The sequence below is a fragment of the Knoellia remsis genome, from assembly GCF_003002895.1.
GTDB lineage: Bacteria > Actinomycetota > Actinomycetes > Actinomycetales > Dermatophilaceae > Knoellia > Knoellia remsis.
Genome location: NZ_PVTI01000016.1, coordinates 1 through 57,671, shown reverse-complemented (window position 1 = coordinate 57,671; position 57,671 = coordinate 1). Strand labels below are relative to the sequence as shown.

Genomic DNA, 57,671 nt, shown 5'->3' with positions numbered 1-57,671 from the left:
CCGGGGTGAGCTCGCGGGCGATGCGCAACGCGCGGGCCTCGTCCTCGACGGTGAGGCCGTAGCCGCTCTTGATCTCGACCGTCGTCGTCCCCTGGGCGCGCATCTCGGCGACGCGGGCGGCGACGAGCTCGCGCAGTCGCTCGTCAGAGGCGGCGCGGGTCGCGGCGACGGAGACACCGATGCCGCCGCCGTCGTAGCGCTCCCCCGTCATCCGAGCCGCGAACTCCGCCGCCCGGTCCCCGTCGAAGACGAGGTGGCTGTGGCTGTCGACGAACCCGGGCAGCACCGCCCGACCCTCGAGGTCGACCCGACGATCCGCGGCGGGCGCGTCGGCGCTCTCACCGACCCACGCGACCAGGCCGTCCTCGACGACGACGGCGGCATCGCGGCGCATGCCGAGCCCGACCTCGCCGGTGCCGTCGCAGGTGACGAGCTCGCCGATGCCGACGTAGGCGGTGCTGCCCGTGGGTTCGGGCGCGCCATGGGCGTGGACGGTGCTGGTCATTGGGCGTGGACGGTGCTGGTCATGATGTGCTCCTCACTGCCGCAATGGCTTCTGCCACGACGTCGTCGACGGGTCCGAGACGGTGCACGCCGGCCGACACCACCCGCTCTCCCCCGACGACGACCTCCCTGACATCGGCACCGGTCGCGGCGAACACCACCTGGCCCGGGGCCACCCCACCCGTGCGGCGGCTGTCGGTGCGCACCGACACGAAGTCCGCGAGCTGACCCACACGCAGCTCGCCGCCGTCCCAGCCGAGACTGCGGTAGCCGGCGCTCGTCGCCATCTCGAGCAGGTCCGCGACGCCGAACCTGCCTCGCTCGTGACTCTTGAGCCGCTCGTGCATCTCGATACCGCGCAGCTCCTCGAACGGGTCGATGACGGCGTGCTGGTCCGACCCGAGACTGATCGACACCCCTTGTCCGGCCAGCTCGCACGCCGGGCCGATGCCGTCGGCGAGGTCGCGCTCGGTCGTCGGACAGAAGCACGCCGCCGCACCGGAGCACCCCATGAGCTCGAGGTCGATGTCCGACAAGTGCGTGGCATGGACGGCGGTGAAGCCCTCACGCAGCAGCCCCGCATCAGCCAGGTGCTCGACCGGGCTTGCGCCGTAGACCATCTCCGTCGTGATGTTCTCCGCGACCTGCTCGCTGACGTGCGCGTGCACCGGACGCTCCCCGAGCGCGCTCACCGCCGACGCGAACTCCGCGAGCTGGGCGCCCGTGAGCGCGCGCACCGAATGCGCGGCTGCGCCGATGCGCACGAGGTCGCTGTCTCGCAGCTCACGGACCCGGGCGGCCCAGGCCTCGACAGACCCGTCGGAGAACCGCTGCTGCACCTCGTCCAGCGGTAGGTGCCCGTCCGAGGACAGGCCGCCCGCGAGGTAGCACGTGTCGAGCAGCGTGAGCCGGATCCCAACCTCCTCGGCCGCGGCGATGAGTGCGGCGCCCATGGCGTTGGGGTCGGAGTACGGGCGCCCGCCGACATCGTGATGGAGGTAGTGGAACTCACCGACAACGGTGTATCCCGCGGCGAGCATCTCCGCGAAAACCCCTCTCGCGAGGGCGAAGTAGGTGTCCGGGTTGAGCTGCTCGGTCACGGCATACATCTGGTCCCGCCACGTCCAGAAGTTGCCACCGTCACCGTGGGTGCGCCCACGCAGCATCCGATGGAACGCGTGGCTGTGCGCGTTCGCCAGACCCGGGAGGGTGACGCCGCGCAGGCGGATGTCGTTCTCCCGAGCGGTTGTTCGCGGCATCACCTCGGTGATCCGGCCACCGTCCGTCGTGATTCGCACGCCGGCGTGGACCTTGTCGGGGAGCTGGGCGTGTTCGCACCAGTAGGTCGTCGTCATGTCGCGTCACCTCCGGCGAGGTCTGCCAGCACGGTCGCGAGGGCGTCGACGCCGGCGAGGCAGTCCTCCGAGGTCGCGAACTCCTCCGGCGAGTGCGAGATGCCCGTGGGGTTGCGGACGAAGAGCATCGCCGTGGGCACCCCGGCGTTCGCGAGGATGCCGGCGTCGTGGCCGGCTCCGGTCCCGATGACCGGTATGCCGCCCAGTCGCGTCGCGAGGCGCCGCGCCAGTCCCGGGTCGAAGGGTGTCGACCCGGTCCAAGAGTCCTCGACGACGAGGCCGCCGAACTCCTCGACGACCTCGGTGACGTCCGCGACGACCCGACGCACGGCCGCCTCGTCGGCGCCGCGGGCGTCGAGCCAGCCGGTGACCTCGCTCGGGATGGCGTTGACGCCACCGGGGGTGACGGCAACTTTGCCGACGGTCGCGACGCAGCCGTGGGTCTCGGCGGCGCGGCGGGCGGCGATGACAGCGGCAGCGAAGCCGAGCATCGCGTCCTCGCGGTCCTCGAGCCGGGTCGTGCCGGCGTGGTTGGCCTCGCCGAGGGTGCGCAGCCGCCAGCGGCCGTGCGGCCAGATGTCGCTGCCGACCGCGACGGGCACGTCCTCGTCGAGGGTCGAGAGGTGGCGACCCTGCTCGACGTGCAGCTCGACGAAGGTGCCGACGCGACGCACCGTCTCGGCGTCGGGGCCGAGCTCGGCGGGGTCGCGGCCCGCCGCCCCGAGCGCCTCGGCCATCGAGACACCGTCGGCGTCCGTGAGGGAGCGGGCCCGGTCCGCCGTCATGGCGCCGGTGAGGACGCGCGACCCGGCGCAGGCCACCCCGAAGCGGGCCCCCTCCTCGTCGACGAAGTTCACGATGCCGATGGGCCGATCCGGCTCGAACCCCTTGTCCCGCAACGTATCCAGGGCAGCGAAGGCCGACACGACGCCCAGCGGGCCGTCGAATGCCCCACCGTCAGGCACCGAGTCGAGGTGCGACCCCGTGACGACACCCGGGCGACCGGCGGCGAGGGCGGCGTCGGGGTCGCCCCACCACACCCACTGGTTCCCGACCCGGTCCGTCGTGACGTCGAGCCCGCGACGCTCCGCCTCGGCGACGAACCACTCGCGCAGGGTCGCGTCCTCACGCGTCCAGGCGAAGCGTCGGTAGCCGCCGGAGCCTCCGTCTCGGCCGATGGGCTCGAGGTCCCGCCACATGGCGCTGAAGGTCACGTCGCCTCTTCTCGTTCGTCGGGGTCGGACTGGTCGGTCTGGTGGGTTCAGGTCGGTTCGATTCGGATCTGGGCGGTCGGGTCGCGCTTGTCCTCGCCCATTCCACACCGTGAGGCGGCCGCGCGAGGCGCGCCGACGGCATACCTGTCCGAAATGCCAGACGGGACCCACCTAGAGTCGTGCCATGACCGACCCCCAGGCGACCGAAGGCGCCCAGCGCGCGGCGAAGGCTCTCGGCGAGAGCGGCATCGAGCACACGATCTCGACCTATGGCCGGGCGAACTCGCTCGCGGAGTCGGCGGCACTGCGCGGGGTCGAGCCGCGCGACATCATCAAGTCGCTCGTCGTGCGGCGCGGCGAGCAGGACTACGTCTTCGTGCTCGTGCCCGGGGACCGCGAGATCTCATGGCCGAAGCTGCGCGCCCACCTCGGCGTCAACCGGCTGTCGATGCCGCCGGCGGCCGAGGCGAAGGACGCGACGGGCTACGAGCGCGGGACGATCACGCCGTTCGGGTCGACGACGGCATGGCCGGTCATCGCCGACACGACGGTCGCGGGGCGGGTCATCTCGATGGGTGCCGGCGCACACGGCGTCGGGGTGACGGCGGACGCCGATGACGTGCTGCGCGTGCTCGGCGCCGACGTCGCCGACGTCACCGACCCCCACTGATTGCCGATTCCGTTCACCCTCCCCCGACTGATTGCCGATTCCGTGCGCACACACCGCTGACCCTTCGACCCACGTCGAAGGAGTTCCTCGTGCGCCGTGGTGGTGCTGTGCTGTCTCCCCCATCACCACGTCCCGGAGGATCCGATGCTCACCACGCGCCACTCCCTCGCCGCGGCAGTCCTCGCAGCGGCCGCACTCCTCACCACGGCTCCGCCCGTCACCGCCGCCCCCGCGGAGCAGCAGGCCACGGGGTGCGCCCGTCAGCTCGAGGCTCGCGTCGACGACCACCTGAACGCGATCACTGAACGCGACCTCACGGCATACGCTTCGACGCTGCACGAGGACGTCGTGCTGATCTTCCCGGACGGCAGCTCGGTGGAGGGCAAGGACGCTGTCGTCGCCCTCCACGACCAGCTGTTCACCGACGGCGACTCGTGGCGGCAGGACTTCCTGGACGTCGACAGCACCGTGAGCGGCTGCCGAACGGCATGGACCAGGGTCGAGTACACCTACATCGCCTACGCGCCGGATGGCACGGAGCTGGGTCGTTCGCACGCACTGTTCACCCTCACATGGACGCGTGAGGGAGGCACGTGGCTCGTTCTCGCGGACCAGAACACGAAGATCAGCTGAACCACGGCCGGGCTCGGTCGCGCTCGTAGACCACCGACCGACCCACGCGACGCCGCGTCAGCAGGCCGGCCCGGTACAGGACGGAGACGTGCGTTGCGACTGTCGACAGGGGCAACCGCAGCCTCTCCGCCAGCTCCGTCGTGGACCGACCCTCGTCCAGCGCCTGGAGCACCCTCCATCGGGTGTCCCCGATCATCCGGGCGGCCGCGCGCACCCGACGTTCCCGATGCCGGGAACCCTCAACGATCTCCAGACCCACCGGGTAGGAGATGCAGGCGGGCGCGGTCTCCAGCGCCAGCCTGGGCACGCTGTCGACGAGACTCGGCACGACGACCAACCCGGCAGCGCCCACGTTGGTCGTGCGCCGACGTCCGCGATCGACGAGCAGCGCCCCGTCGCCTGCCCAGCGGACCCGGGGATGCAAGGTGTCGAGAGTGCCCGCCAGCCCCTCGGTCCCGAGGAGATGCGATCGCATCTGGCACTCCTCGTCCAGTGCGTGCTCGAGATCCGGCCAGACCCGTGCCAGACCGTGGCGCCACAGCAGGGAGAGCTCGGCGACGAGGACGGTGGTGATCTGCCCGGCCTCGAGCAGACGGCGGGCCCGGGGCATGGGCCGCCCGGTCTGGCTCAGCTGGTCGTCCACTGCGCTGTCCGCGAGGGCGCGGATGACGTCCAGCTCGTCATCCGCGCTCGGGCGGGCCGCAGGCAGGGGCGGCGCCACGAGCGGCATGTAGCCGCGGCCTCCGCGCGGCACCAGCTCCGCCACGAGCGGCGTACGGTCCAGCGCGCCACCAACCACGTCGCGCGCCCGCCCCCAGACGGGGTGCCGCTCACCCGAAGCGGCCAGTCTCAGGAAGGCCGAGAGCGTGCCGAGCGGTGACACCCCCCACCGCACACGAGCCATCGCCCCGGGCGACAGCTCGATCCGTTCCACGACGACATGCCACCACCTCGATCGGGCCGTCCGGATCGTCGTGACCGGAACGCAACCAATCCAGTACCCCACCGTGACCTGACCGTCTGACTCCGACTTATTGCGCAGAAATCGCATGCGGGCATGCGATTTCTGCGCAATAAGTCGGGGGTGACGCGGGTCAGGCGTCGGTGCCCTCGCGCATGGGGATGCGGACGCCCTGGGCCTCGGCGGTCTGCTCGGCGATGTCGTAGCCAGCGTCGACGTGCCGGATGACGCCCATCGCCGGGTCGTTCGTCAGGACCCGCGCGAGCTTCTCCGCCGCGAGCGGCGTCCCGTCGGCCAGCGACACCTGTCCGGCATGCAGTGAACGGCCCATGCCGACGCCGCCGCCGTGGTGGATCGACACCCATGACGCACCCGACGAGGTGTTGACGAGCGCGTTGAGCAGCGGCCAGTCGGCGATGGCGTCGGAGCCGTCGGCCATGGCCTCGGTCTCGCGGTAGGGCGAGGCCACCGAGCCGGTGTCGAGGTGGTCACGGCCGATGACGATGGGTGCGCTGACGTCACCGCGACGGACGAGCTCGTTGAACGCCAGACCGGCCTTGTCGCGCTCCCCCTGCCCGAGCCAGCAGATGCGAGCAGGCAGGCCCTGGAAGGCAATTCGCTCCTGCGCCCCGCGAATCCACGTGTGCAGCCGCTCGTTGTCGGGGAAGAGGTCGAGCACGGCGCGGTCGGTGGCGGCGATGTCCTTGGGGTCGCCCGAGAGGGCCGCCCACCGGAACGGGCCCTTGCCCTCGCAGAACAGCGGCCGGATGTAGGCCGGCACGAACCCCGGGAACTCGAACGCGCGGTCATACCCGCCCTGCCGGGCCTCGTCGCGGATCGAGTTGCCGTAGTCGAAGACCTCGGCTCCGGCGTCCTGGAACTCGACCATGGCCTGGACGTGCTTGGCCATCGACGCGCGCGCCCGGTCGGTGAACTCCTCGGGCTTCTTGTCGGCGTACTCGTGCCACTCCTCGACCGAAATGCCTTCTGGCAGATAGGAGAGCGGGTCGTGCGCCGACGTCTGGTCGGTGACGATGTCGATCGGCACCCCGCGCCGCAGCAGCTCCGGGAAGACCTCGGCCGCGTTGCCGACGACACCGACCGACCAGCCGCGCCGCTCCTCCTTGGCACGCACCGCCTTCTCGACCGCGTCGTCGAGGTTGTCTGCCACCTCGTCGAGGTAGCGGTGCTCGACCCGGCGCTCGAGCCGGCTGCGGTCGACGTCGACGATGAGGCACGCGCCGCCGTTGAGGGTCACCGCAAGCGGCTGCGCGCCGCCCATGCCGCCACACCCGCCGGTCAACGTCAGCGTCCCGGCGAGGATGCCGCCGAACCGCTTCTCCGCGATGGCCGCGAACGTCTCGTACGTCCCCTGCACGATGCCCTGCGTGCCGATGTAGATCCACGACCCCGCGGTCATCTGCCCGTACATCGTCAGCCCGAGCTGCTCCAGCCGGCGGAACTCCGGCCAGTTCGCCCAGTCCGGCACGAGGTTGGAGTTCGCGATGAGGACGCGCGGCGCCCACTCATGCGTCTGCATGACGCCGACGGGGCGCCCGGACTGCACGAGCATCGTCTCGTCCTGCTTGAGCGTCGAGAGCGTACGGACCATCGCGTCGAAGCTGCGCCAGTCACGCGCGGCCCGGCCGGTGCCGCCATAGACGACGAGGTCGTCGGGGCGCTCGGCGACCTCGGGGTCGAGGTTGTTCATGAGCATCCGCAGCGGCGCTTCGGCACCCCAGTGGGTGGCGTGGCTCAGGGTGGTGCCGCGCGGTGCGCGGACGGGGCGGGCGCCTTCCATGACGTTCTCCTTCAAGGCTTTTCGGGTATGCCGTGTGGTGTCGGTATGCCGTGTGGTCCCGGGCGGGGGGCGGCCGGACCGGCCGGATGGTTCAGTGCAGCGGGCCGGTGACGGACTCGGCGGCGTCGACGACGGTGCCGTCGACGACGACCTCGTAGGCCGCCTCGAGGTCGGGGGCGAGGAACCGGTCGGGTCCCGGCGCGACCTCACCCGAGGCACCGAGCGCCTCGATGACCGCGACGGCCGCCGGACCGGGCTGCAGCGGCGCGCGCAGCTGGATGCCGCGCGCCGCGGTGACGAGCTCGATGGCGACGACGCGCGCGAGGGCGTCGACCGAGCGGCGCAGCTTGCGGGCGGCGGACCAGCCCATCGAGACGTGGTCTTCCTGCATCGCGCTGCTCGGGATGGAGTCGACACTGGCCGGGGAGGCGAGGCGCTTCATCTCCGAAACCATGGCTGCCTGGGTGTACTGCGCGATCATCAGGCCGGAGTCGACGCCCGGGTCGTCGGCAAGGAACGGCGGCAGGCCGTTGCTGCGGGCCCGGTCGAGGAACCGGTCGCTGCGCCGCTCGCTCATCGACGCGAGGTCGGCGGCGACGATCGCGAGGAAGTCGAGGACGTAGGCGACCGGTGCGCCGTGGAAGTTGCCGTTGGACTCGACCCGGCCGTCGAGGGTGACGACGGGGTTGTCGATGGCCGACGCGAGTTCCCACTCCGCGACCCGGGCCGCGTGGTCGATGGTGTCGCGGACGCCGCCGGCGACCTGAGGTGCGCACCTCAGCGAGTAGGCGTCCTGGACGCGCGTGCACGCCGCCGGGTCGCGGTGTGACTCGCGAATCGGGCTGTCGGACAGCACCTTCCGCATGTTCTCGGCCGACCGCGCCTGACCGGGCTGGGGCCGCAGCGCGTGCAGGTCGGCCGCGAAGACGTCGTCGGTGCCGAGCAGCCCTTCGACGCTCATGGCCGCGGCGACGTCCGCGGTGGTGACGAGGGTGCGCAGGTCGGCGATCGCGAGGCAGAGCATGCCGAGCATGCCGTCGGTGCCGTTGATGAGGGCGAGCCCCTCCTTCTCGTGCAGCTCGACCGGCTCGATGCCGGCGGCGGCCAGTGCCTCGCCAGCCTCGAGCACCTCACCGTCGGAGTCGCGCACGAGCCCTTCACCCATGAGCGCGAGCGCACAGTGCGACAGCGGGGCGAGATCGCCGGAGCAGCCCAGCGAGCCGTACTCGTGCACGACCGGGGTGATGCCGGCGTTGAGCATCGCGACGTAGGCCTCGAGCGTCTCGGCGCGCACCCCGGTGCGGCCGGTCGCGAGGGTGGCGATGCGCAGCAGCATGAGTGCGCGCACGACCTCGCGCTCGACCTCGGGCCCGGCGCCGGCGGCGTGGGAGCGGATGAGCGAGCGCTGCAGCTGGGCCCGCAGCTCGACCGGGATGTGCCGGGTCGCGAGCGCGCCGAACCCGGTCGAGACGCCGTAGTGCGGGATCGCGTCGGTCGCGAGTCCTTCGATCGTCGCTCGGGTCGAGCGGACGGCGGAGAGTGCGGTCGGGCTGAGCTCGACGGCCGCGCCGTGACGGGCGACGCGCACGACGTCGTCGATGCGGAGGTGTTCGCCGCCGACGACGACGGGTCGCACCGGGGTCTGCGGTGGTGCCTGGTCGGTCATGACTCAAGCACAGCGCAGGTATGCCGTCCGCGGGAGTCGCGCGGACGGCATACCGTCTCGGATGCGAGACGTTCCCGGCAGGGGTGGGGAGGTGGGTCAGGTGGGTTTGACGGCGAGGACGGGGCAGCGCGCGTCGAGGAGGATCCGTTGCGCGACCGAGCCCATGATGAGCTTGCCGACGGGTGTGCGGTGCCGCAGGCCGATGACGACGACCGACGCGTCCACCTCGGCGGCGATGGCGAGCAACGCCTCGGCCGCATCGTTGCCCTCCTCGACCCGCCGGACCTCGGCCGAGAGGCCGAGCTCCGCCAGGTCGCGGGTCAGTCTGGACAGCTGTTCGTCGTCGGCGCGACGGGCATCGGCGAGGACGTCGTCGCGCGACATGTTGACGACGAGCACCGGCTCACCACGGCGGCGCGCCTCCTCGACGCCGGCAGTCACGGCCGCCTCGCCGAACGGGTTCGGGACGTAGCCCACGAGGACCGTCATGCGTTCTCTCCCATCAGAATCCGCCAGTTGAGTCGGGCGGGTTGCCGCCACGGCCGAAGTGGGTGGTCGCACTGACGAGCGGGTCGCGGGCGTCATCGTCAGAGCCATCCGGGCCGGCACCACCACGACCGGCGTCGCCGTCGTCACCACCGCGGGCACGACGGATGACCGAGGCGATGAGCGGCCACAGCAGGACGACCACGACGATGGCGTAGCAGATCCACGTGAAGGGGCTGCTGAGCAGACCCGACCACTCCCCGCCGCTGACCTGGAGCGAACGGCGCAGGTGCAGTTCGGCGAGCGGGCCGAGGATGACACCGATGATCATCGGCAGCACCGGCAGGCCGAACCGCCTCATGGCGAAGCCGATGATGCCCAGCAACAGCAGCAGGTAGAGGTCGAACGGCTGGCCGTTGGCGGCATACGCACCCATCGACGCGAAGAAGAGGATGCCGGCATACAGGTACGGCCGCGGGATCCGCAGCAGCTTCGCCCAGGTCGGCGCGAGCGGCAGGTTGAGGACGAGCAGCAGGGTGTTGCCGATGAAGAGGCTGGCGATGAGCGCCCACACCATCGCGGGTTCGCGCGACAGCAGCGTCGGCCCGGGCTGGATGCCCCAGCCCTCGATGGCGGCGAGCATGATCGCGGCCGTCGCGTTCGTCGGGAGGCCGAGCGCGAGCATCGGCACGAGGGTGCCGGCGGCCGACGCGTTGTTCGCGGCCTCGGGTCCGGCGACGCCCTCGATCGCGCCCTTGCCGAACTCCTCCGGGTGCTTCGAGAGCTTGCGCTCGGCGGTGTAGGAGAGCACCGTCGGGATCTCGGCGCCGCCGGCAGGGATCGCCCCGAAGGGGAAGCCGAAGGCGGTGCCGCGCAGCCACGGCTTCCACGACCGCTTCCAGTCCTGCCGGCTCATCCACGGCTGGCCGACGGGGATGACCTCGGCGGCCTTGCGACGCAGGTGGGCGGCGACCCAGAGCGCCTCGCCGAGCGCGAAGATGCCGACCGCGACGACGACGACGTCGATGCCGTCGTTGAGCTCCGGGATGTTGAAGGTCATGCGCTGCTGGCCGGTGGTCTTGTCGAGGCCGACGAGGCCGAAGGTCAGACCGATGAGCAGGGCCGCGACGCCCCGGATCCGGGAGGACCCCAAGACCGCGGTCACGCCGACGAAGGCGACCGCGATGATCGCGAGGTACTCCGGAGAACCGAGCCGGACGGCATACTCGACGACCTGCGGCATGAGGAAGACGAGCAGCACGGTGCCGATCGAGCCGGCGACGAACGAGCCGATGGCCGCGGTCGCGAGCGCCTGGGCCGCTCGGCCGGCCTTGGCCATCTTGTTGCCCTCAAGGGCGGTGATGACCGACGCCGACTCACCCGGGGTGTTGAGCAGGATCGACGTCGTCGACCCGCCGTACATGCCGCCGTAGAAGATGCCGGCGAAGAGGATGAGGCCCTGCGTCGGCTCGAGCCCGTAGGTGATGGGCAGGAGCAGCGCGACCGTCATGGCCGGACCGATGCCGGGCAGGACGCCGACCGCGGTGCCGATGATGACACCGAGGAGCGCGAGCAGCAGGTTGAGCGGCGTGAGGACGTCGCCGAACCCGCCGATGAGTGCGTTGAGGTTGTCCATCAGAGGATCCCCTGGAGGATGCCCGCGGGCAGGTTGACCCCGAGCCCGATGGCGAACCCGTAGAAGGTGACGAGGGCGAGCGCGACGCCGATGACGAGGCCGCGGATGTGGTGACGGTTCCCGAGCGCGAAAGCGCTGCCCCAGAACAGGATCGAGCCGCTGATGACCCAGCCGAGCCGGTCGATCGTCACCGCGTTGAGGAGGAAGAAGAACGCGAGCAGCCCGAGCGTGCGCCAGTCGGCGCGGGAGTCGAGGTCGACGTCCTCACCTTCCTCCTCCTCGCCGCGACCGCCACGGAGGACGTCGAGGAGGTAGAGCCCCGACACGAGGAGCAGGGCCACGCCGAGGAAGAGGGGGACGGCGCGTGGCCCCAGGGGGTCGTTGCTCGACGTCGCCTGCCCGATCCGGCTGGCGTCGACGAGGATCAGGACGCCGAGGCCGGCCAGGGCCGCGCACAGTCCGAGCTGTGCGCGGTCCCTGACCCGCTGCGGCGACCGGGTGGTCGCGTCGCTCATGAGCCTCAGGCCAGCCCGAGCTGGGTGAGGATGTCGGCGACCGCCTGGTCCTGCTCCTTGAGGAAGGCACCGAACTCGTCACCGGCCTGGAAGGCATCGGTCCAGCCGCGCTTGGCCAGCTCGTCCTTCCACGCCTGCGACTCGTTCATCTTGGTGAGCGCGTCGATCCAGACCTGCTTGTCCTCGTCGGAGATGCCGGGAGGGGCGACGATGCCGCGCCAGTTCGTGAAGACGAGGTCGATGTTCTGCGACTTCAGGGTCGGGACCTCCTTGAGGGCGTCGATCGGCTCCTCGCTCGTGACGGCGAGGACGCGAACCTCACCGGCCTCGACCTGGTCGAGGAACTCGCCGAAGCCGCTGGCACCGAAGGCGATCTTGTTGCCGAGGAGGGCCGGCAGCAGCTCTCCACCGCCGTCGTAGGTCACGTAGTTGACCTGCTTGGGGTCGATGCCGACCGTCTTGGCCAGCTGCATCGGGAGCAGGTGGTCGGGGCCGCCGGGCGAGGAGCCGCCACCGACGGCGAACTTCTTCGGGTCGGCCTTCCACGCCGTGACGAGGGCGTTGATGTCCTTGTAGGGCGAGTCCTTGGGCACGACGATCGCGCCCGCCTCCTCGATGAGCTTGGCGATGGGGGTGGTCTCGCTGAGCTTGGCCTTGGACTTCTGGGTGTATGCCGCACCCGAGACTCCCAGCCCCATCTGCATCGCGAGCTTGCCGTTGCCCTTCTCGTTGACGACCCGCTGGAGGCCGACGGTGCCGCCGGCGCCGGCGAGGTTGAAGACCTGGATCTGGCTGGTGATCTTCTCGTCCTCGAGGACCTTGGCTGCCGTGCGGGCGGTCGTGTCGTAGCCGCTGCCGGGGGCGTTGGGCACCATGAGCTGCAGGCCGGTGGCCGGCTTGGCGGAGGCGCTGCTGTCGCCGCCCGAGCCCGAGCCGGAGCCCTGGTCCGAGGTGGCGCCGCAGGCGCTGAGGGCGAGTGCGGCGGCGGCGAGGGCGGCGCCGAACAGGCGGGTCGGACGTGATCGCATCATTGAGACCTTTCGAGCGAGAGGGGACACTGTCCCGCGAGTGGTTCGAGACGATGGTTGCCCGCTCCCCTCGCCCTGTCCCCCTTCTGGCCGCAGTGAAGGTTGAGTTCTTTATGGTCACCAGAGCGCGCCGCGCGACCCTCGCGGGTCAGCTGCTCGTGCTGCAGGTGGCCATCATCCTCGTCGTGCTCGTCCTCGTCGGGGCGCTGTCGGTGGCCCAGTCGGCGGCGACGTTCAGCCGGGTCGAGGGGCGCCGGGTCGACGCGCTGGCCGAGCAGCTGGCCGGCAACCCGCTCGTGCGCGCGAACCTCGACGTGCCCGAGGAGCGCACCGCCCTCGCGACCCTCGCCCAGTCCGTGAGCGTGCAGTCCAACGTGTCGTCGGTGACCTTCGCGGACGCGGACGAGCAGATCCGCGTCTCCACCGACCCGTCCCTGGAGCGGACGCGAATCCCGTTGCCGCGACAGGCCGTCGCCGACGGCGCCAGCTGGTCAGGGACCCTCTCGTTCAGCGGGTCGCAGCACCTCGTCAGCCAGGTCCCCGTCCTGAGCAGCGACGCCGAGCGCGGCGACGTCGGCCGGCACCTCGGCACGGTGATGATCAGCGAGGAGATGCCCTCGGTCCTTGAGCGGTTGCGCGGCGCCTCGTCGTTCCTCCTCACCTACCTCGGCGCCGCCCTCGCCATCGGCCTGCTCGGGTCGTGGCTGCTCTCCCGGCGGATCAAGCGCCAGACCCTCGGGCTGGAGCCAGCGGAGATCGCCGGGCTCGCCGAGCATCGCGAGGCCCTGCTGCACGGCATTGCCGAGGGCGTCGTCGCCCTCGACCCGCAGGGCCGGGTCACCCTCGTCAACGACGTCGCGCGCGACCTGCTCGACCTGCCCGAGCACGCGGTCGGTATGACGCTCGCGGACCTGCGCGTCCGCGGCCGCCTCCTCGAGGTGCTCGCCGGGTCGGGTGACGACGGCTCGCGTGACGAGGTCGTCGTGCGCCGCGGGCGGGTGCTCGTCATGAACCGGATGCGCATCGAGCGCGACGGCCGCCTCCTCGGCACCGTGACGACCCTGCGGGACCGGACCGCACTGGCCGACCTCGAACGCGAGCTCGGCACCTTCCGCTCGACGACCCAGCTGCTCCGGGCGCAGGGACACGAGTTCGCCAACCAGCTGCACACGATCAGCGGCCTCATCGAGATCGGTGAGTTCGACGAGGTTGTCCGCTACGTCGACGCCGTGAGCGAACGGCGCACGTCGCTGGACCTCAGCGTCAACAGCCGCGTCGAGGACCCCGCCGTCGCGGCGCTGCTCATGGCCAAGGCGAGCCTCGCGGCCGAGCGTCGCGTCGACCTGCGGATCAGCGACACGACGACGCTGCGACGGCTGCGTCCCGAGGACTCCGCGGACGTGGCCACCGTCCTCGGCAACCTCGTCGACAACGCGATCGACGCGGCCGCCGGTGGCACGGTCGGTGAGTGGCCGGAAGGTGCCGTGGCCGACGGAACCGCCGGCGGACGGCATACGGACGGCGGACGGCATACGGACGGCGACCCGTGGGTCGAGGTGACGCTCACCCAGGACCGGTCGAGCGTCGAGGTCACGGTCGCCGACTCCGGACCCGGCGTCCCCGACGCGATCGTCGCGACGGTCTTCGACCGCGGCTTCTCGACGAAGCCGACGCACGACGGCGAACGCGGCATCGGGCTCGCCCTCACCCGGTTGCTCTGCGAGCAGCACGGCGGCGAGGTCACGGTGACGTCGAGCCCGCGCGGGGCGGTCTTCACTGCGCGTCTCGGCGTGAGCGCCCTTGCGGCAGAGGAGGTTCCGACGTGATCCGGGTGCTCATCGTCGACGACGACTTCATGGTGGCACGGGTGCACCGGGCGTTCGTCGAGCAGGTCGAGGGCTTCGAGGTCGTGGGCGTCGCCCACTCCGGCGCGGACGCTCTCGCGCTGGCCGACGAACTCGACCCCGACCTGACCCTGCTCGACCTCTACCTCCCGGACGCGTTCGGGCTCGACCTCGTCACCGAGCTGCGCCGACGCGGCTCCCGCTCCGACATCATCGTCATCTCCGCCGCCAAGGAGGCCGACGCGGTGCGCGGCGCAGTGCGACAGGGCGTCACCGACTACCTCCTCAAGCCGTTCTCGCGCGAGGACCTGCGCGACCGGCTCGAAGGGTATGCCGCACACCGGACCCTGCTCGAGTCATCCAGCCCCGAGGACCAGGCCACCGTGGACCGGCTGTTCGCCCGCGCCGGCGGGCGCCGTCCGGGCACCGGCGAGGGCGCGATGCCGAAGGGGCTCAGCCCGGAGACGGCGCGGCTCGTCGAGGCGGCGCTGCGGGAGGCGGACGGCGACCTGTCCGCGACCGAGGCGGCCGAGGCGGTCGGGGTGTCGCGGGTGAGTGCGCGGCGCTATCTCGAGTACTTCACGAAGACCGGAACCGCGGAGGTGTCGCTGCGCTACGGCAGCACCGGCCGCCCCGAGCGCCGCTACCGCCTCACCTGACCCCCCACTGATTGCCGGTTCCGTTCACCTGACCCGCCGGGATTCGGCCATCAGTGGGGAATCTCTGCACGGAGGGGCAAGTTTGCACAACTGTGCAAAGTAGTTCTACAGTTGTAGACATGAGCGAGACAGCGCCCCCCGCCGAGGCCCCGAGCGACGGCCTGCGCGCCCGCAACCGCGAGCGCACGACGAAGCTGCTGGAGCAGGCGGCGTGGGACCTCGTCGCGGAGCAGGGGTTCGAGTCGGTGACCGCCGATGCCGTCGCAGACCGGGCCGGGGTGTCGCGGCGCACGTTCTACAACTACTTCCCGCGCGTCGAGCTCGTCCTCCAGGAGCGGATGCGCGAGACCATCGCCGGCCTCGTCGACCGATTCCTCGAGCGCCCCGCCGACGAGAGCCTGCAGGAGTCCCTGCTCGCCGTGCTCACCGAGCCGTTCGACGCCGCGGTCCTCGAGAAGGCCGTCGTCGTCTTCGGACAGTCGAACACCTCACCGGCCGCGCGCCAGTTCGTCATGGAGGCGCAGTCCTGCGAGGCGGAGCAGGTCATCCGCGCCCTCGAGGACCGGCTCGGCCCCGACGCCGACCCGCTCGCCGCCCAGGTCGTCGCGCAGACCGTCCTCACGGTCGGCCACGTCGCCACGATGGCGTGGGTCGAGCAGTCGGGGGGCGTCGTCGACGACCGCACCCGCCAGCTCCACCTCGACCTGCTTCGGCAGGCCTTCATGCACCTCGCCACGGCGTTCATCGCGCCCGGCGACACCGACCCGGGCAGCGTCGCCCAGGACGTCACCCCCTCGCACGCTGACACCACCCGGGAGTCCTGACCATGGCCACGTTCCTCTACCGGCTCGGCCGGTTCACCGCCAAGCACGCTTGGCTCACCCTCGTCACCTGGCTCGTCGTCCTCGTCGGTCTCGGGGGCGCGATGGCCGCCTTCTCCTCACCGCCCAGCTCGGCGATCAGCATCCCGGGCGCCCAGTTCCAGAAGGTCATCGACGACCTCGGCGAGGAGATCCCCGCCTCCGCCGGCGGCATCGGCACGATCACCATCGAGAACGAGAACGGCCCCATCACCCCCGCCCAGCGCGCCGCCATCGAGCGCACCCTCGCCGACTGGGAGAAGGCGCCGCGGGTCACCTCGGTGATGAACCCCTTCGAGACGCAGGCCGAGCTCGACGACTCACGGGGCAAGCTCGCCGACGGGCGCAAGCAGCTCGAGGAGCAGAGCTACAAGCTGCAGCAAGGCCATTGGCTCTACGACCAGGGCCAGAAGGACCTCGCCGCCGCCCGCAAGGAGCTCGCCGCCCTCGAGAAGGCCGGCGACGGTGACAGCCAGCGCGCCCGCGAGCTGCGCGTCGAGATCCCCGCCCGCGAGAAGGGCAACGCCGAGATCAAGGCCCAGCTCGACGACGGCGACGCGAAGATCGCCGACGCGCGCAAGCAGGTCAGCCAGGGTCAGAGCCTCCTCGGGATGAGCGAGGGCCTGCGGTTCGTCAGCGAGGACGGCAGCACCGTCATGCTGCAGATCCAGTACGACGACGCGATCGCCCAGCTCTCCCCCGAGGTGCGCGCCGAGGTGCCCGCGATCGGCACCCAGCTCGAGGACTCCGGCCTGCGCGTCGACTACAACGCCGACATCCTCCAGACCCGCAGCATCGTCGGCATCGGCGAGGTCATCGGCCTCGGCATCGCCGCCGTGGTCCTGCTCGTCATGCTCGGCAGCCTCATCGCCGCGGGCCTGCCGCTCCTCGTCGCGCTCGTCGGCGTCGGCGCCGGCCTCCTCGCGGCCATGACCGCCACGGCGTTCTTCGACATGAACTCGATGACGCCGGCCCTCGCGCTCATGCTCGGCCTCGCGGTCGGCATCGACTACGCACTGTTCATCGTGAACCGGCACCGCCAGCAGCTGCTCGACGGGATGGAGCTGCACCACTCGATCGGGCTCGCCACCGGCACGGCCGGCAACGCGGTCGTCGTCGCCGGTACGACGGTCATCATCGCTCTGTCCGCGCTCACCGTCTCGGGCCTGCCGATCCTCGCGCAGATGGGTCTCGTCGCCGCAGGGACCGTCGCCATGACGGTTCTCGTCGCGCTCACCGTGGCGCCGGCCGTCCTGCGCCTCATGGGCCGGCGGGTCATCTCGAAGCGCACCTGGCGCAAGCACGAGGCCGCGCAGGCCACCGCGACCACTGACGACGACCCCACCCCGACCGGCTCGCGCCGTGGCTCGGGACGCTGGGCCGTCCTCGTGACGAACCACCCGTGGCGCGCCATCGCCGCGACCGTCGTCGCCATCGCGCTGCTCGCGATCCCCGCCTTCTCGCTCCGCCTCGGCCTGCCCGACGGCAGCAGCGAGCCGAAGGACTCGAGCGCGTTCCATTCATACGTCACGATCGAGAAGGACTTCGGCCCCGGCGCCAACGGTCCCATCGTCGCCGTCGCCTCCTTCGACGAGCCGCTCACCGCGGCCGAGGTCCCGCAGAAGCAGGCCGAGGTCGGCCGCGACCTCTACAACCTCGTCGGCGTCGAGCGCGTCGTCCCGTTCGGGGTGAGCGAGGACCGCGACACCCTTGCCTTCCAGGTCGTTCCGAGCGAGGGTCCGACGAGCGAGTCGACGGTCGAGCTCGTCTCGACGATGAACGCCCTCGCCGACCGGATGCCCGAGGGCGTCGAGCTCGGCATCACCGGCCAAACCGTTGCGAACATCGAGATCTCGCAGCGCCTCGCCGACGCCCTGCCGCTCTATGTCGCGCTCGTCGTCGGACTCTCCCTGCTCCTGCTCATGGCGGTGTTCCGCTCGGTCCTCGTGCCGCTCGTCGCGACCGCCGGTTTCCTGCTCTCGGTCGCCGCGGGCTTCGGATCGGTCGTCGCGGTCTACCAATGGGGCTTCCTCGGCGACCTGCTCCAGGTGAGTCGTCCCGGGCCGATCATGCCGTTCATGCCGACGCTGCTCATCGGCGTCCTCTTCGGGCTGGCGATGGACTACCAGATGTTCCTCGTCTCCGGCATGCACGAGGCGCGCGCCCACGGCCAGTCCAGCCGCGACGCGATCCGCACCGGCTTCCGGCAGGGCTACCGGGTCGTCGTCGCCGCGGCGCTCATCATGATCGCGGTCTTCGCGGGCTTCGTCTTCGCCCACCTGTCGATGATCCGGCCGATGGGTCTCGGCCTCGCGGTCGGTGTCGCCGTCGACGCGTTCCTCGTCCGGATGACGTTGACGCCGGCCGTGCTGCACCTGCTCGGCGACCGCGCGTGGTGGATCCCGCGCTGGCTCGACCGCATCCTGCCGGACCTCGACGTCGAGGGCACGAAGCTGCGTGCCCGCCTGGAGCGCGACGAGACGTCGCCGCGCGAGGAGGACACGGCATACGACACCGACGACGAGACTGAGCCCGACGATGGTGAGCCGGCGACGACCCCGGACGACGACCGCGAGCTCTCCCCCGCCCACTGACCGCGCGTCCCGACGCGTCCAATTGGGTGACTTCGGGACAGCCAGCGCGTCCCCGAGCGTCCAATTGGGTGACGTCGGGACAGCCAGCGCGTCCCCAAGCGTCCAATTGGGTGACTTCGGGACGCGGGGCGTCAGGCGACGGCGTCGTATGCCGGCCCACGCGGACCGTGGGACCCGCGCTCGCCTTCGGGCTCGCGTGCCGGGCCGGCTCCGGCGAGGGCGGCGTAGGTGCCACCCAGGCCGACGAGCTCGTCGTGCGTACCCCGCTCGACGATCCGGCCGTGGTCGAGGACGGCGATCTCGTCGGCGTCCCGCACGGTCGAGAGCCGGTGCGCGATGGTGATCGTCGTGCGACCCTTCACGAGCTCGTCGAGGGCGTGCTGCACGGCCCGCTCGGTGTCGTTGTCGAGAGCGCTCGTGGCCTCGTCGAGCACGAGCACCCGCGGGTCGCGCAGGATCGTCCGGGCGATCGCGAGACGCTGCTGCTCACCGCCGGAGAACCGGTGACCGCGCGCCCCCACGACGGTGTCGAGCCCGTCGGGGAGGGAGGCCACGAGGTCGGCGACCTGCGCCGCCGCGAGGGCTCGCCACAGGTCGACCTCCGCGGCGTCTGGCGCGGCGAGGAGGAGGTTCTCGCGGATCGACGCGTGCACGAGGTAGGTCTCCTGCGACACGACCCCGACGACCTGCGCGAGCGCCTCGGGGTCGAGGTCACGCACGTCGACACCGTCGATGAGCACCCGCCCCGACGTGGGGTCGTGGAGGCGCGCGACGAGTGAGGCGAGCGTCGACTTGCCCGACCCGGTGTGCCCGACGAGCGCGAGCGAGCCACCGGCCGGGACCACCGCGGACACGGCGGCGACAGCGGGAGCCGACTCACCGGCATACGCGAACGTCACGTCCTCGAAGCGCACCTCGCCGCGCACCCGCGCGGGGTCGAGGGCGACCGGCGCGGCCGGTGCGGCGACGTCGGGGATGAGGTCGAGGTACTCGAAAACCCTTGAGAACAGGGCCATCGAGGACACCCACTGGGCACCGACGTTGAGCAGCCCCATGAGCGGGCGGAAGATCGACGCCTGCAGCCCGGTGAAGGCGATGAGCGTCCCGATCGTCATTCCGCCGGACGTCGCCGGCAGCCCGGCGATGAGGTAGATGAGCGCGGGGATGGCCGCGAAGACGACCTGCATCGTGGCCATCCGCCAGCGACCGGCGAGCTGTGAGCGCAGCTCGAGGTCGACGAGGTCGCTCGACGTGGCGGCGAACCGTTCGGCGTGCCGGCGACCGGCGCCGAGGGTCTTGGAGAGGCGCACGCCGGAGACGGACAGGCCCTCCTCGATCTGGACGTTGAGGTCGGCGCGGCGGGACTGCTGACGGGCGGTGACCTCGCGGCGGATGAGCGCGACGCGTCGGGTCAGCCACACGGCCGGCGGGATGACGAGGAGCGAGAGCAGCGAGAGCCGCCACGACAGGGCGACCATCGCGACGGCGGTGGCGACGGCGGTCGTGAGGTTCGACGCGATCGACGTCGCGGTCGTCGTGACGACGCCCTGCATCGCGTTGATGTCGTTCGTCAGTCGCGACTGGACCTCGCCCGCGCGGGTGCGGGTGAAGAAGCCGAGCGACTGGCGCTGCAGGTGCGTGAAAAGGTCGGTGCGCAGCCGGTGCATGACCCGCTGGCCGACCCCGGTCGACATCCAGGTCTGGATCACGCCGAGCACCTGGGTCGCGGCGGCGACGGCGACCATCGCGCCGCCGGCAAGGAGGAGCAGGCGCACGTCCTGCTGCGGGATGGCGACGTCGACGACCTCGCGCACGAGGAACGGCTGGGCCATGGAGATGACGGACGTCGCAGCGATGATCGCGGTGACGACGCCGATCTGGCGGCCGAAGCCGCGGAAGAGCGCCGTCACCCGCCGCAGGGGCACGGGCGCGATGTCGAGCTGGGCGCGGTCGGCCGGGTCGATCTGCATCGGACCCCCGCCGCCGCGACCGGCACCGATGCCTCGACCACCGGGCAGGCGGGACTGGGGGTCCCGGGGAGCGTCAGGTACTGTCGCAGTCATGGGCTCTCCCTTCTGTAGTGCATGTGCGGGCCATTGGTGAGGTTGCCTCACAATGAGCCCAACGCACCACTTCGCGCTAGCATTCCCAGGTGCCCACCTCCCCGCCGACGAGTTCCCGTGTGCCCACCTGCCCGCCGATGCGCCGTATGCCGTCCGCGCACCGTCCAGCCCCACCTCACCGCGCCCCCGTCGTGCGACTTATTGCGCACAGTTCGCGTGCGAGCGCCAGCGAGCAGGCGAACTGTGCGCAATAAGTCGCTGGGTCCGGACGGTCGGGGCACGGCCGGACCCGAGGCTGCGCCGGGGGAGCTCGTCATGGAGGTCGCACGAACCCTGCGGCGTCGTTCCGCCGCGATGCTCGAGCCGTGGGGAATCACCCCGCACGAGTCCCGGGCCCTGCGCGTCATCGGCACCCACGAGCCGACCCGCCTCGGTGTCGTCGCCCAGCACCTGCGCATCGCGCCGCGCTCGGTGACCGACGTCGTCGACTCCCTCGAGTCGCGCGAGCTCGTGACGCGCGAGCCCGACCCCGAGGACCGCCGCGCCACTCGCGTCCGGCTCACCGCGCAGGGCCGCTCCCTCCTCACCGACCTCGACCGCGAGCGCCGGGCCGACCAGGAGGCCTACTTCGCCGGGCTCAGCGACCGCGATCGGGCCGCGCTGACCCGCATCCTCCGGCGCCTCGTCGCCGAGGACTGAGGGGCCGACCGTCATGTCCTCCGTCCCCGCCGCCGCTCACGCCCTCGACGTGCTCGAGCTGCTCGCCCGCCACGGCGAGCCCCTGCCCGCTGCGAGCATCGCCCGCGAACTCGGCCTCCCCCGCTCGAGCACGTACCACCTGCTCGCCGTCCTCCGCGACCGCGGCTACGTCACCCACCTCGAGGGTGAGCGCCGCTACGGACTGGGCGTCGCGGCATACGAGCTGGGATCGGCCTACCAGCGTCAGGCGCCGCTGCAGCGCATCGCCCGCAGCACCCTCGACCGCCTCGTCGACACGACCGGGCACAACGCGCATCTCGCCGTGCTGCACGGCCGCGACGTCCTCTACGTCATCGAGCAACGCGCACCCCAGGGCCCGGTCCTCGTCTCCGACGTCGGCGTCCGGCTGCCCGCGACCCTCACCGCGACGGGCCAGGCGATGCTCGCGGCGCTGCCCGCCGGGCAGGTGCGCGCGCTCTTCCCGCACGCGGACGCTCTCGTGCAGCGCGACGGGCTCGGTCCGTCGACGACGACGCAGCTGCGCAGCCTCCTCCAGTCCGTGCGCGGTCGTGGGTATGCCGTGGAGGACGGTCTCGTGACCAGCGGACTTCGGTCCGTGGCCGTGGCCGTCCTCGACCACAGCGAGCATCCGGTCGCGTCCGTCGCGGTGACGTTCCGCGTCGAACAGGTCGACGACGCCGAGGAGGCCCGGCTCGTCGCCGCGGTTGAACGCGCGGCTCGGGACCTGTCCACGCGGCTGCGCGGTCAGATCGGGCGCTCACGTCCGACCGGCGGTCGCTGACCTGGCCGCTCGCCTACGCAGCCCGGCCCTCGACCGACCTCAGTCCCGGGCCATCGGGGGGCGGTAGCCGGGACGCCCGGCCAGCCCCGCTGAACGCACCGCCGCGCGACCGACCGCGCGCCCCGCCCGCTCGATCACGGTCGGCGGTTCCTGCGAGACGCGAGGCGGCATGACGACGACAGGGCACGACGCGGCATACACGATGCGCTGCGCGAACAGCGGTGTCCCCGTGAAGGTTCGAGGTGCGTCGACGACGAGCAGGTCGGCGTCCTCCGCGGCGGCGAGGAGCACCTTGCGCTTGCCACCGCGCACCGCGCGGATCTCGGCGCCGTGGTCGTCACCGAGGACGGCGGCGACGTCGGCCTCGAGTGCGGCCTGCTCGGACCGCTCCGTGCTGGGCTTGTCGGTGACTCTCGTCCCGACCCCGCCGGAGGTCGTCGCGGGCGGCGTCGACGGGCGCCAGGACCGGACCGCGACGAGCCGCCCGTTGTTCTGGGCGGCCTGGGCCGCACCCCAGACGAGGGCCGTCGGGGACTTCGACGTCGCGCTCACCCCGACGACGACCGTGTAGGGACGCGGGTCATGGTCTGCGGCCTCGGCCTGCTGGACCTGCTCGGTCCGGTCGCTCTGCTGGGTCTGGTCACTCATCACGCCCTCCTTCACACCGGGAGCTTGACGGTCTCGTTGCCGTCCTCGTCGTAGCTCGACAGCGGGGGCGCGATCTCCTCGAGCGACTTGTTCTCGGCATCGACGCCCCAGACCGCCGCGACAGCGCGCCGATGAGCATGATCCCCGCGGCGATGAGGTAGCCCCAGAACATCGGCCCGCGGGTCTGGCCGTCACCGATGAGCCAGCCGTAGAAGACCGGGCCGATGGCCCCGAAGACCTGCGCGGTGGCGAAGAAGTACGAGATGGCCTGACCACGCGCCTCGAGCGGGAAGATCTCCGAGACGGTGAGGTAGCCGGCGGACGCACCGGCCGAGGCGAAGAAGAAGGCCACGCACCAGAACGCGGTGTGCGTCGCCGCGGACAGCGACCCGGCGTTGAAGAGGAACGCCGACACGGCGAGGACGATGGCCGCGAACGCGTAGCAGCCGCCGATCATCTTGCGCCGGCCGATGGTGTCGAAGAACGGCCCGAGCAGCAGCGGGCCGAGGAGGTTGCCGACCGCGAACGGGAAGAAGTACACAGCCGCGCTGGCCGGCGTCTCTCCGTAGAAGTTCTGCAGGACAAGGGAGTACGTGAAGAAGATCGCGTTGTAGAGGAAGCTCTGCGTGATCATCAGGGTCGCGCCGAGAACCGTCCGCGTCGGGTACATCTGGAAGAAGACGTACGCGAGCTGGCGGGGCGTGAGACCCTCGCGCGGCTTGATCCACATGCCGTCGCGCTTCTCGTCGAGCTTCGGCAGCGCCTTGCCGGCGGCGCGGACCTCGTCCTCGATGCCGGCGACGATGCGCTCGGCCTCCTCGCCCCGCCCGTGCGTCACCATCCAGCGCGGGCTCTCCGGGATGTGCCGGCGCAGGTAGATGATCGCCAGGCCGAGAACCGGCCCGAGGAGGAAGGCGAGCCGCCAGCCGACGTTGTCGCCGAACCGGTCCGGGTCGAGGAAGAAGAGGCTCGCGAAGGCGCCGAGACCGGCACCGAACCAGTAGGTGCCGTTGATCGCGAGGTCGACGCGGCCGCGGAACCGGCCGGGGATGAGCTCGTCGACGGCCGAGTTCACCGCGGAGTACTCACCACCGATGCCCATACCGGCGACGAAACGCAGCGCGAGGAAGACCCACATGTTCGGGCTGAACGCCGCCAGCCCGGACGCGATCAGGTACAGCGCGAGGGTCAGCGTGAAGAGCTTCTTGCGACCGAGAGTGTCGGTGAGCCGCCCGAACCACAGCGCTCCGACGACCTCGCCGATGAGATAGACCGACCCCGCGAGACCGACCTCGGCGGTGCTCATCCCGAGCGCCTTCTCGAAGCCGCCGGCGGCGACGATCTGCACCTCGAGACCGTCGAGGATCCACGCCGTCCCGAGCCCGAAGATCACCATCCAGTGGAACTTCGTCCACGGCATGTCGTGCATGCGGGCGGGGATGAGACTTCGGACGGGCTTGTTCTCGACTTCGACGTCGGTCGTCGACATGGCGTGCGGGCCTCCTCGAGTTCGTCACGGCCGACTCCGGTGCCGGCACCGTCTCGGGACGTTACGCCGGTCGCGCGGACCTGTGGGGTCCGCGCGCCTCAGGATTTTTTGCGGGCGCCGGATCGTCTCGTATGCCGTCCGACCGCCTCTCGTCTGCCGTCCGCCACTGAGTGCCGATTCCGTTCCCCCCACCCGAACGGAACCAGCAACAAGTCGCACTGATTGCCGAATCCGTTCACCCACCAGCGAACGAAACCAGCAACAAGTCGGGGGTGGAAGGGCGACTTATTGCGCACAGTTCGCATGCCTCTGTGCGAACTGTGCGCAATCAGTCGGGGAGGAGGGCCTCGCGCAGGACTCGGCCCTCGCTGGCGGCCGGCGGGGCGACGCCGAGGAGGTGGCTGATCGTCGCGGCGAGGTCGACGTGTCGCGGGGAGCGTGGCGCGACGCCGGGTCGGACCCGGTGGCCCGAGAGGATGAGCGGGATGTCGAGTTCGGCCCGACCCCCGTGCCGCCCGTCGAACGCCTCGGCGGGGACGGTGACGAAGAGCGCGTACGGCTCACGGGTCTCGACGACGAGCTCGCCGTACTGCGGCGCCATCCGCATCGCCCGTTGGTCGTCCTTGGTGAAGACGCCGCTCACCCCCTCGATGCCCGCGAACACCTCCGCCACCCGGGCCGTCGCCGACGCGGAGCCCGCGAGCTCCCCGAGCAGGTGCACCGACGCGATGCTTCCTCCACCGACGAAGACGACGTCCGTGTCCGGGCTGCTCACACGACCACCACTCCCGACGTACTCGGCCCGGAAGCCGGCAGCCGCGAGGCGCTCGATCGCCGTGCTCCCCAACGGGATCCGCCAGTTGCTCATGCCGTGGTCGGCGGTGACGAGCCACGTGGTCCGACCCCAGAGGTCGGCGTCCTTGACCGCGGTGATGAGCCTGCCGATGGCGGCGTCCGTCTCACGCAGCGTGTCGAGCAGACGCGGGTCGCTCGGACCCCACGAGTGGCCGTCGCCGTCGACGTCGCTGGAGTAGACCGCAAGGAAGTCCGGCGGCTCCGGCAGCGTCATGATCGTGCCGCCACTGTCGACCGGTTGTCCGGTGAGCATCGCGATGGCGTCGTCGACGCGGGCGTCGATCCGCCCTCCCGGCTGGGTGTAGAGCCCCTGCGGGTCGCCGTAGTCGACGCCCTTGCCCTGGAGGATGAACCACTGCGACGACCCGATCGTCCGGCCCTGCCGGCGCAGCGACTGCCCGATCCCCTCGACGGCGCTGTCGCGCGACTGGCCGCGTGCCACACCGGCCGCGGTGTCGAACCAGTAGGCCGCGTTCTTGGTTCGGTCGGGGTAGGTGCCGCAGGCCACCGACGTCCACGACGGGTTCGTGATCGAGGTCATGACGCCGGTGCTGCGGGACAGCGAGCCACGCCGCAGCAGCGACTCGAGGTGCGGCAAGGCGACCCGGCCGTCGAGGTACTCGCGGTCGAACCCGTCCAGCGCGAGGAGGATGACGTTCCCCCGCGGGCGGGAGGACCGCGAGGACCGTGACGACCGCACGGACCGGGACGACCCGGCATACGCGGACGAGGCGGAGGCGACCGACGCGGTGGCGAGGGTCGACGCGGCGGCGCCCCCGATCAGGGCGCGACGGGACACGGACGACGGGGTCGAAGGCATGCCGACGACGCTAGGTCGGCGCCGGCAACCGCCCGGCAAGCCCGACGTGAACGTCTGCGGAACGGGCCGTGCCGGGCGGAGCCGGGCGGGGATCGAGACGCCGGGCTACACGCCGATGCGCTCCCACCGACCCCAGATCGCGAACGACACACCCGCACTCGCCTGGATGTTGACGAACAGCGTCCGCCCCGACGGGCTGAACGTCGACCCCGCGAACTCGTCGTCGAACCGCGGCCGACCGGCGGCGGAGTACGCCCGGTTGAGGGCGATGTCCCACAGCTGGCCGCCCCGGTTGAGGCCGCGCACGTAGTTGTCCTCGTTGCTGTCCTCGCAGACGACGAGGGTGCCGCGCTCGCTCACCGTGATGTTGTCGGGGAAGTCGAACGTCTGCTTCCCCGGAGACTCGTAGACGAGGCGCAGCTTCTCGGAGCGGGTGTCGTAGGCCCACACCTGGCCGAAGCCGTTGCCCCAACCGCCGGAGGAGTCCGGTGACGTGTAGACGTCGCCGCCGCCCTGGGTCGAGGTGAAGTACACGACTCCGTTGTCGTAGATCTGCCCCTCGAGCCGGCTGAAGCTCGCCGCACCCTGCGCCCGGCCCTGGTCGCCGACGTAGACGATCGCAGTGTCGTTGCTCGTCGGCGCCGTCTGCCCGGGCGTGTAGCCCCACGTCGGGTCCGGGTCGTCGATGTCGACCCACTCGACGGAGTACACCGCTCCCTTGGGCTGGCTCGCCTCGAGGTGGGCGTTGGGCCGGCCCTTGACCGCGAGCATCTGCAGCGTGCCCTCGTTGTCGAGCCGGCCGGTCTCCATCGGGTTCGTCTTCGGCGTGTAGCGGTAGAACCCGCTCGCGAACGCGAAGTTGTCCTCGGTGAGGTAGAGCCGCCCCTCACGCGGGTCGAACGACACCGCCTCGTGCGCGAATCGCCCTGCGCGAGTGACGGGTTCGGCATCCGCGCGACCGGTGATCGGCACCTCGAAGATGTAGCCGTGCGGCTTGGTCAGCGGCACGTTCGAGGTCCCGGTGAAGTCGGGTCCGACGTCGGGGCCGTTGACGGTCTCCTCGCACGTCACCCACGCGCCCCACGGCATCTGGCCGCCGGAGCAGTTCATCATCGTGCCGCTGATCGCCGTCCACGACGCCGCGACCTCGCCGGTCTCGCTGACGTCGATGTGCGTGCAGCCGCCGCGGGCCATGGGGTCGTAGACGTGGTCGCCGGCCGGCCCGAACGCCGCACCCGGGCTGTTGACCTCGTGGTTGCGGATGAGGGTGACGGTGCTGCCGGGGCCGTCGAATGCGCCCATGCCGTCGTGCCGGCCGGGCAGCTTCGTGCCGTCGTCGAGGACGACCGGCTGCTCGGTGTCGTGGAACGAGCGGTACTGGAAGCCCTCGGGCAGGTGCAGCCGCACCTTGCCGTCGCGCAGGTCCGGGACCGGCCGGAGGCCGCGGAAGGCCGGGCTGCCGAGCGCTCCGACCGGGGCTGCTCCGGCGGGACCGGCGACGAGGCCCGTGAACGGTCCGGCGAGGGCGGCGGTGCCGGCTGCGGCGGCCGCGCCCTTGAGGACGGTGCGGCGCTCCAGCGCGTGGCGGGGTGTTGCCATGTCGACTCCTTTGTCGTCAGGGGATCAGGTCAACGTATGCCGTGCCGCGCCGGGCCACAATGGTCCGGTGTCGTCATCGGTCACCGTCGTCGTGCTCGCCGGGGGTACCGCGCGCCGGTTCGGGTCGGACAAGCTCGCGGCGTTGCTGCCGGACGGCCGATCGGTGCTCGAGCACTGCCTTGCCGGTATGCCGTCCGCCTGGCCTCTCGTCGTCGTCGGACCCGAACGGCCGGTCCCGTCCGAGGTGGCCGACCGGGTGCGGTTCGTCCGGGAGACGCCGGCCGGCGGGGGACCGCTGGCGGGGATTGCGGCCGGGGTCGCTGTCGCCGACGGTGACGTCGTGTGCGTCGCGCCGGGGGACACGCCTCGTGCCGGCGAGGTGTTGCCCCTGCTCGTCGGCGCTCTCGACGCCGACCCGACCGTCGATGCTGCCGTGCTGAGCGACGCTGCGGGACAACCGAATCCGGTGCTCGCGGCATACCGAACCAGAGCGCTGCGCGCAGCGCTCCCGGACGTACCCACGGGAGCCGCGGCCCGCGAGCTGCTCACCCTGACCCACGTCGAGGTGCGCGCACCCTTCCCGGTCCACGACGTCACCACCCCCGCCGACCTCACCGACACCGGCATGGGGTAGCACTTGTGTCACATCCGCCGTAGTATGGCTGCATGAACATCTCCGTTGGCCTGCGAGAGCTGCGACAGGACGCCTCCGATCTCGTCCGGCGCGTCGAACAGGGCGAGGAGATCGTCATCACCGTATCCGGGCGACCCAGTGCACGACTCGTCCCGGCCAAGCCGGCGCAGTGGCGTCGCTGGGATGACCTGACCGAGCTGTTCGACGGACCGGCCGACCCCGACTGGGCGAAGGACCGTGACCTGATCGATGACGAACTGCGCGACCCGTGGGGCGGCGAGTGAGCCCGGTGCAGGCCGAGCGAGCCGTCCTCGACACGAGTGTGGTCATCGACCCGGGCGCCACGCCGATCCCTGGCGTGCTGGCGATCAGTACGGCCACCCTCTCCGAGCTGCACTTCGGCGTGCTCGTCGCGAAGAAGCCGGAGGTGCGGGCGGAGCGGCTTCGACGACTGAGCGTGATCCAGCGCCAGTTCGACGCGCTCCCCATCGATGACGCCGTGGCGGCAAGCTACGGACGGCTGGCTGCGGCCGTGGTCGATGCCGGCCGCACGCCTCGAGGACGGACGATGGACCTGCTCATTGCAGCGACCGCGCACGCCCATGGGGCCTCCCTCGTCACGCGAAACCCCAAGGACTTCCGCGGTCTCGAGGCGCTCGTCACCGTTGTGCCCGTCTGAGGCGCTGTCCCGAAGCGTCGTACGTTGGACGCATGAAGGCGATCACGATTCCCACGCCCGGCGGGCCCGAGGCGCTCGTCCTCTCCGACGTCGACACCCCGGAGCCGGGCCCCGGCCAGGTCCGCATCACGGTCGTCGCGGCGGGCGTCAACCGCGCGGACACCCTGCAGCGACAGGGGTTCTACGACCCGCCTCCCGGCGAGACCGAGATCCCGGGCCTCGAGGTGTCCGGGACGGTCGACGCCGTCGGCGAGGACGTGAGCGAGTGGGTCGTCGGGGACCAGGTGTGCGCCCTCCTGACCGGCGGCGGCTACGCCGAGCAGGTCGTCGTGCCGGCAGGCCAGGTCCTGCCGGTGCCGAACGGCATCGACCTCGTCGACGCGGCCGCCCTGCCCGAGGTCGTGTCGACCGTCTGGTCCAACGTCTTCCTCACCGCGAACCTCCAGCCCGGCGAGACCCTGCTCGTCCACGGTGGTTCCTCCGGCATCGGCACGATGGCGATCCAGCTCGCCCGCGAGGTCGGCGCTCGAGTGGCCGTCACCGCCGGTTCGCAGGAGAAGCTCGACTTCTGCCGCGAGCTCGGCGCAGAGATCCTCGTCAACTACAAGGAGCAGGACTTCGTCGACGTCGTCCGCGAGGCCACCGACGGCCACGGCGCCGACGTCATCCTCGACAACATGGGCGCGAAGTACCTCGCCCGCAACGTCGACACCCTCGCCACCTCGGGTCGGCTCGTCATCATCGGGATGCAGGGCGGCACGAAGGCCGAGCTCGACATCTCCCGCCTGCTGCGCAAGCGCGCCGCCGTCATCGCGACGACGCTGCGCGCCCGCCCCGCCGCCGAGAAGGCGACGATCGTCGCTGCGGTCCGCGAGCACGTCTGGCCGATGCTCGCCGACGGCCGGGTCCGCCCGGTCGTGCACTCCCGACACGCGCTCGGTGACGCGAGCGCGGCGCACGCCGAGATGGAGGCGAGCACCCACCTCGGCAAGATCCTGCTCACGACCTGAGCGGACGGCATACTGCGAAACAGCGTCACCCGCACCCTTGCCAGCGGCGCGGATACTCGGTATACATGGTCGTGTCGAGCACGGCATACCCGGTATTTCGGCAGATCAGGGGCTGACCGGGACGCCGCGTATGCCGGCTCGGCGCCGTACGCGGGAGCGCAGGGGTTCCCGCGTCGAACGTCACGAAGGAGAGGCGCCCGATGTCGGTGAAGCAGGGGCTCATGGCCCTCCTCGCGGAGGGGCCGATGTACGGCGCCCAGCTGCGCGCGGAGTTCGAGGAGCGCACCGGGGGGACGTGGCCGCTCAACGTCGGGCAGGTCTACACGACGCTGTCGCGGCTCGAGCGCGACGGCTTCGTCGAGGCGACCGGCGAGGCCGACGCCGAGGGCCGGATCTCCTACCGCCTCACCGAGGCCGGGGCCGCGGAGAACGCGACGTGGTGGACGACGCCGGTCGACCGCGACAGCACCCCCCGCGACGAGCTGACGATCAAGCTCGCCCTCGCCGTGACCGTGCCCGGCGTCGACGTCCGGGCCGTCGCGCAGACCCAGCGGACCGCCACCCTCAAGCACCTGCACGACCTCACCCGGCTCAAGCAGCAGGTCGTCGCCAGGCAGCGCGAGGACGAGACCGAGCCCTCCCACCCCGGCGCGCCCGACCACGACCTCGCCTGGCTGCTCGTCCTCGAGAACCTCATCTTCTCCGCCGAGGCCGAGGTGCGCTGGCTCGACCACGTCGAGACCCGCCTGCACCGCGAGGCGCTGCGCCCGCGACCGCAGCCGACCACGGACGGCGAGCGGGCCGCGGGCGGCGCGCGGACGGCATACGACGACGAACCCGAACCGACCACGACGCGAGGTGCGCGGCGATGAGGTACCCGAGCCTCATCCTCGACGACGTCACCCGCGTCCACGGCAGCGGCGAGACCGCCGTGCGCGCCCTCGCGGGGGTGAGCCTCGACGTCATGCCCGGCGAGCTCGTCGCCGTCATGGGCCCGAGCGGCTCGGGCAAGTCGACACTGCTCAACCTCGCCGGCGGGCTCGACAAGGCGACGTCCGGTCGAGTCGTCATCGAGGGCGAGGACCTCACGAAGATGACACCCAAGGGCATCGCGCAGCTGCGGCGGCAACGGGTCGGGTTCGTCTTCCAGGACTACAACCTCATCCCGAGCCTCACAGCGGCCGAAAACGTCTCTCTCCCACTGGAACTCGACGGCGAGCGCCCACGCAAGGCTCGCCTGCTGGCCCGGCAGACGCTCGACCTCATGGACCTGCGCGAGCTCGCCGACCGCTTCCCCGACCAGATGTCCGGCGGCCAGCAGCAACGTGTCGCGATCGCCCGCGCACTCGTCGGCACACGCCGCCTCGTCCTCGCCGACGAGCCGACCGGCGCCCTCGACACGCACACCGGCGAGGAGGTGCTGCGGGTCCTGCGCGAACGCTGCGACGACGGCGTCGCCGGGCTGCTCGTGACCCACGAGGCGCGCCACGCGGCGTGGGCCGACCGCGTCGTCTTCCTCCGCGACGGCGTCATCGTCGACTCGACGGGACCGGCGGGCAGCGCCGAGGACCTGCTCGACGCCGCGCCGGCCTGACGATGAACGCGGGAGCGCGGCGATGAGCGCGGGTGTGCGGCGATGAGCGCGGGAGCGCGGCGATGACCACCGAGACCAGGCGGGGGGCGGGATCAGGGGCCCAGCCCCCCGCCGCCTCGGTCGATGCCGGTATGCCGTCCGCGGACGTCCCGCCCGCGCCGCGCCGTTCGTCGTGGGGGCGGTTCGCGAGCAGCTGGGCGGTGTCGCTGCGGATGGCGCGGCGGGACGTGCGCCGGCACAAGGGCCGCAGCCTGCTCATCGTGCTCATGGTCGCGCTCCCGACGATGCTGCTCACGGCCGGACTGACCCTGTTCCAGACGGAACGGATCACTGGGGCTGAGTACATCCCCTCCCTCATGGGCGACGGCGTGGCCATGGTGACGAATCCTCCCGCGCCACGGGCGGTCTTCCACGGGGTGGCGCCAGACGTCGGCGGTGGCGAGTCGGAGGTCGCCGCGAAGCCGATCCCGGGGTTCGATGCCGCGGCTTCGGCGTTCGACAACGCGGACGCGATCGGGGCGCTCACCGGGACGCGGGCGATCCCTTGGTTACGCAATGCCGTCACCTTCCGAGTCGACGGCCGCCGCTCCAACCTCGAGACCCTCGCTCTCGACGGCCGGGCCGGTCTGGGCGAACGCCTCGAGCTCGTCGACGGACGCTGGCCGGCCACGGCCTCGGAGGCGATGGTGTCGACCGGCGCGCGAGCGCGCGGCATCGGTCGCGACGGGACGGTGCGCGTCAGCGCGGGAGACAAGGACGTCACGCTCACCATCGTCGGCACGACCACGATGCCCGGCGCGTGGAACGGCGTCGCGGACCTCGTGACGATGACACCGGTGTCCGACGGAGCCGGCGAGTCCGGCTGGATCCTGCTCGACGACGCACCGATGCCGTGGTCGCAGGTTCGTGAGCTCAACACCTACGGCCTCCAGGTGTTCTCGGCCGAGGCGATGCGCAACCCGCCGCCGGAGTCGGAGCTGCCCGCCGAGCTCCGGGGCATTCAGGACTACGAGGCAACGCAGCTGCGCAACATCGTCGGGATCGGCGGCGTCATCCTCCTCGTCATGACGACGCTCCTCGTCGGTCCCGCATTTGCCGTGAGCGCAGCCCGGCAGCGACGCACCCTCGCCCTCTCGGCGAGCAACGGGGCGACGACCGCACAGCTCCGGCGAACCGTCCTCGCCCAGGCCGTGGTCCTCGGAGTGACGTCGGCGCTCGCCGGGGCGGCGCTCGGGGTCGGACTCGTCTGGGTCGGTCAGCGGTTCGGTGCCGACCTCAACCCGTGGATCGGCGCCTTCTTCGGCGGCGGTGGACCGTTCGACGTGCCGTGGCTCCCCGTCGCGTTCATCACCGCGGCCGCCATGGTGAGCACCGTCATCGCCGCGCTGCTGCCGGCCCGCCGCCTCGGCCGGCTCGACATCGTCGGCGTCATGAAGGGCCAGAACGTCTCACCCCGCCCCAGCCCCGTGGTGTTCGGCGTCGGACTCATCACGGGTGTGGGTGGCGGAGTCCTCCTGCTCGACAGCGCGCGCAAGGGCGCCCAGGGCGCGGCCGGCATGGAGGTGCGGACGGCGCTCGGTGCGATCGCCCTCGTCGTCGGCGCGATCATGCTCACTCCGGTGCTGCTCGTCGCCGTCTCCCGTCTGGGGGCGCGCCTCCCCGTCGCCCTGCGCATGGCGACCCGCGATGCCGGCCGTCAGCGTTCCCGCAGTGTCCCCGCGATCTCCGCGGTGCTGGCCGCGGTCGCGGTGCTCACCATGGTGCTCATCTCCACGTCGAGCGACACCGAGCAGAACCGTCGTGAGTACCTCGCAACGAACCTCGAGGGCGAGGCGACGCTCTCCGGAATGAATCTTGCGGGCGAGGTGGCCCGCATCCGTACGGCGTTGCTCGGCGTGCAGCCCGACCTTGTCGTCACACCGGCAGCAGCCCTCTTCCGCAACGACCCGATGATGGAGGGCACGGGCGGCATACCCACGAAGCCCTACGACGCCAACCACGTCAACGTCGTCCCGCCCGGATGTCGGCCGCTGGAGGCCGTGACCGGCGGGGGTGGCTTCGTCACGAACGAGGAGTCCCCCCTCGACCCGTGTCTGCGGATCGGCACCGACGGCACGGGCAACAGCGCGGCGATCCGCGTCCTGCCCGCCGCCGAGATCGCGCGCCGGCTCGACGCGATCGGGCTACGTGACCAGGCGGCCGCCGCGCGGGACGGCAAGGCGGTCATCGGTCGCGCCGCCGGCCAGCCCAGCGTCCTGACCGCCGGCACCGCCACGATGATGAGGGGCACCGAACGCATCGACCCGGTGGCCCGCCAGAGCGGCGGCTTCGACCCCGCACAAGCCAGCATCACCAACGTCCGCACCTTCGAGGTCCCGGCGGTCGAGGTCCCGATGACCAAGCAGACGGCCGGCGCCCTGGTCGGCTCGGTCATGCTCCTCCCCACGCAGCTCGCCGCCGAGCACGACATCGCGACCATCACCGACCGCCTCCTGCTGCGCACCCCCGATGGCGCGATGAGCCCGGATCTCGTCAGCCGGCTGCGCTTCGTCATCGCCGACGACCTGTGGATCGAGCTCGAGCGCGGCTTCGACAACCCCCTCGGCGCGATCATCGCCGCCCTCCTCGGTGTCTTCCTCCTCATCCTCCTCGTCACGACCCTCACCTCGACCGCGCTCACGCTCGCCGAGCAGGAGAAGGACCAGGCGACCCTGGCGGCCCTCGGCTCAGGCCGCGGCACCCGCCGGGTCATGGCCGGTGCGCAGGCGCTCGTCCTCACCCTCGTCGGGGCAGTTCTCGGGGTGGCGGTCGGGATCCTGCCCGGTCTGGCGTTGACCTACCCGCTCACCGCGCAGAGCTTCGACCCCGTGACCGGCATGGGTCGGGTGGGCGACCCCGTCATCGTCATCCCGTGGCTCACCATCGTCGGCTTCGTTCTCGCCGCGGCGACGATCTCCGCGGGACTGGCCGCGGCCGGCATACGGAAGGCTCCGGACGCCACCCGGCGAACTGCGTGATTCGCCGGACGACACTTGGTTTCCCCTGAGACAATCTCGCGTATGCCGTTCTCTCCCCTGCCGGCTGAACGCCACCGTGCCATCGCGGCCACCTTCACGAAAACCGTTGTCGGAGTGTCTGATTGGGATGCTCCCTCGCCTGTCGACGACTGGGCGGCACGCGACGTCGTGCGCCACCTCGTCGAGTGGCTGCCTGCCCTGCTGCGCTCCGGTGCCGGCGTCGAGCTCCCGTCCGTGCCCTCGGTCGACGACGACCCCGTCGCCGCATGGCAGGAGCACGCGCGCGCCGTGCAGGCCCTGCTCGACGACCCCACGACCGAAGGTCGCCGCCTCGACAACCCCAACATCGGGACCGTCCCGCTGGGTCAGGCGATCGACCGGTTCTACACGGCTGACGTCTTCATGCACACGTGGGACCTCGCCCGCGCGACGGGCCAGCCGGACCGGCTCGACGCGGACTTCGCGCGACGCCTGCTCGAGGGCATGGAGTCCTACGACGAGGCGCTGCGCGCCTCCGGCCAGTACGGCCCGCGCATCCCCGTACCGGAGGACGCCGACGTCACCGACCGGCTCATGGGCTTCATCGGCCGCGACCCCCAGTGGACTCCCCCCACCGACGACTGATTGCGCACAGTTCGCATCTCCCCGTGCGACGTCCGCGCAATAGGTCGGACTGATTGCGCACAGTTCGCATGCTCGACGGCGTTCGCAGGCGAACTGTGCGCAATAAGTGGGAGAGGGGTGGGTGGGGCAGGATGGGTGACATGAGCGATCAGCAGTCGACCCCGGAGCCCCGTGACATGCCAGAGCCCAGCCAGTCCGAGACCGACGCCGCGCAGCAGCAACCGCCTCAGCGACAGCAACCGCAGCAGCGCGACGAGGCGCCCGACCGCTCCGGGGACGACCGCGTCGTCGTCGTCACCCCCGAGGGCATGGGGGTTGCCGAGCCGCCGAGCACGAGCGACGACGGCGACACGGACCGCCCGAACCAGAACCCCGCCGAGCTCGTCGAGCAGCCGGCCAAGGTCATGCGGATCGGCTCGATGGTCAAGCAGCTCCTCGAGGAGGTCCGCAGCGCCCCCCTCGACGAGGCCGGCCGCGCGCGTCTCGCCGAGATCCACGACAAGGCCCTTGCCGAGCTCAAGGACGGCCTCGCCCCCGAGCTCGACGAGGAGCTCGACCGGCTCGTCGCTCCGTTCAAGTCTGACCAGAACCCGTCCGATGCCGAGCTGCGCATCGCCCAGGCCCAGCTCGTCGGCTGGCTCGAGGGTCTCTTCCAGGGAATCCAGACCGCGCTCGTCGCCCAGCAGATGGCGGCCCAGGCACAACTGCAGCAGATGCGCGCGCTCCCGCCCGGCCACCCCCAGGCCGGCCAGCAGCCGGGTGGGCCCGCAGGGCCCGGCGGTCCCGGGACCGGCGCACCCGGCATACCGGGAATGCCCGGGGGACCAGCCCACAATGGCCCGTCGGAAGGCACCGGTCAGTACCTCTGATGCGGCACAGTGCAGGGATGCGCACACCTCGCCGCCCCGTCACTGCTTCCCTGTATGCCGCCGCGCTGCTCGCGCTGTCGGCCTCCTTCGCGGCCACACCGGTCGCGAACGCCGCACCCCCGGACCCGGCCGCGCTCGAGTGGTCGGTGCAGACCGTCGACGCCGACCAGAGCTTCCGCGGACTCGACGCTGTCGACCGCGACACCGCCTGGGTGAGCGGCGCGAGCGTCACCGGTGGCGCAGCCCGCGTCTACCTCACGACCGATGGCGGCGACACGTGGCAGGACGTCAGCCCGCCCGGGAGCGAGGGCCTGAACTTCCGTGACGTCGAGGCGCGCGATGCCCGCACCGCGTCGGTCCTCGCGATCGGCGAGGGCGAGGCGTCGCGGATCTACCGGACGACCGACGGCGGCGCGACGTGGACCGAGACGTTCCGCAACACGGCGCCGACGGGGTTCTACAACTGCATGGACTTCTACCCTGGCGGCCGGCGCGGTCTGGCCGTGAGCGACCCGGTCGACGGCAAGTTCCGCATCGCCGCGACCGACGACGGCGGCGAGACGTGGCAGGTCCTGCCCGACGCGGGCATGCCCGACTCGACCGGGGAGGCGAACTTCTCCGCGAGCGGCGACTGCCTGACGATCAGCGGCAGCACCGCCTGGTTCGGCAGCGGCGGCGCCCAGTCGCGCGTCTTCCGGTCGGACGACGGCGGCCTCACGTGGACGGCGACCGACTCGACCATCCCGGCCGGCGAGGCCGCGGGCGTGTTCGCCCTGGCCTTCGACAACCCGCGCACGGGCGTGGCGGTCGGTGGCGACTTCGCCGCGCCGACCGACGGCGTCGACGCGGTCGGCGTGACCCGCGACGGCGGACGGACGTGGACCAGCGGAGGCGACCTCACCCACCTCGGCGAGGACGCGGCATACCTGCGCCGTTGGCTCGTCGTCGTCGGCGAGGCCGGACCGGTCGGCGGCAGCAGCGTCTCCACGGACGGCGGCGCGAGCTGGACCCGGTTCAGCGACGTCGGCTTCCACACCCTCGACTGCACGAACGACGGTGCCTGCTGGGCGGCCGGCGGCAAGGGTCGCGTCGGCACTCTCTGATCCACTGATTGCCCGTTGTGGTTCGCGTCGCTGCGCTCCGACGAACCACAACGGGCAATCAGTGGAACGTGTGAACACTCGCGGGTAACTGGACCGGCAAACCTACGGAAGCGTAGGTTGCGGAGCATGACGGCCACGACGTGGAGCCAGACCGACCTGCTGCGCGAGCTCAACCAGGTCGTCGAGGGCGAGCTCAACCGCCACCTCGGCGTCGCGAAGGAGTGGTACCCCCACGAGTTCATCCCGTGGAGCGACGGCCGCAACTTCGACGGGCTCATGGGCGGCGAGGCGTGGAGCACCGACGACGCCGACGTCTCCGACGTCGCTCGCAGCGCCCTCATCGTCAACCTCCTCACCGAGGACAACCTGCCGAGCTACCACCACGAGATCGCGCTGATCTTCGGCCGCGACGACGCGTGGGGCGAATGGGTGCACCGGTGGACCGCCGAGGAGGGGCGGCACGGCATCGCGATGCGCGACTACATGCTCGTCAAACGCATGGTCGACCCGAAGGCCCTCGAAGACTTCCGGATGACGCACATGTCGACCGGCTACGAGTCGGCGCACAGTGGTGAGCTGCTGCACTCGCTCGCCTACGTGTCGTTCCAGGAGCTCGCGACGCGGGTGTCGCACCGCAACACCGGCCGGTTCACGAACGACCCGATGTGCGACCAGCTGCTCGCGCGGATCGCGGCCGACGAGAACCTGCACATGATCTTCTACCGCAACCTGCTCAAGGCGGCGATCGAGCTCGACCCGAGCAGCTCGATGATGGCGATCCGCGACGTCGTCAAGGGCTTCCAGATGCCCGGCACCGACATCCCCGGTTTCCAGCGCAAGGCCGTCGAGATGGCCGTCGCCGGGATCTACGACCTGCGCCAGCACCGTGACGACGTCGTCGCGCCGGTGCTGCGGTTCTGGAAGGTGTGGGACCTCGAGAACCTCACCGCCGAGGGCGAGCAGGCGCGCCTGGAGCTCGACGCGCTCATGGGCGATCTCGACACCAAGGCCGGCCGGTTCGAGGACAAGCGCAACACACTCGCCGCCCGCATGAACCTCTGACCGATGTCCGCCGGTCAACCGGCTTCGCGCCGTATGCCGGTCAGCTGGCTTCGCGTCGTATGCCGGTCAGCTGGCTTCGCGGGCTGCCGCGCGTCCCGCGGCGCGGCCGGAGAACAGGCACCCTCCCACGAACGTGCCCTCGAGAGAACGGTATCCGTGCACGCCACCGCCGCCGAACCCTGCGACCTCACCCGCGGCATACAGGCCCGGCACGGGCGCGCCGTCGGTGCCGATGACCCGTGAGTCGAGGTCGGTCTGCAGCCCACCGAGAGACTTGCGGGTGAGGATGTTGAGCCGCACCGCGACGAGCGGTCCGCGCTTGGGGTCGAGGATCGGGTGCGGCGGGAAGGCGCGCTTGGTGAGCCGGTCGCCGCGGTAGCTGCGTGCGACGTGGATCGCCGCCACCTGGGCGTCCTTGGTGAACGGGTTCGCCACCTGCCGGTCACGTTCGAGCACCTGCCGCTCGATGTGCGCGAAGTCCACCGGAGCGTCGGGCGTGAGCGCGTTCATCCCGTCGACGAGCTCGCGCAACGTCGGTGCCTGGACGAAGTCGACGCCGTGGTCGAGGAATGCCTGGACGGCCGGGGGCACCGGCGTGATCGGCCGCTTGAGGACGTCGCGGTAGAGCCGTTCGGTGAGGTCGAGGTTCTGCTCGCTGCCCGAGAGTGCGAACTCCTTGCCGACGAGCGCGTGGTTGGTGATGAACCACGAGTGGTCGTGTCCCGTCTGCCGCAGGTGCGCGAGCGTGCCGAGCGTGTCGAACCCGGGGAAGAGGGGCGGCGGCAGCCGGTCACCGTTGCCGTCGAACCACAGCGACGACGGCCCCGGCAGGATGCGGATGGCGTGGCTCGGCCACACCGGGTTCCAGTTGTTGATGCCCTCGACGTAGTGCCACATGCGGTCCCGGTTGACGACCGTGCCGCCCGCGGCCTCGGTGATCGCGATCATGCGTCCGTCGACGTATGCCGGCACGCCCGTGATCATGTGGTCCGGCGCCTTCCCGAGGCGGTCGGGCCAGTTGGCGCGGACGAGGTCGTGGTTGCCGCCGATGCCACCGCTCGTGACGATGACCCGCTCGGCGCCGAGCTCGAAGTCGCCGACGACGTCACGGTTCGACGCGACGCCACGTTCCCCGTCGTCGGGCGCGAGCACGGAGCCGCGCACGCCGGTGACGGCTCCGCCGCTCGTCACGAGCTCGTCGACGCGGTGCCGTGGGCGATAGCTGACACGGCCGCTGGCGATGTGCTCGCGGACCCGTTCGATGAACGGCGACACGACCCCGGTCCCCGTCCCCCACGGGATGTGGAACCGCGGCACCGAGTTGCCGTGACCTCCGGCGCGGCCGTCCCCGCGCTCGGCCCAGCCCACGACCGGGAAGAACCGAATCCCGAACTGCCGCAACCATTCCCGCTTCTCACCCGCCGCCCACTCAACGTAGGCGCGCCCCCACTGCCGCCCCCAGTGGTCCGTGTCGCGGTCCCACCCGGCCGTGCCTTCCCAGTCCTGCCAGGCGAGCTCCAGCGAGTCCTTGATGCCCATCCGTCGCTGCTCGGGGCTGTCGACGAGGAACAGGCCACCGAAGCTCCACCACGCCTGGCCGCCAAGGTTCGCCTCGCTCTCCTGGTCGAGGAGGACGACGGAGCGTCCGGCGTCGGCGAGCTCGTTGGCGGCGACGAGACCGGCGAGGCCGGCCCCGACGACAAGGGCGTCAGCGTCCATGCGGTTCAACCTAGCGGCCGTCCACCCCGTGAACCCCGTCAAACCGTCAACCGCGCGACAGCCGCAACCGCACCCCCGGAGTCGACGGGTCGGCGACGAACTCGACGTCCGCCAGCCCTGCCACGACGCCATCGGCCTCGGGGGCGAGCTCCTCGACCGGGGTCGTGCCGGTGACCGCGAGCCTCCCGCCCGCACCGGCCGTCCGCGCCGACACCAGCCCGGCGACGGCGTCCTCGACGACGAGGCAGTCGGCGGGTGACAGACCCAGGAGCTCGGCGCCGCGCTCATACGGCTCAGGACCCGGCTTGCCGTGCGCGACGTCGCTCGCGGTGACGATGACCGACGGGCGAGGCAGACCAGTCGCGGCGATGCGCGCCTCCGCGAGCGCACGCTCCCCCGACGTGACGATCGCGTGCGGCACCCCGAGCTCGTCGAGACTCTCCAGCGCCTCGCGAGCGCCGGGCAGGACGACGATGCCCTCGGTGTCGGCGACCTCGATCTCACGGATGCGGATGTGTGCGGCTCCGCGCTCGTCCTCGGTGCGATCGGCCATGACGATGGCGATCGTGTTGCGGGCCGTCTGACCGTGGGTGCCCCGGAGCAGCAGCGGGTCGACGCCGTACTCCTGCGTCCACAGCAGCCACGACCGCTCGACCGCCGCGATGGAGTCGATGAGGGTGCCGTCCATGTCGAAGAGCACCCCGGCGAAGGCACGCTCGGGCAGCCGTCCGGCGAGAAGCTCACTCATGGCGCCAGCCTAGGGTTGGCCCATGGCTCGACGGACCCCGACTCTCCCGCGCGCAGCGGTGCTGACCTCGCTCGTCGCGGCCATCGCGCTCGTCGGTGGCTGGACGTGGGCGGCCATGCAGCAACCGGCTGGCTACGACGCGGTGCGGGAGTCGATCAGCGCGCTCGCCGCCCGGGAGACGCCGCACCGCTGGATCATGTCGGTCGCCCTCGTCGTCACCGGCCTCGCGCACGTCGGGACGGCGCTCCTCCTGCCCGGTCTGCGGCGGGCGGGGCGCGCGATCCTTGCCGCCGCGGGGGTCGCGACGGTCGGCGTGGCCCTCGTGCCGCTGCCCTCGCGTGCCGAGGGTTCGCTGCCGCACACGGTCGTCGCCGGGCTGTCCTTCCTACTGCTCGCGGCGTGGCCCGCGCTCACCGATGCCACCACGGGTCGTGGGCTGCTGCGTCCGCGGGTCGCGCGTCCGGCGTCCGTCGTCCTCCTCGCGCTCGTTGCCTCGCTGCTCGTGGGCAACCGCGCCGGTATGCCGTTCGGCGCGCACGAGCGCATCGTCGCCGGGGCGTTGGTCCTGTGGCCGTTCGTCTCGGCAGTGAGCGTCTGGTGGGCACTCGGGCACCGCGTCGGCGGAAGGCGCGCACGCGGCATACTCGCCGTCCTCGGTCTTGCCGCAGCCTGCGCCGCCGGTGGTGCCGCGGCCACCCGGCTCGCCCCCGCCACCGCCGAGACGCGGCTCTACTCCGCGCAGGTGCAGCTGTCGATGGACCCACGGGACTCGACCCGACTCACGGCGCGCACCCTCTTCGGCGACATCGACGTGGGCTTCACCGGGTTCGCGCCGGGCATCGAGGCGACGCCTGCCGTCAAGGAGTCGATCACCGAGATGCTCAGCCGTCCCAGTGTCTCGGTCAGCGACCTCCAGCCCGGACCGCTCGAGCTCAACGCCGCCATCGCCGACGTCGCACGGGACGTGGGGCTGCGGTTCGCGGTCGGCGCGCTCGTCGTGGCCGCCGCGGGCGTGGGTGTGGTGGCACTGGCGAGGCGCCGGCGGCCACGCTGGCAGTCGATGGTGGGAGCAGGGGTCGCGTGGGCACTCGCCTGCGGCGCAACGGGACTCGGCATCTGGCAGACCTACCGGCCGGAGCGTCAGCATGAGTTCGTCTCGACCGGGGTTCTCGGCACCGTGCAGCGCAACCAGTCGCTGCTCTCCGACGTCGAGGCCCGCACGGCTCAGGTCACCCCCTACCTGCGCAACCTCATGGCACTGTCGTCGGCGCTGCAGGACAAGTACGCCCCGACCGAGCTCGGCCAACCCGTCGCACTGCGCGTGCTCCTCGTGTCCGACCTGCACGCCGGCAACCAGTACTCCCTGATGCGCACGATCATCGAGGAGGAGGACATCGACCTCGTCGTCGACACCGGAGACTTCGTGAACTTCGGGACGGTGGCCGAGGGAGAGGCGTCCGGCATGTTCACCGGCATCGCCTCGCTTCCTGTGCCCTACCTCTTCGTGCGGGGCAACCACGACGCGACGTCCGCCACCGACACGGCTCTCCTCACCCGGATGGCGCGCATCCCCAACGTCGTTCTGCTGCAACCCGACTCGGCGAGCTACACCACGGTGGACGCGGGCGGCATACGGATCGGCGGGTTCAACGACCCGCGCTGGTTCGGTGACGACGGCAAGCGGAGCCGGGACAAGCAGCAGCCCGCGAAGGAGGCGTTCGTCGCGGCCCACGCGGAGCAGCCGGCACTCGACCTGCTCGTGTCGCACGAACCGTGGGCCGTCCAGGGAGTGCCGCGCGCCGATGTCGCCGCGAACGGGCACATGCACACGCCGGACCTCGAGGGGAACCGCATCCAGGCGGGCACGTTCACCGGCGGCGGGCCGCTCACCCACTTCGTCGGCAGCGAGGACGGGGAGGAGCTGGTCGGGCAGCCGTCCGCCTTCGACGTGCTGAGCTTCGGGGAGTCGTGCGAGCTGACCTCGGTGACCCGCTACCGGTTCCGCAACGTCATCGAGGGGCGGCCGGCATACGACGACGTCAGTCTCGTCAACGGGACGCGCATCGAGACTCCCGCAACGCCGGGACCGGACGTGGAGCCGCGCCGCTGCACCTCGGTGACCGGCGGGACCCCCGCGGACCCGCTCGCGGGCCTCACGCTGAGCACCGTCCCCGCCGACTGAACCCCCATTCGCCGGCGATCCGGCGCAAGATGGGGGACATGGCTGAGTACACCGATGCAGAACGCGACACCATCCGCAACGCCGCCTTCGGCGCCATCGCCCTCGTGAGCAAGGCCGACCCGGGCTTCTTCTCGTCGTTCAAGGAGAGCCTCGCCGGGTCCAAGGCCCTCGCGTCCGGCCCCAAGGAGATCACCGAGATCCTCAAGGGAGGCGGGCTCCCCACCCCGCCCAAGGGTGACCAGGCGGCGCAGGAGCAGGCCGTCACCGCCGGCCTCACCCAGGCCGTCGGCATCCTCGACGCGAAGGCCGACGGGTCGGCGGAGGCGTTCAAGGGCGTCATCCTCGAGGCGGCCCAGGCCGTCGCCGACGCCTCCGACGGGGTGAGCCCCGAGGAGCAGGCCGTCATCGACAAGGTGCGCGCCGCCCTGGGCTGACCTGAGCCCTGGTGGACTGACCCGGGCCGCTGGGAGGCGGCCCGAGCTCGAGCCGTCCCTTTCTGGGTGAGTCGTCCCTCCATCGAGGGGCGACTCACCCAGAAGAGTGCGACTCACGAGAAAGGGGACGAGTCACCGCCGACAGGCGCATTCCCCCTCACCCCAAGCGCGGCACTGTCAGCGGTGTCGGACAGTCTGGTTGCACACTGAACGAGCAACAAGTTAACTTGTGGGGCATGGGTCGTGGTCATCGTTGCTCCGTCGGCTCGCAAGCACGAACTCGCGGACTGATGTGATGCCCCGTTCCGTGGACGAGATCATCGAGCATGCCGACGACCTGGCGGCACGCTTCGAGGCCTACGAGCCGTCGACGGCGGACGAGATTCCGGCCGCCGCGGTGGCTGAGCTGCGTCACGCGGTTGCGGAGCGCTCCGCAGCAGAGCGCCACCTGCTCGAGGCCGTGAAGGCTGCTCGCCTGGCTGGCCTGTCATGGTCGACCATTGGGTCACTGGTCGGCACCTCGGGCGAAGCCGCGCGACAGCGCTACGCCAAGCGCGTCGCGTGACGCTGCGCGGGCCGCAATCGGCTGACCCGAGCGCTGGCGGGCGGCCCGAGCTCGAGCCGTCCCCTTCTGGGTGAGTCGTCCCTTCATGGAGGGGCAACTCACCCAGAAGAGTGCGACTCACCCAGAAGAGTGCGACTCACCCAGAACGGGGCGACTCACCCGACCTGTAGACGACTCGACACGCGCTCAGCCGAGGGCGCGACCGAGGATGGCGTCGAACGCCCGATCCGGCAGCACCTTCGACGCGGCGATCGCGGGCTTCGCGCCCCGCCCCACGGCATACCGGGTCCGCGGCTTCTTCGCCGTGACCGCGCGCTCGATCGTTCGGGCGACGACGTCGGGGTCCGACCCCAGCGACTCGCCACCACCGAAGCTGCGCGACAGCCGCTTCGCCCGCTTCGCATACGCACCCTCCCCCGACTGGTCGACCGCCGACTGCGCGGCGATGCCGGTCCACTCGGTCCGGATCGCGCCCGGCTCCACGACGACGACGTCGACACCGAAGGGCGCGAGCTCCTGCCGCATCGAGTCGCTCAGCCCCTCGACCGCGAACTTCGTCGCGTGGTACCAGCCGCCGAACGCCGTCGCGAACCGGCCGCCCATCGAGGTGATGTTGACGATGCGGCCGGAACCCTGCGCGCGCATCGTCGGCATGACGAGCTGCGCGATCCTGGCCAGCCCGAAGACGTTGACCTCGAACTGCCGCCGCGCTTCGTCCATCGGCACGTCCTCGACCGCGCCGTAGGAGCCGTAGCCGGCGTTGTTGACGAGGACGTCGATCCGCCCCTCGTCGGCGAGGACGCGGTCGACCGCGGCGACGATGGACGCGTCGTCGGTGAGGTCGAGCGGCAACGCACGCACACCGTCGGACTCGAGCTCGGCGAGCCGGTCGGCACGACGCGCCGCGCCGTAGACGGTGAAGCCCCCGCGCGCGAGACGACGGGCGGTGGCGGCGCCGATACCCGACGACGCGCCGGTGACGATGGCGACCTTGCTCATGAGCTGCTCCTGATGTCTGTGATGGACCGACGGACTACCAGCACAACGTGTCGGGGCGGAGCTTCGTGCGGCGACGTGGCCGGAGTCTCACGAGCTGGTCGTCCGCCGATAGTCCTTCGCGTATGCCGGTCAGTGCCGTATGCCGGTGCGTCACGTATGCCGGTCAGTCGCCCTTGAGGAGGTCGTCGCGCCACTCGTTGGCGGGCGCCTGGGCGTCACCGCGCGCGAGCTCCTCCTCACGCCCGCGCAGCTCGACCCGGCGGATCTTGCCCGAGATCGTCTTGGGCAGCTCGCCGAACTCGATGCGCCGCACCCGCTGCCACGGCTGCAGGTGCTCTCGCGCGTGGGCGAGAATCGAGCGGGCCGTCTCCTCGGTGGGCTCGTGCCCGGCGGCGAGCACGACATACGCCTTGGGCACCGCGAGCCGCACCTCGTCCGGCGCGGGGACGACGGCGGCCTCCGCAACGGCCGGGTGCTCGATGAGCACCGACTCCAGCTCGAACGGGCTGATCTTGTAGTCGCTCGCCTTGAAGACGTCATCGGTCCGGCCGACATAGGTGATGTAGCCGTCCTCGTCGATGCTCGCGACGTCACCGGTGTGGTAGTACCCGCCCGCCATCGCCTCGGCATTGCGCTCCTCGTCGCCCTGGTAGCCCGTCATGAGCGGCAGCGGGTGCGCCGACAGGTCGAGACAAAGCTCGCCCTCGGCGACCCCGCGCTGGCGCGCGGTGTCGTCCGTGGGGCCCGCCTCGGCTCCGTCCCCCTCGACGCGCTCGCCGGTGGCCGGGTCGACGAGCACCACGGGACAGCCCGGCAGCGGCCGACCCATCGACCCCGGCTTGAGCGGCGACCCGGGCGTGTTGCCCACCGCCGCCGTCATCTCCGTCTGACCGTAGCCGTCGCGCAGGGTCAGCCCCCATGCCTTCTCGACCTGGGCGATGACCTCGGGGTTGAGCGGCTCGCCGGCTCCGATGACCTCGCGCAGCGACCCCGGCCCACCGGAGAGGTCGGCGCCGATGAGCATGCGCCACACCGTCGGCGGCGCGCAGAACGTCGTGACCTCCTGCTGGCGCAGCACCTCGAGCAGCGCGCTCGCGTCGAAGCGCGCGTAGTTGAAGACGACGATCGTCGCCTCGGCGATCCACGGTGCAAAAAAACACGACCATGCGTGCTTCGCCCACCCCGGGGACGAGATGTTGAGGTGCACGTCGCCCGGCTGCAGCCCCAACCAGAACACCGTCGACAGGTGCCCCAGCGGATAGGACACCTGGGTGTGCTCGACGAGCTTCGGCTTCGACGTCGTCCCCGACGTGAAGTAGAGCAGGAGCGGGTCCGAGGGCGCCGTGCCCGGATGCGGCGTGGGAGGCGCGTCGACGGCATACGCATCACCCAGGTCGTGCCACCCCTCGGCGGCACCGACGCTGATCCGGGTGACGTCCCCGGCGACCCCGCCGAACTTGTCGGTCTGCGCCGCGTTGGCGATGACGTGGCGCGCACCTCCCCGCGCGACCCGGTCCTCGATGTCGCTCGCGCCCGCAGCCGACGTCGTCGGCATGATGACGGCACCGAGCTTCATCACCGCGAGCATGCAGTCCCAGAGCTCGACTTGGTTGTCGAGCATGATGATGACCGGATCCCCTTGTGCGACACCACGTTCCGCAAGCCACTGGGCCACCCGGTCGGAGCGGTTGGCCATCGCGTCGAAGGTCGCCTCGCGCGACGAGCCGTCCTCCTCGATGACGACGAGCGCGGTGCGGTCGTTGCCGCGGGCGATGACGTCGAACCAGTCGACTGCCCAGTTGAACTGCTCGCCGAGGTCGGGCCAGGTGAACTCCCGCACCGCCTGTTCGTGCCGGCCGCGCCAGCCGAGGATCTGGTCCCGCGCCGCCCGATAGGTCTCCGTCGCCGCACCCGGTGCCGGTGCGGATGTCGTCGTCGACTCGCTCATGCGCCCACAATGCCGCCTCCGGCGCGCCCACACCACCCGGGTGTCGGGACACACAGGCTCGGTTCGTAGCGTGGCATCCATGGGGTGCCAGGTCAGGACTCGAGCTCGCCACAGTGCCATGGGGGTCGTGGGTGCCGTGGTGGCGACCTCACTCCTCCTGTCCGGGTGTTCGAACGATGCATCCCGCCCGTCGGACACCTCATCCGGCACCGCGTCGGCCTCCGCATCGTCACCGCGCCCGTCGTCATCGGCGTCCCGCACGTCGGACGAGACGACGGGGCTCACCGAGGTCGACCCCAACCTCGTCACCGGCTTCGGGACCGAGACCTTCAGCGCCTTCAGGCCGCAGATCCACCAGGTGTGGCCGGTCCTGCCCGAGCAGCAGCCTCTCGGCGACGCCCTGCGGCGCGGGGTCGAGAAGCGGCGGGCGGAGTTCCGGGACACCTATGCGACGCCACCACCGGGAGGCAAGGCCATCGCCGAGCTCAACGACACCTGGTCGGTCACGGCTGCGTCTCCGCAGGCAATCGGGGTCGCCATGGTGAGCTACGTCTTCAGCGGCGCAGGGGGCGCCAACGCCCTGGGGACGACGTGGTACGACCCACGGTCCGGCACGGTCCTCGACAACCTCGACCTCATCGACCGCGACGCCCAGGACGCTGTCGAGAGCGAGGTGGTGCGCCAGCTCGTCCAGCGGGGAGCCGATGAGAGCGACGTGCGCGAGGCGTTCCGGGGCGACGGCCCACCCCTCGTGGGGTTCAACCCCGCGGGCTCGCTGGTCATCGGCTTCGATGAGTACCAGGTGGGGCCCGGCTCGGCCGGCCGGCTCGTGGCCACCCTCGACGGTGACCGGCTCGACGGCTGGCTCTCGGACTTCGGTCGGGCAGCCCGCGAAGCTTCCCTCACGCCCACTCAGACCGGAGGCTCCGCTTCCTCGGCGACGCCCACCCCCACACCGTCGGCCTCACCCTCCACCGCCCCGACGACCCCGACGCCGGGCACAACAGGTCGAACCGACTGCTCCACGGTGAAGTGCGTGGCCATCACCTACGACGACGGCCCGGGCCCGCACACCGCGAAGCTCCTCGACACCCTGAAACGTCTCGATGCCCGGGCCACCTTCTTCGTCCTCGGGCAGCAGGTCGAGGCCTACCCCGAGGTCGTGAAGCGCGCGCGCAGCGAAGGTCACGAGGTGGGTAACCATTCATACGACCACAAGGACCTCACGCGACTCTCCGCGCAAACCATGACGAAGCAGTGGACGTCGACGAACCGCGCCATCACCTCGGCGACCGGCAGCGCTCCGACCCTCGGACGCCCGCCCTACGGCGCGGTCAACGGCGCGGTGAAGAGCGCCGCCACCGAGAACGGTCTCGCCCTCGTCCTCTGGGACGTCGACACCCTCGACTGGAAGAACCGGGACAGCTCCAAGGTCGCGAAAACGGCTGTGTCGCAGGCCAAGCCGGGGTCGATCATCCTCATGCACGACATCCACCCCACCACCGTCGCCGCCGCGGAGGACGTCGTCACCGGCCTGCGCAAGCGCGGGTTCACGCTCGTCACGGTGAGCGACCTGCTCGACGACCCGAAGCCCGGCAAGACCTACTCCCGCCGCTGAGCCCCTGGGCAGCGAGCGCCCCGGCTCACGCAGGCGTGGCGATGACCTTCGTCCGGTATGCCGCGTGCTCGCCGGGGCCTTTGCCGCACGACAGCGGCGCAGGCGGCAGCGCCTCGGCCGTGACCTCGACCCAGGTCGTGTCCGGCAGCGGGTCGTCCCCGATGACCTCGACGCGGGTCACCGTGTCCGAGACGACCTCGACGGTCCCGGGGCGCGCCGCCGTGATGGGCGCCGGTCCGTGCGCGGCGAGAACCGATCCCGTGGCCGCCTGGACCGCCGAGGTGTAGCGCGCCACGCCGCGCAAATGGCTCGTGTCGACCTTGCCGGCGCGCTGCGCGCGGACGACACCGACCGCATCGGCGAGGTCGACCGTGCCATAGCAGGCGCCGTCGGGCATGGAGATGAACGTGCCGGCGAACCGGTGCCCCGACAGGTGCGTGCACTCCCACACCTCCTCCGGCCAGACCTTCGCGAGTGCCGCCGCGACGGGTCGACCGCGCAGGGCGCAGCAGGCGTCGCGCGTCCCCTGGGTGCAGACGAGCAGCATCGGCTCGGCGAACGACTCCGACTGTGCGAGAGGGGTTCCGAGCGCCTCGGCGGCGACGACGAGGTCGTCGGTGGTGCGCCACGTGCCGGTGACCCACATGCCGGTGGACGTGTCAACGGCATACCAGGACGCGGCACCGCTGATCGTGTTGCGTCCGGGTCGGCGCATGAGGAGCGAGCGCCCTTGGTGCGCAGCGGTGGCGGCCTCGATGGCTGCGGCCGCGGCACCGGCGATGGGTGCGGTCTGGAGGTTGTCCTTCGCCCACGGCCCGGGGTGCTCGATGAGCAGCCAGCGACGGGCAACGGGTGCGGACCCGATCATCGGCTCGCCACGCTCGCGGAACGCGGTGGAGCAGCGGACGGTCTCAGGGCTCACGCTCGCCCATGCTACGTGTCGGCCCTGAGGGCTCGACCCTCAGTTCGGCGCGCGGGACAGCAGCGCCTCGGCCGTCTCGGCGGTGGTGACGAGGGAGTCGACGAGGCCGCCGTGTGCCGCGGCCTCGATGGCGTCGACCTTGCCGGGGCCGTGCGCGATCGCGATGACGTGCCGTATGCCGGTGAGCTGGCTTCCCGTGAGCCCCACGATCCGTGCGGTGAGGGGGGTCTCGACGACGGCCCCGTCAGCGTCGAAGAAGACACCGGCGGCCTCGCCGACGGCACCGGCCTTCGTCACCGCCTTGCGCTCCGCCGGGGTCACGACCGCGTGGATCGTCGACATCCCCGGCGCCCAGGCACCGAGCCCGATGACGGCGAGGGTGACGTCGTCCACCCGCGCCAGCGCGTCACGCACCGGTGGCTGGCGGCGCATGACGTCCGCGCTGTCCGCGTCGTCGAGCAGCAGCGGCGAGTAGAAGACGTGCCGGCCCCCTCCCGCGATGCGTGCGGCCCGGCGGACGACGTCGACCGAGCTCGAGTCCTCCTCGGGAGTGACCATCGCTCCGCTGAGCTGGACGACCGGCACCTCCGGCAGCCGGTCGAGCGCGTCGACCATCCGGCTCACCGAGCGGCTCCACGGAAGCCCGATGACGTCCTTGTCGGTGACGACCTCGGCGAGGAGCGCGGCGGCCGCCGCGGCTGCGCCCGGTTCGGCCTGCGGGCCCGAGCCCGGCACGACGACGCAGTGCTCGAGGCCGAGCGCCTCGCGCAGCTGCTCGGACAGCTCGGCATCGATGCCGACCGGCGAGACGACCTCGATGCGGACGAGGCCGCTCTCCCGCGCCGCCTCGAGCAACCGGGCCACCTTGAACCGGCTGATCCCGAGCGAGCTCGCGAGCTCGACCTTCGATTCACCACCGATGAGGTGGCGGCGCGCGACGGCGGCAGCGAGCACGGCCTCCGAGGGCCCCAGGACATCAGGCACGGCGCTCATCCTCGCGCACCGACGTGCCGACCCTGTTGACAGGGCGGCACACGTCCGTCAGGCTCATGTGTGCAGCATACGCGCTCATATGAGCGCATGCGACAGCGTGCGGCACCCACGCGCGACACCGCACGACAGCCGACCGGCACGACGGAGGAGGGCAACGATGCCCGGCAGCACACGGCATACCCCGGCACGAGTCCGGCGACGCAGGAGGCGAGCCGCCCTCGCGACCGCCGGGACACTCACCATCGCGCTCACCGGCTGCGCCGGCTGGGGCGCGGGCGGAGGCGGCGGCGGGGCCAACTCCATCGACGTGCTCATGGTCAACAACCCGCAGATGGTCGACCTGCAGCGCCTCACCGCCGACAACTTCACCAAGGAGACCAACATCCGGGTGAACTTCACGGTGCTGCCCGAGAACGACGTGCGCGACAAGATCAGCCAGGAGTTCTCGAGCCAGTCGGGTCAGTACGACGTCGCGTCGCTGTCGAACTTCGAGATCCCGATCTACGCCAAGGCGAAGTGGATCGCGCCGATGGACGAGTACATCGCCGCCGACCCCGCGTTCGACCAGGACGACATCCTCGGGCCGATGACCGAGTCGCTCTCGAGCGAGGGCAAGGTCTACGGGCAGCCGTTCTACGGCGAGAGCTCGTTCCTCATGTACCGCAAGGACGTCCTCGCCGCGAAGGGCATCACGATGCCCGAGAAGCCGACGTGGCAGCAGGTCGCCGACATCGCCGCGCAGGTCGACGGTGCCGAGCCGGGGATGAAGGGCATCTGCCTGCGCGGGCAGCCGGGCTGGGGGCAGCTGTTCGCGCCGCTCACGACCGTCGTCAACACCTTCGGCGGCACGTGGTTCGAGGAGGACTGGACGCCCAAGGTCAATGCGCCGGAGTTCACGCAGGCCGTGCAGTTCTACGTCGACCTCGTCCGCAAGCACGGCGAGAACGGCGCTCCCCAGGCCGGCTTCACCGAGTGCCTCAACAACCTCGTCCAGGGCAACGTCGCCATGTGGTACGACGCGACGTCGGCCGCGGGCACGCTCGAGGCCGACGACTCCCCGACGAAGGGCAAGTTCGGATACGCGCCCGCCCCGGTCGTCAAGACCGACTCCTCCGGCTGGCTCTACGCGTGGGCGTGGAGCATCCAGCAGGCGAGCACGAAGAAGGACAACGCCTGGAAGTTCATCTCGTGGGCGTCGGGCAAGGAGTACGAGCAGCTCGTCGGCGAGAAGCTTGGCTGGACCCGCGTCCCCGCGGGCAAGCGGGCCTCGACCTACGAGAACCCGGCCTACCTCGAGGTCGCGTCGGCGTTCGCGGAGCCGACCCGTTCGGCCATCGAGGCCGCCGACCCGACGAACCCCGGCGTGCAGCCGCGGCCGGCCATCGGCATCCAGTTCGTCGACATCCCCGAGTTCCCCGACCTCGGCACCCAGGTGAGCCAGGACGTCAGCTCGGCCATCGCCGGTCAGACGACCGTCAAGGAGGCCCTCGACAAGGGACAGGACCTCGCCGAGGACGTCGCCGAGCGCTACCAGAAGCGGAGTGAGCAATGAGTGCCGATGCCACGACCAGCGGTATGCCGGGTGGCCCGGTGGCGCAGTCCGGCGCCGGTTCGCCTGTCCCGGAACGGAACACGCGGCTGGCCCGGGCAGGTGACTGGTCGCGTCGGGCACCACTGCTGCCCGCGCTGATCTTCGTCATCGTCCTCGCCCAGCTGCCGTTCATCGCGACGCTCGTCGTGTCGTTCATGAACTGGAACGCGTACTACCCCGATGAGCGCGGGTTCGCCGGGTTCGACAACTTCGTGCGGGTCTTCACCGACAGCAACACCCGCAGCGCCGTCATCGTGACGATCCTGCTCACGGTGCTCGTCGTCGGCATCTCGCTCGTCCTGGGGCTGGCGATCGCGCTGCTCCTCGACCGCAAGTTCGTCGGCCGCGGCATCGTGCGCACGCTCATGATCACGCCGTTCCTCGTCGTCCCCGTCGCGGCCGCGCTGCTGTGGAAGCACGCGCTCTACAACCCCGAGTACGGCCTGCTCAACGGCGCGCTCACGTGGGTCTTCGGTGACGACGCACCCCAGCCCGACTGGATCTCGAACAACCCGCTCATCTCGATCGTCGTGGCACTCGTGTGGCAGTGGACGCCGTTCATGATGCTCATCCTGCTGGCCGGCCTGCAGTCGCGACCGCTCGACGTCGTCGAGGCCGCCCGCATCGACGGCGCCAGCGCATGGCAGATCTTCCGGTCGATGACGCTGCCGCACATGCGCCAGTACATCGAGCTGTCCGCCCTGCTCGGCGCGATCTACGTCGTGCAGAACTTCGACCACGTCTTCACGATCACGTCCGGTGGCCTCGGCACGGCGAACCTGCCGTACTTCATCTATCAGACCTTCTACACCGCCCAGGACTACGGGCGCGCCTCTGCCGCAGGCGTCGTCGTCGTCATCGGCACGATCATCATCGCGACCGCCGCGCTGCGGACCGCGTTCAGCCTGTTCACGGAGGAGGAACGATGAGCGCCACATCGGACGGGACCGTCAACGAGACCGGAGTGCTCAGCGCGACGCGCGCGGACGGCATACGCCGGCAGTGGAAGGACGGCGCGGAGATCGCTCCCGCCGGCCGCGAACCACAGGCGGTCAACCACGCCAGGGAGCCGCGCTCGCACGTGCTGCTCACCCTCGCGGCGTGGATGTGCGGGCTGCTCTTCGCGCTGCCCGTCGCGTGGATGATCCTCACCTCCTTCCACAAGGAGGAGGACGCCGCGACGAACCCGCCGAGCCTCTTCGCGCCGCTCGGCGTCGACGGCTACCGGGCGTTCTTCGACGCGGGGCCGTGGCCGCCGCTACTCAACTCGCTCACCGCGAGCGTGCTCTCGACGATCCTCGTGCTGCTGCTTGCCTTCCCCGCGGCCTACGCGCTCTCGATCCGGCCGGTGAAGAAGTGGACCGACGTCCTGTTCTTCTTCCTCTCGACCAAGATGCTGCCGATCGTCGCGGGCATCCTGCCGATCTACCTCTTCGCGCAGAAGGTCAACCTGCTCGACAACATCTGGCTGCTCATCGTCCTCTACACGTCGATGAACCTGCCGATCGCCGTGTGGATGCTGCGGTCGTTTCTCGCCGAGGTGCCGGCCGAGATGCTCGAGGCGGCGCAGGTCGACGGCGCCTCGCTCATCACGACGCTGCGCAAGGTCATCGCGCCGGTCGTCATGCCGGGCATCGCCGCGGCCGCGCTCATCTGCTTCATCTTCAGCTGGAACGAGCTGCTGTTGGCTCGCGTCCTGACGGGGACGGTTGCCGGGACGGCGCCGGTGTTCTTGACTGGGTTCGTGACCAGCCAGGGCCTCTTCCTCGCGAAGGTGTGCGCCGCGTCGTTCGTCGTGTCGCTGCCGGTGCTCGCGGCCGGGTTCGCGGCTCAGGACAAGCTCGTCCAGGGCCTGTCGATGGGTGCGGTGCGGTGACGGTCCGGCTTTCCGGAGCCACGCTCGGTGACCTGCCCGCGGAGGTGGCGCGGCCTTCGTATGACCGCTCGGCTGTGTCGCCGGGGATCGTGCACTTCGGGGTCGGCGGCTTCCATCGGGCGCACGAGGCGATGTATGTCGACGCGCTGATGAACCGTGGGGAGGCACTGGACTGGGGCATCGTCGGTGTCGGCCTGATGCCGGGCGACGCGCGGATGCGGGACGCGTTGAAGGCCCAGGACGGGCTCTACACGCTCGTGGTGAAGCATCCGGACGGTCGGCTCGAGCCGCGGGTCGTCGGCTCGCTCGTCGACTACCTCTATGCGCCGGACGACCCGCAGGCGGTGCTCGACCGTCTCGTCGACCCGGCGACGCGGATCGTGTCGCTCACCGTGACCGAGGGCGGCTACCACGTCAACCAGGTGACAGGTGAGTTCGACCCGAACGACCCTGTCCTGCAAGCGGATCTCGACGTCGTGGCGCGTGGTGACGGTATGCCGCAGAGCATGTTCGGCTTCGTCGTCACCGCCGCGCGCCTGCGTCGCGAAGCCGGGGTCGAGCCGTTCACCGTCATGTCGTGCGACAACCTGCCGGGCAACGGCGACATCGCCAAGAAGATGATCGTCGCGTTCGCCCGGCTGCAGGACACCGAGCTCGCCGACTGGATCGAGGCGAACGTCGCGTTCCCCAACTGCATGGTCGACCGGATCACGCCGGTGACCTCGGATCCCGACATCGCGGCTCTGGCCGAGCAGTTCGGGGTCGAGGATGCGTGGCCAGTGGTGTGCGAGCCGTTCACGCAGTGGGTGCTGCAGGATGAGTTCCCTTCCGGCAGGCCGCCGTTCGAGGACGTCGGGGTGCAGATCGTCGACGATGTCGTGCCCTACGAGCTGATGAAGCTGCGGCTGCTCAACGCGAGCCACCAGGCGCTGTGCTACCTCGGCTACCTGTCGGGGTATCGGTATGCGCACGAGGTGGCACAGGACCCGCTGTTTGCCGAGTTCCTGCTCGGCTACATGACCGAGGAGGGCACGCCGACGCTGCCTGAGGTCCCCGGGGTGGACCTGGGTGTCTATCGGCGCCAGCTCATCGAGCGGTTCGCCAACCCCGAGGTCCGCGACACCTTGGCGCGACTGTGCGCCGAGAGCTCGGACCGCATCCCGAAGTGGCTCGTGCCGGTCATCGTCCGCAACCTCGAGACGGGCGGGGCGTTCGAACGGTCGGCACTCGTCGTCGCGACGTGGGCGCGCTACGCCGAAGGTGTCGACGAGGCCGGCGAGCCGATCGAGGTCGTCGACCGCTTCAAGGACCGGGTCATGGCGGCGGCGCGGCGCTACGGCGAGGACGAGCTCGCCTTCCTCCGGGACCGCGACTTCTTCGGCGACCTCGTCGACACCGAGGCGTTCACGACGGCATACGCAGCGTTCCTGAAGTCGTTGCACGACAATGGCGCCCGCATCACGCTGGAGGACCTGGAGGCGAGCCGGTGACTCGACGGAGCATGCGCACCGCAGTCCTCACCGAGCCGGGGGCGATCGTCGTCGAGTCCCGGTCGGTGCCGGAGCCCGCCGCGGACGAGGTGCTCATCGAGCTCCGGTCGGTCGGCGTGTGCGGATCGGACACGCACTACTTCGACCACGGCCGCATCGGTGACCACGTCGTGACCGGCCCGCTGGTCCTCGGTCATGAGAGCAGCGGCGTGATCGTGGCCGTCGGCGCGGAGGTCGACCCGGCGCGTGTCGGGGAGCGGGTCGCGATCGAGCCGGGTGTGCCGTGCCGGCAGTGCGAGCAGTGCCTCGCCGGTCGCTACAACCTCTGCCCGGACATGGTCTTCCACGCCACTCCCCCGGTCGACGGCACACTGACCGAGTTCGTCGCCCACCACCATGCGTTCGCCTACGCGCTGCCCGACGAGGTGTCGTTCGACGAGGGCGCGATGCTCGAGCCGCTGTCGGTGGGGATCTGGGCGTGCCGGCGCGCGGGTGTTGCGCCGGGCGTGCGGGTCCTCGTCACGGGGGCCGGGCCGGTGGGGCTGCTCGCGGCACAGGTGGCGAAGGCGTTCGGCGCGAGCGAGGTCGTCGTCGCCGACGTCAACGCGCACCGGCTCTCGGTCGCCCGTGAGCTGGGGGCGAGCGAGACCGTCGACGTGTCGTCGACGTCGCTCACCGATGCGTATGCCGGCCGGTCCGGTCCCGATGTCGTCCTCGAGTGCTCGGGGCACGAGGGGTCGACGCAGGCGGCGATCACCGTCGCCGCTCCCGCGGCGCGGGTCGTGCTCATCGGTATGGGCGGTGACACTCTCGGGCTCCCGCTCGGGGCCGTGCAGAACCGTGAGCTATGGGTGACCGGCGTCTTCCGCTACGCCAACACCTGGCACACCGCTATCGACCTCGTCGCCTCCGGCGCCGTCAGTCTGCAGCCGCTCGTGACCGGACACTTCCCGCTCGACGAGACGGCCGCCGCCCTCACGGCCGCCCGCACCGATCCCACCGCCATCAAGTCCGTCATCCACCCAAATCGTGACTAACCCGGTGCGCAAGTAGCTGCGTCGCACTTGGCTTGGAGAGCCCGCGCACACCCACACTCATCGATGAAGAGCCTTTACGGCTCTTCACCGATGAGTGTGGGGTGAGCGCGGCGCGCCGGTTGGCTGGTTGAGGGTGGGAAGGGTCGAGGCCCTCGAAGATCAGGGGACTTCTACCTCTCCTGAACGCAAGGACCTCGACGATGCCCGAGCCTACGTTGTGCTGCCGTGCCGGTGGCGACTACTGCGACCGTTGCGACCTCCTCGTCGGCCTGCCGGGATTGCATGTCATCGCCGTCGAACGCGACGACCGTGACCGGCTCGTCGTGATGGTGGAGTCAGCGGCCGAGGCGATGGGGTGTCGCTCGTGTGGGGTCATCGTCCACGGGCATGGCCGGGTGAACGTCCACCTGGTCGACGCGCCCGCGTTCGGCCGGCCAGTCCGGGTTGTGTGGCGCAAGCGACGCTGGCTCTGCCCGGAGCCGGCCTGCGAGGTCGGGTCGTTCGTGGAGCAGGACGAACGCATCGCCTCTCCCCGCGCGGTGTTGACGACGCGGGCGCGGGTGTGGGCGGTCGAGCAGCTCCGGCGCGAGCACGCCTCCGTCAACGGGATCCGTCGCCAGCTCGGAACGGGGTGGCGCACGGTGTGGGAGTCCATCAAACCGATCCTGCAAGCTGCGGACGCCGATCCCGCCCGCTTCGACGGGGTCGCCATCCTCGGGGTGGATGAGCACGTGTGGCATCACGTGTCGACCAAGCCGGTCGAGGACGGCGGGCGCGGCCCGAAGGAGCTGACCGGGATGGTCGACCTGACCCGCGATGCCAACGGGCACACCCGTGCTCGCCTGCTCGACCTCGTGCCCGGCCGCTCCGGCGCCGCGTACAAGGACTGGCTCACCCAGCGAGGCGAGGCGTTCCGGGCCGGGATCGAGGTCGCGACGTTGGACCCGTTCCACGGGTACAAGAACGCCATCGACGACCAGCTCGACGACGCCCGCGCCGTCCTGGACGCCTTCCACGTCGTCAAGCTCGCCACCGCCGTCGTTGACGACGTGCGGCGCCGGGTCCAGCAGGAGATCCACGGCCACCGGGGCCGCAAGACCGACCCGCTGTACCGGATCCGGAACATCCTGCGAGCCGGTCAAGAACACCTCACCGACCGGCAGAAAGCGCGGCTCGCGGCAGCGTGGGCAGCCGACGAACGCCACGTCGAAGTCGAACTCGCCTGGTCCTGCGCGCAACAGGTCCGCTCCGCCTACCACCAGCCCAGCCACGCCGCCGGGCGCGTCATCGCGCAACAGATCCTCGACACCTTCTCCTCGTGTCCGATCCCCGAGGTTGCCCGCCTCGGCAAGACCCTGCGGCAATGGCGCACCGAGTTCCTCGGCTACTTCGACACCGACGGCGCCAACAACGGAGGCACCGAAGCCATGAACGGCCTCATCGAGCTCCACCGCCGCATCGCCCGCGGCTTCCGCAACCGCGACAACTACCGCCTCCGCATGCTCCTCATCGGCGGCGGCCTCAACCTATGACCCCACACTCATCGGCGAAGAGCC

At 71.0% G+C, this 57,671-nt stretch carries 50 protein-coding genes (1 of these 50 running past the window's edge); 29 read left to right on the top strand and 21 right to left on the bottom strand.

What is annotated here, in order from left to right:
• The 3 genes in view from hutI to BCF74_RS10590 are tightly spaced (at most 19 nt apart) and all read right to left on the bottom strand, a layout consistent with a single transcriptional unit that may run on beyond the window.
• Positions 1–505: the 5' portion of an imidazolonepropionase gene (gene hutI, locus BCF74_RS10600; RefSeq protein WP_106297930.1), read on the bottom strand. 719 nt of this gene lie to the left of the window's left edge; only the first 505 of its 1,224 coding nucleotides appear in the window; the start codon lies at positions 503–505; its stop codon lies beyond the left edge, outside the window.
• Between the two features lie 19 nt (positions 506–524).
• A complete protein-coding gene (locus tag BCF74_RS10595; protein WP_106297929.1) occupies positions 525–1,859 on the bottom strand; it encodes a formimidoylglutamate deiminase in 1,335 nt (444 codons plus the stop codon).
• The gene (locus BCF74_RS10590) at positions 1,856–3,058 is read right to left on the bottom strand and encodes an allantoate amidohydrolase (RefSeq protein WP_106297954.1); all 1,203 of its coding nucleotides are present in this window, start codon (positions 3,056–3,058) and stop codon (positions 1,856–1,858) included. Before BCF74_RS10590 ends, BCF74_RS10595 begins: the two co-directional genes overlap by 4 nt.
• 199 nt (positions 3,059–3,257) lie before the next feature.
• Between BCF74_RS10590 and BCF74_RS10585 the strand changes: the two genes are divergently transcribed.
• Together BCF74_RS10585 and BCF74_RS10580 are read left to right on the top strand one after the other, a co-directional pair.
• Positions 3,258–3,743 carry an aminoacyl-tRNA deacylase gene (locus tag BCF74_RS10585; RefSeq protein WP_106297928.1) on the top strand — a complete coding sequence of 162 codons (486 nt, stop codon included), beginning with the start codon at positions 3,258–3,260 and terminating at the stop codon, positions 3,741–3,743.
• Between the two features lie 144 nt (positions 3,744–3,887).
• On the top strand, positions 3,888–4,376 hold the full coding sequence (locus BCF74_RS10580; protein ID WP_106297927.1) for a YybH family protein: 489 nt from the start codon (positions 3,888–3,890) through the stop codon (positions 4,374–4,376).
• Here BCF74_RS10580 and BCF74_RS10575 read toward each other — a convergent pair.
• The 7 genes from BCF74_RS10575 to BCF74_RS10545 all read right to left on the bottom strand — a co-directional run bounded on the left by BCF74_RS10575 (position 4,369) and on the right by BCF74_RS10545 (position 12,469).
• Positions 4,369–5,310: an ArsR/SmtB family transcription factor gene (locus BCF74_RS10575; protein ID WP_106297926.1), complete on the bottom strand. Its 942-nt coding sequence runs from the start codon at positions 5,308–5,310 to the stop codon at positions 4,369–4,371. The genes BCF74_RS10580 and BCF74_RS10575 overlap by 8 nt on opposite strands.
• 160 nt (positions 5,311–5,470) lie before the next feature.
• The gene (hutU, locus tag BCF74_RS10570; RefSeq protein WP_106297925.1) at positions 5,471–7,138 is read right to left on the bottom strand and encodes a urocanate hydratase; all 1,668 of its coding nucleotides are present in this window, start codon (positions 7,136–7,138) and stop codon (positions 5,471–5,473) included.
• 91 nt (positions 7,139–7,229) lie between these two features.
• Positions 7,230–8,804 carry a histidine ammonia-lyase gene (hutH, locus tag BCF74_RS10565; protein ID WP_106297924.1) on the bottom strand — a complete coding sequence of 525 codons (1,575 nt, stop codon included), beginning with the start codon at positions 8,802–8,804 and terminating at the stop codon, positions 7,230–7,232.
• Positions 8,805–8,900: 96 nt separating this feature from the next.
• Positions 8,901–9,293, bottom strand: coding sequence for a universal stress protein (locus BCF74_RS10560; RefSeq protein ID WP_106297923.1), 393 nt, complete (start codon positions 9,291–9,293; stop codon positions 8,901–8,903).
• A 13-nt stretch (positions 9,294–9,306) separates the two neighbouring features.
• A complete protein-coding gene (locus tag BCF74_RS10555; RefSeq protein ID WP_106297922.1) occupies positions 9,307–10,926 on the bottom strand; it encodes a tripartite tricarboxylate transporter permease in 1,620 nt (539 codons plus the stop codon).
• Positions 10,926–11,441 carry a tripartite tricarboxylate transporter TctB family protein gene (locus BCF74_RS10550; RefSeq protein ID WP_106297921.1) on the bottom strand — a complete coding sequence of 172 codons (516 nt, stop codon included), beginning with the start codon at positions 11,439–11,441 and terminating at the stop codon, positions 10,926–10,928. The genes BCF74_RS10555 and BCF74_RS10550 overlap by 1 nt, the downstream gene beginning before the upstream one ends.
• Positions 11,442–11,446: 5 nt before the next feature.
• Entirely contained in the window at positions 11,447–12,469 is a 1,023-nt protein-coding gene (locus tag BCF74_RS10545; RefSeq protein WP_425432818.1) for a Bug family tripartite tricarboxylate transporter substrate binding protein, read from the bottom strand.
• Between the two features lie 113 nt (positions 12,470–12,582).
• Here BCF74_RS10545 and BCF74_RS10540 point away from each other — a divergent pair, with 113 nt between their 5' ends.
• The 4 genes from BCF74_RS10540 (at position 12,583) to BCF74_RS10525 (ending at position 18,426) form a co-directional block, all read left to right on the top strand.
• Positions 12,583–14,295 carry a sensor histidine kinase gene (locus tag BCF74_RS10540; RefSeq protein ID WP_106297919.1) on the top strand — a complete coding sequence of 571 codons (1,713 nt, stop codon included), beginning with the start codon at positions 12,583–12,585 and terminating at the stop codon, positions 14,293–14,295.
• The gene (locus BCF74_RS10535) at positions 14,292–14,972 is read left to right on the top strand and encodes a response regulator (RefSeq protein WP_106297918.1); all 681 of its coding nucleotides are present in this window, start codon (positions 14,292–14,294) and stop codon (positions 14,970–14,972) included. The genes BCF74_RS10540 and BCF74_RS10535 overlap by 4 nt, the downstream gene beginning before the upstream one ends.
• Positions 14,973–15,091: 119 nt before the next feature.
• Positions 15,092–15,796, top strand: coding sequence for a TetR/AcrR family transcriptional regulator (locus BCF74_RS10530; protein ID WP_106297917.1), 705 nt, complete (start codon positions 15,092–15,094; stop codon positions 15,794–15,796).
• A 2-nt stretch (positions 15,797–15,798) separates the two neighbouring features.
• A complete protein-coding gene (locus tag BCF74_RS10525; protein WP_106297916.1) occupies positions 15,799–18,426 on the top strand; it encodes an MMPL family transporter in 2,628 nt (875 codons plus the stop codon).
• A gap of 131 nt (positions 18,427–18,557) precedes the next feature.
• Here BCF74_RS10525 and BCF74_RS10520 read toward each other — a convergent pair whose 3' ends face one another.
• Positions 18,558–20,489, bottom strand: coding sequence for an ABC transporter ATP-binding protein (locus tag BCF74_RS10520; protein WP_106297915.1), 1,932 nt, complete (start codon positions 20,487–20,489; stop codon positions 18,558–18,560).
• A gap of 315 nt (positions 20,490–20,804) precedes the next feature.
• Here BCF74_RS10520 and BCF74_RS10515 point away from each other — a divergent pair, with 315 nt between their 5' ends.
• Positions 20,805–21,188 (top strand): MarR family winged helix-turn-helix transcriptional regulator, encoded by a 384-nt coding sequence (locus BCF74_RS10515; protein WP_106297914.1) that lies wholly within the window; start codon positions 20,805–20,807, stop codon positions 21,186–21,188.
• Positions 21,189–21,201: 13 nt separating this feature from the next.
• The gene (locus BCF74_RS10510; protein ID WP_106297913.1) at positions 21,202–21,990 is read left to right on the top strand and encodes an IclR family transcriptional regulator; all 789 of its coding nucleotides are present in this window, start codon (positions 21,202–21,204) and stop codon (positions 21,988–21,990) included.
• A 39-nt stretch (positions 21,991–22,029) separates the two neighbouring features.
• Here the strand turns inward: BCF74_RS10510 and BCF74_RS10505 are convergent, their stop codons facing one another.
• From BCF74_RS10505 to BCF74_RS10490, 4 genes are all read right to left on the bottom strand, one after another.
• Entirely contained in the window at positions 22,030–22,638 is a 609-nt protein-coding gene (locus BCF74_RS10505) for a universal stress protein (protein WP_146132929.1), read from the bottom strand.
• Complete coding sequence (locus tag BCF74_RS10500) at positions 22,631–24,127, bottom strand: MFS transporter (RefSeq protein ID WP_342747568.1); 1,497 nt, start codon at positions 24,125–24,127, stop codon at positions 22,631–22,633. Before BCF74_RS10500 ends, BCF74_RS10505 begins: the two co-directional genes overlap by 8 nt.
• 328 nt (positions 24,128–24,455) lie before the next feature.
• On the bottom strand, positions 24,456–25,802 hold the full coding sequence (locus BCF74_RS10495) for an alkaline phosphatase family protein (RefSeq protein WP_106297911.1): 1,347 nt from the start codon (positions 25,800–25,802) through the stop codon (positions 24,456–24,458).
• A gap of 105 nt (positions 25,803–25,907) precedes the next feature.
• A complete protein-coding gene (locus tag BCF74_RS10490; RefSeq protein WP_106297910.1) occupies positions 25,908–27,401 on the bottom strand; it encodes a PhoX family protein in 1,494 nt (497 codons plus the stop codon).
• Between the two features lie 67 nt (positions 27,402–27,468).
• Here BCF74_RS10490 and mobA point away from each other — a divergent pair, with 67 nt between their 5' ends.
• From mobA to BCF74_RS10435, 11 genes are all read left to right on the top strand, one after another.
• On the top strand, positions 27,469–28,035 hold the full coding sequence (mobA, locus tag BCF74_RS10485) for a molybdenum cofactor guanylyltransferase (protein WP_170070215.1): 567 nt from the start codon (positions 27,469–27,471) through the stop codon (positions 28,033–28,035).
• 32 nt (positions 28,036–28,067) lie between these two features.
• Positions 28,068–28,319 carry a type II toxin-antitoxin system Phd/YefM family antitoxin gene (locus BCF74_RS10480; protein WP_106297908.1) on the top strand — a complete coding sequence of 84 codons (252 nt, stop codon included), beginning with the start codon at positions 28,068–28,070 and terminating at the stop codon, positions 28,317–28,319.
• Entirely contained in the window at positions 28,316–28,714 is a 399-nt protein-coding gene (locus BCF74_RS10475; protein WP_177426651.1) for a type II toxin-antitoxin system VapC family toxin, read from the top strand. The genes BCF74_RS10480 and BCF74_RS10475 overlap by 4 nt, the downstream gene beginning before the upstream one ends.
• Before the next feature lie 32 nt (positions 28,715–28,746).
• Entirely contained in the window at positions 28,747–29,724 is a 978-nt protein-coding gene (locus tag BCF74_RS10470; protein WP_106297907.1) for an NAD(P)H-quinone oxidoreductase, read from the top strand.
• 200 nt (positions 29,725–29,924) lie between these two features.
• Positions 29,925–30,596, top strand: coding sequence for a PadR family transcriptional regulator (locus BCF74_RS10465; RefSeq protein WP_106297906.1), 672 nt, complete (start codon positions 29,925–29,927; stop codon positions 30,594–30,596).
• The gene (locus tag BCF74_RS10460) at positions 30,593–31,318 is read left to right on the top strand and encodes an ABC transporter ATP-binding protein (protein ID WP_106297905.1); all 726 of its coding nucleotides are present in this window, start codon (positions 30,593–30,595) and stop codon (positions 31,316–31,318) included. Before BCF74_RS10465 ends, BCF74_RS10460 begins: the two co-directional genes overlap by 4 nt.
• A 62-nt stretch (positions 31,319–31,380) precedes the next feature.
• Entirely contained in the window at positions 31,381–34,335 is a 2,955-nt protein-coding gene (locus BCF74_RS10455) for an ABC transporter permease (protein WP_106297904.1), read from the top strand.
• Positions 34,336–34,377: 42 nt separating this feature from the next.
• Complete coding sequence (locus BCF74_RS10450) at positions 34,378–34,959, top strand: TIGR03086 family metal-binding protein (protein WP_106297903.1); 582 nt, start codon at positions 34,378–34,380, stop codon at positions 34,957–34,959.
• 140 nt (positions 34,960–35,099) lie between these two features.
• Positions 35,100–35,828 (top strand): proteasome activator, encoded by a 729-nt coding sequence (locus BCF74_RS10445; RefSeq protein WP_281257183.1) that lies wholly within the window; start codon positions 35,100–35,102, stop codon positions 35,826–35,828.
• Positions 35,829–35,845: 17 nt separating this feature from the next.
• Complete coding sequence (locus tag BCF74_RS10440) at positions 35,846–36,931, top strand: WD40/YVTN/BNR-like repeat-containing protein (RefSeq protein ID WP_106297901.1); 1,086 nt, start codon at positions 35,846–35,848, stop codon at positions 36,929–36,931.
• A gap of 126 nt (positions 36,932–37,057) precedes the next feature.
• The gene (locus tag BCF74_RS10435; protein WP_106297900.1) at positions 37,058–37,993 is read left to right on the top strand and encodes an acyl-ACP desaturase; all 936 of its coding nucleotides are present in this window, start codon (positions 37,058–37,060) and stop codon (positions 37,991–37,993) included.
• A gap of 66 nt (positions 37,994–38,059) precedes the next feature.
• Here the strand turns inward: BCF74_RS10435 and BCF74_RS10430 are convergent, their stop codons facing one another.
• Both BCF74_RS10430 and BCF74_RS10425 read right to left on the bottom strand, forming a co-directional pair.
• Positions 38,060–39,712 carry an FAD-binding dehydrogenase gene (locus BCF74_RS10430; protein ID WP_106297899.1) on the bottom strand — a complete coding sequence of 551 codons (1,653 nt, stop codon included), beginning with the start codon at positions 39,710–39,712 and terminating at the stop codon, positions 38,060–38,062.
• Between the two features lie 46 nt (positions 39,713–39,758).
• On the bottom strand, positions 39,759–40,460 hold the full coding sequence (locus BCF74_RS10425; protein WP_106297898.1) for an HAD-IA family hydrolase: 702 nt from the start codon (positions 40,458–40,460) through the stop codon (positions 39,759–39,761).
• A gap of 22 nt (positions 40,461–40,482) precedes the next feature.
• Between BCF74_RS10425 and BCF74_RS10420 the strand changes: the two genes are divergently transcribed.
• The 3 genes from BCF74_RS10420 (at position 40,483) to BCF74_RS10410 (ending at position 43,641) form a co-directional block, all read left to right on the top strand.
• Positions 40,483–42,642 (top strand): DUF998 domain-containing protein, encoded by a 2,160-nt coding sequence (locus tag BCF74_RS10420; RefSeq protein WP_106297897.1) that lies wholly within the window; start codon positions 40,483–40,485, stop codon positions 42,640–42,642.
• Between the two features lie 38 nt (positions 42,643–42,680).
• Positions 42,681–43,076: a hypothetical protein gene (locus BCF74_RS10415; protein WP_146132928.1), complete on the top strand. Its 396-nt coding sequence runs from the start codon at positions 42,681–42,683 to the stop codon at positions 43,074–43,076.
• 307 nt (positions 43,077–43,383) lie between these two features.
• A complete protein-coding gene (locus BCF74_RS10410; RefSeq protein WP_245889297.1) occupies positions 43,384–43,641 on the top strand; it encodes a hypothetical protein in 258 nt (85 codons plus the stop codon).
• A 186-nt stretch (positions 43,642–43,827) separates the two neighbouring features.
• Here BCF74_RS10410 and BCF74_RS10405 read toward each other — a convergent pair whose 3' ends face one another.
• Positions 43,828–44,640, bottom strand: coding sequence for an oxidoreductase (locus tag BCF74_RS10405; protein ID WP_106297894.1), 813 nt, complete (start codon positions 44,638–44,640; stop codon positions 43,828–43,830).
• 163 nt (positions 44,641–44,803) lie between these two features.
• Positions 44,804–46,588, bottom strand: a complete 1,785-nt coding sequence (locus tag BCF74_RS10400) for an AMP-binding protein (RefSeq protein ID WP_106297893.1) — start codon at positions 46,586–46,588, stop codon at positions 44,804–44,806.
• Positions 46,589–46,727: 139 nt separating this feature from the next.
• Here BCF74_RS10400 and BCF74_RS10395 point away from each other — a divergent pair, with 139 nt between their 5' ends.
• Entirely contained in the window at positions 46,728–48,206 is a 1,479-nt protein-coding gene (locus BCF74_RS10395) for a polysaccharide deacetylase family protein (protein ID WP_170070214.1), read from the top strand.
• A 25-nt stretch (positions 48,207–48,231) separates the two neighbouring features.
• On the opposite strand, the gene BCF74_RS10390 is transcribed toward BCF74_RS10395, so the two are convergent.
• Both BCF74_RS10390 and BCF74_RS10385 read right to left on the bottom strand, forming a co-directional pair.
• Entirely contained in the window at positions 48,232–49,128 is an 897-nt protein-coding gene (locus BCF74_RS10390) for a ferredoxin family protein (protein WP_106297891.1), read from the bottom strand.
• Between the two features lie 39 nt (positions 49,129–49,167).
• Positions 49,168–50,112, bottom strand: a complete 945-nt coding sequence (locus BCF74_RS10385) for a sugar-binding transcriptional regulator (protein ID WP_170070213.1) — start codon at positions 50,110–50,112, stop codon at positions 49,168–49,170.
• A gap of 166 nt (positions 50,113–50,278) precedes the next feature.
• Here BCF74_RS10385 and BCF74_RS10380 point away from each other — a divergent pair, with 166 nt between their 5' ends.
• The 6 genes from BCF74_RS10380 (at position 50,279) to BCF74_RS10355 (ending at position 57,647) form a co-directional block, all read left to right on the top strand.
• Complete coding sequence (locus tag BCF74_RS10380; RefSeq protein WP_106297889.1) at positions 50,279–51,673, top strand: ABC transporter substrate-binding protein; 1,395 nt, start codon at positions 50,279–50,281, stop codon at positions 51,671–51,673.
• Positions 51,670–52,641: a carbohydrate ABC transporter permease gene (locus BCF74_RS10375; protein WP_425432817.1), complete on the top strand. Its 972-nt coding sequence runs from the start codon at positions 51,670–51,672 to the stop codon at positions 52,639–52,641. The genes BCF74_RS10380 and BCF74_RS10375 overlap by 4 nt, the downstream gene beginning before the upstream one ends.
• Positions 52,642–52,733: 92 nt before the next feature.
• Entirely contained in the window at positions 52,734–53,588 is an 855-nt protein-coding gene (locus tag BCF74_RS10370) for a carbohydrate ABC transporter permease (RefSeq protein ID WP_106297952.1), read from the top strand.
• Entirely contained in the window at positions 53,585–55,078 is a 1,494-nt protein-coding gene (locus BCF74_RS10365) for a mannitol dehydrogenase family protein (protein ID WP_106297887.1), read from the top strand. The genes BCF74_RS10370 and BCF74_RS10365 overlap by 4 nt, the downstream gene beginning before the upstream one ends.
• A gap of 11 nt (positions 55,079–55,089) precedes the next feature.
• Complete coding sequence (locus BCF74_RS10360; protein ID WP_106297886.1) at positions 55,090–56,115, top strand: NAD(P)-dependent alcohol dehydrogenase; 1,026 nt, start codon at positions 55,090–55,092, stop codon at positions 56,113–56,115.
• 200 nt (positions 56,116–56,315) lie between these two features.
• Complete coding sequence (locus BCF74_RS10355) at positions 56,316–57,647, top strand: ISL3 family transposase (RefSeq protein WP_177426650.1); 1,332 nt, start codon at positions 56,316–56,318, stop codon at positions 57,645–57,647.
• The last annotated feature ends 24 nt before the right edge of the window (positions 57,648–57,671 follow it).

Coding starts and splice junctions, on each gene's coding strand:
- BCF74_RS10455 (WP_106297904.1), top strand. CDS start 31,381: ATGACCACCGAGACCAGGCGGGGGGCGGGATCAGGGGCCCAGCCCCCC.
- BCF74_RS10555 (WP_106297922.1), bottom strand. CDS start 10,926: ATGGACAACCTCAACGCACTCATCGGCGGGTTCGGCGACGTCCTCACG.
- BCF74_RS10560 (WP_106297923.1), bottom strand. CDS start 9,293: ATGACGGTCCTCGTGGGCTACGTCCCGAACCCGTTCGGCGAGGCGGCC.
- BCF74_RS10450 (WP_106297903.1), top strand. CDS start 34,378: ATGCCGTTCTCTCCCCTGCCGGCTGAACGCCACCGTGCCATCGCGGCC.
- BCF74_RS10540 (WP_106297919.1), top strand. CDS start 12,583: ATGGTCACCAGAGCGCGCCGCGCGACCCTCGCGGGTCAGCTGCTCGTG.
- BCF74_RS10445 (WP_281257183.1), top strand. CDS start 35,100: ATGAGCGATCAGCAGTCGACCCCGGAGCCCCGTGACATGCCAGAGCCC.
- BCF74_RS10525 (WP_106297916.1), top strand. CDS start 15,799: ATGGCCACGTTCCTCTACCGGCTCGGCCGGTTCACCGCCAAGCACGCT.
- BCF74_RS10435 (WP_106297900.1), top strand. CDS start 37,058: ATGACGGCCACGACGTGGAGCCAGACCGACCTGCTGCGCGAGCTCAAC.
- BCF74_RS10355 (WP_177426650.1), top strand. CDS start 56,316: ATGCCCGAGCCTACGTTGTGCTGCCGTGCCGGTGGCGACTACTGCGAC.
- BCF74_RS10440 (WP_106297901.1), top strand. CDS start 35,846: ATGCGCACACCTCGCCGCCCCGTCACTGCTTCCCTGTATGCCGCCGCG.
- BCF74_RS10490 (WP_106297910.1), bottom strand. CDS start 27,401: ATGGCAACACCCCGCCACGCGCTGGAGCGCCGCACCGTCCTCAAGGGC.
- BCF74_RS10460 (WP_106297905.1), top strand. CDS start 30,593: ATGAGGTACCCGAGCCTCATCCTCGACGACGTCACCCGCGTCCACGGC.
- BCF74_RS10425 (WP_106297898.1), bottom strand. CDS start 40,460: ATGAGTGAGCTTCTCGCCGGACGGCTGCCCGAGCGTGCCTTCGCCGGG.
- BCF74_RS10545 (WP_425432818.1), bottom strand. CDS start 12,469: ATGCGATCACGTCCGACCCGCCTGTTCGGCGCCGCCCTCGCCGCCGCC.
- BCF74_RS10360 (WP_106297886.1), top strand. CDS start 55,090: ATGCGCACCGCAGTCCTCACCGAGCCGGGGGCGATCGTCGTCGAGTCC.
- hutH (WP_106297924.1), bottom strand. CDS start 8,804: ATGACCGACCAGGCACCACCGCAGACCCCGGTGCGACCCGTCGTCGTC.
- hutU (WP_106297925.1), bottom strand. CDS start 7,138: ATGGAAGGCGCCCGCCCCGTCCGCGCACCGCGCGGCACCACCCTGAGC.
- BCF74_RS10520 (WP_106297915.1), bottom strand. CDS start 20,489: ATGACTGCGACAGTACCTGACGCTCCCCGGGACCCCCAGTCCCGCCTG.
- BCF74_RS10470 (WP_106297907.1), top strand. CDS start 28,747: ATGAAGGCGATCACGATTCCCACGCCCGGCGGGCCCGAGGCGCTCGTC.
- BCF74_RS10405 (WP_106297894.1), bottom strand. CDS start 44,640: ATGAGCAAGGTCGCCATCGTCACCGGCGCGTCGTCGGGTATCGGCGCC.
- BCF74_RS10550 (WP_106297921.1), bottom strand. CDS start 11,441: ATGAGCGACGCGACCACCCGGTCGCCGCAGCGGGTCAGGGACCGCGCA.
- BCF74_RS10590 (WP_106297954.1), bottom strand. CDS start 3,058: ATGTGGCGGGACCTCGAGCCCATCGGCCGAGACGGAGGCTCCGGCGGC.
- BCF74_RS10580 (WP_106297927.1), top strand. CDS start 3,888: ATGCTCACCACGCGCCACTCCCTCGCCGCGGCAGTCCTCGCAGCGGCC.
- BCF74_RS10400 (WP_106297893.1), bottom strand. CDS start 46,588: ATGAGCGAGTCGACGACGACATCCGCACCGGCACCGGGTGCGGCGACG.
- BCF74_RS10430 (WP_106297899.1), bottom strand. CDS start 39,712: ATGGACGCTGACGCCCTTGTCGTCGGGGCCGGCCTCGCCGGTCTCGTC.
- BCF74_RS10495 (WP_106297911.1), bottom strand. CDS start 25,802: ATGCCTTCGACCCCGTCGTCCGTGTCCCGTCGCGCCCTGATCGGGGGC.
- BCF74_RS10585 (WP_106297928.1), top strand. CDS start 3,258: ATGACCGACCCCCAGGCGACCGAAGGCGCCCAGCGCGCGGCGAAGGCT.
- BCF74_RS10415 (WP_146132928.1), top strand. CDS start 42,681: ATGGCTGAGTACACCGATGCAGAACGCGACACCATCCGCAACGCCGCC.
- BCF74_RS10420 (WP_106297897.1), top strand. CDS start 40,483: ATGGCTCGACGGACCCCGACTCTCCCGCGCGCAGCGGTGCTGACCTCG.
- BCF74_RS10510 (WP_106297913.1), top strand. CDS start 21,202: ATGTCCTCCGTCCCCGCCGCCGCTCACGCCCTCGACGTGCTCGAGCTG.
- BCF74_RS10480 (WP_106297908.1), top strand. CDS start 28,068: ATGAACATCTCCGTTGGCCTGCGAGAGCTGCGACAGGACGCCTCCGAT.
- BCF74_RS10505 (WP_146132929.1), bottom strand. CDS start 22,638: ATGAGTGACCAGACCCAGCAGAGCGACCGGACCGAGCAGGTCCAGCAG.
- BCF74_RS10515 (WP_106297914.1), top strand. CDS start 20,805: ATGGAGGTCGCACGAACCCTGCGGCGTCGTTCCGCCGCGATGCTCGAG.
- BCF74_RS10375 (WP_425432817.1), top strand. CDS start 51,670: ATGAGTGCCGATGCCACGACCAGCGGTATGCCGGGTGGCCCGGTGGCG.
- BCF74_RS10595 (WP_106297929.1), bottom strand. CDS start 1,859: ATGACGACGACCTACTGGTGCGAACACGCCCAGCTCCCCGACAAGGTC.
- BCF74_RS10380 (WP_106297889.1), top strand. CDS start 50,279: ATGCCCGGCAGCACACGGCATACCCCGGCACGAGTCCGGCGACGCAGG.
- BCF74_RS10500 (WP_342747568.1), bottom strand. CDS start 24,127: ATGTCGACGACCGACGTCGAAGTCGAGAACAAGCCCGTCCGAAGTCTC.
- BCF74_RS10465 (WP_106297906.1), top strand. CDS start 29,925: ATGTCGGTGAAGCAGGGGCTCATGGCCCTCCTCGCGGAGGGGCCGATG.
- BCF74_RS10530 (WP_106297917.1), top strand. CDS start 15,092: ATGAGCGAGACAGCGCCCCCCGCCGAGGCCCCGAGCGACGGCCTGCGC.